This window comes from Kitasatospora sp. NPDC058492 (assembly GCF_042720685.1).
In the GTDB taxonomy this organism is placed as follows: Bacteria; Actinomycetota; Actinomycetes; order Streptomycetales; family Streptomycetaceae; genus Kitasatospora.
Window position 1 is genome coordinate 1 of sequence record NZ_JBHXMU010000025.1, and the last position, 55,049, is coordinate 55,049.

The 55,049-nt window shown below is 73.8% G+C and carries 50 protein-coding genes, 2 pseudogenes and 1 riboswitch (1 of these 53 running past the window's edge); of the genes and pseudogenes, 20 read left to right on the plus strand and 32 right to left on the minus strand.

What is annotated here, in order from left to right:
• Positions 1-30 precede the first annotated feature (30 nt).
• The 3 genes from ACFWPI_RS18195 to ACFWPI_RS18205 form a co-directional block, all read right to left on the minus strand.
• Positions 31-300 (minus strand): hypothetical protein, encoded by a 270-nt coding sequence (locus tag ACFWPI_RS18195; protein ID WP_380370449.1) that lies wholly within the window; start codon positions 298-300, stop codon positions 31-33.
• Positions 301-461: 161 nt separating this feature from the next.
• A complete protein-coding gene (gene kynU, locus ACFWPI_RS18200) occupies positions 462-1,688 on the minus strand; it encodes a kynureninase (protein WP_380370452.1) in 1,227 nt (408 codons plus the stop codon).
• 14 nt (positions 1,689-1,702) lie between these two features.
• A complete protein-coding gene (locus ACFWPI_RS18205) occupies positions 1,703-2,533 on the minus strand; it encodes a tryptophan 2,3-dioxygenase (RefSeq protein WP_380370455.1) in 831 nt (276 codons plus the stop codon).
• Between the two features lie 215 nt (positions 2,534-2,748).
• Here ACFWPI_RS18205 and ACFWPI_RS18210 point away from each other — a divergent pair, with 215 nt between their 5' ends.
• Entirely contained in the window at positions 2,749-3,192 is a 444-nt protein-coding gene (locus ACFWPI_RS18210) for an Lrp/AsnC family transcriptional regulator (RefSeq protein WP_063347413.1), read from the plus strand.
• A 102-nt stretch (positions 3,193-3,294) separates the two neighbouring features.
• Positions 3,295-3,840, plus strand: a complete 546-nt coding sequence (locus tag ACFWPI_RS18215) for an NADPH-dependent FMN reductase (RefSeq protein WP_380370457.1) — start codon at positions 3,295-3,297, stop codon at positions 3,838-3,840.
• A 31-nt stretch (positions 3,841-3,871) separates the two neighbouring features.
• Here the strand turns inward: ACFWPI_RS18215 and ACFWPI_RS18220 are convergent, their stop codons facing one another.
• The gene (locus ACFWPI_RS18220) at positions 3,872-4,504 is read right to left on the minus strand and encodes a MarC family protein (RefSeq protein ID WP_063347411.1); all 633 of its coding nucleotides are present in this window, start codon (positions 4,502-4,504) and stop codon (positions 3,872-3,874) included.
• Positions 4,505-4,704: 200 nt separating this feature from the next.
• Between ACFWPI_RS18220 and ACFWPI_RS18225 the strand changes: the two genes are divergently transcribed.
• The 3 genes from ACFWPI_RS18225 (at position 4,705) to ACFWPI_RS18235 (ending at position 8,227) form a co-directional block, all read left to right on the plus strand.
• A complete protein-coding gene (locus tag ACFWPI_RS18225; protein ID WP_063347410.1) occupies positions 4,705-5,265 on the plus strand; it encodes a DoxX family protein in 561 nt (186 codons plus the stop codon).
• A gap of 163 nt (positions 5,266-5,428) precedes the next feature.
• Positions 5,429-6,064, plus strand: a complete 636-nt coding sequence (locus tag ACFWPI_RS18230; RefSeq protein ID WP_380370460.1) for a hypothetical protein — start codon at positions 5,429-5,431, stop codon at positions 6,062-6,064.
• A 333-nt stretch (positions 6,065-6,397) separates the two neighbouring features.
• Complete coding sequence (locus ACFWPI_RS18235; RefSeq protein ID WP_079135560.1) at positions 6,398-8,227, plus strand: glycosyl hydrolase family 18 protein; 1,830 nt, start codon at positions 6,398-6,400, stop codon at positions 8,225-8,227.
• A gap of 158 nt (positions 8,228-8,385) precedes the next feature.
• Here ACFWPI_RS18235 and ACFWPI_RS18240 read toward each other — a convergent pair whose 3' ends face one another.
• The gene (locus tag ACFWPI_RS18240) at positions 8,386-8,946 is read right to left on the minus strand and encodes a MarR family winged helix-turn-helix transcriptional regulator (RefSeq protein WP_380370463.1); all 561 of its coding nucleotides are present in this window, start codon (positions 8,944-8,946) and stop codon (positions 8,386-8,388) included.
• A gap of 147 nt (positions 8,947-9,093) precedes the next feature.
• Between ACFWPI_RS18240 and ACFWPI_RS18245 the strand changes: the two genes are divergently transcribed.
• The 4 genes from ACFWPI_RS18245 (at position 9,094) to ACFWPI_RS18260 (ending at position 13,906) form a co-directional block, all read left to right on the plus strand.
• Positions 9,094-10,398, plus strand: a complete 1,305-nt coding sequence (locus tag ACFWPI_RS18245) for an MFS transporter (protein ID WP_363372327.1) — start codon at positions 9,094-9,096, stop codon at positions 10,396-10,398.
• 232 nt (positions 10,399-10,630) lie between these two features.
• The gene (locus ACFWPI_RS18250) at positions 10,631-12,247 is read left to right on the plus strand and encodes a dolichyl-phosphate-mannose--protein mannosyltransferase (RefSeq protein WP_380370468.1); all 1,617 of its coding nucleotides are present in this window, start codon (positions 10,631-10,633) and stop codon (positions 12,245-12,247) included.
• A gap of 50 nt (positions 12,248-12,297) precedes the next feature.
• The gene (locus ACFWPI_RS18255; RefSeq protein ID WP_380370612.1) at positions 12,298-13,014 is read left to right on the plus strand and encodes an ABC transporter permease; all 717 of its coding nucleotides are present in this window, start codon (positions 12,298-12,300) and stop codon (positions 13,012-13,014) included.
• A 301-nt stretch (positions 13,015-13,315) separates the two neighbouring features.
• Positions 13,316-13,906: a TMEM165/GDT1 family protein gene (locus tag ACFWPI_RS18260; RefSeq protein WP_063351072.1), complete on the plus strand. Its 591-nt coding sequence runs from the start codon at positions 13,316-13,318 to the stop codon at positions 13,904-13,906.
• A gap of 17 nt (positions 13,907-13,923) precedes the next feature.
• Here ACFWPI_RS18260 and ACFWPI_RS18265 read toward each other — a convergent pair whose 3' ends face one another.
• Positions 13,924-15,042 carry a peptidoglycan-binding protein gene (locus tag ACFWPI_RS18265; protein ID WP_380370470.1) on the minus strand — a complete coding sequence of 373 codons (1,119 nt, stop codon included), beginning with the start codon at positions 15,040-15,042 and terminating at the stop codon, positions 13,924-13,926.
• 357 nt (positions 15,043-15,399) lie between these two features.
• On the opposite strand from ACFWPI_RS18265, the gene ACFWPI_RS18270 reads away from it, so the two are divergent.
• Positions 15,400-17,472, plus strand: coding sequence for an MFS transporter (locus ACFWPI_RS18270; protein ID WP_380370473.1), 2,073 nt, complete (start codon positions 15,400-15,402; stop codon positions 17,470-17,472).
• Here ACFWPI_RS18270 and ACFWPI_RS18275 read toward each other — a convergent pair.
• Entirely contained in the window at positions 17,469-18,491 is a 1,023-nt protein-coding gene (locus ACFWPI_RS18275) for a S41 family peptidase (protein WP_380370476.1), read from the minus strand. The genes ACFWPI_RS18270 and ACFWPI_RS18275 overlap by 4 nt on opposite strands.
• 39 nt (positions 18,492-18,530) lie before the next feature.
• A complete protein-coding gene (locus tag ACFWPI_RS18280; RefSeq protein WP_380424908.1) occupies positions 18,531-19,040 on the minus strand; it encodes a MarR family winged helix-turn-helix transcriptional regulator in 510 nt (169 codons plus the stop codon).
• Between the two features lie 78 nt (positions 19,041-19,118).
• Between ACFWPI_RS18280 and ACFWPI_RS18285 the strand changes: the two genes are divergently transcribed.
• Positions 19,119-19,529 carry a cupin gene (locus tag ACFWPI_RS18285; protein WP_380370480.1) on the plus strand — a complete coding sequence of 137 codons (411 nt, stop codon included), beginning with the start codon at positions 19,119-19,121 and terminating at the stop codon, positions 19,527-19,529.
• A 75-nt stretch (positions 19,530-19,604) separates the two neighbouring features.
• On the opposite strand, the gene ACFWPI_RS18290 is transcribed toward ACFWPI_RS18285, so the two are convergent.
• On the minus strand, positions 19,605-19,793 hold the full coding sequence (locus tag ACFWPI_RS18290; RefSeq protein WP_063347404.1) for a hypothetical protein: 189 nt from the start codon (positions 19,791-19,793) through the stop codon (positions 19,605-19,607).
• Between the two features lie 541 nt (positions 19,794-20,334).
• Here ACFWPI_RS18290 and ACFWPI_RS18295 point away from each other — a divergent pair.
• Positions 20,335-22,713 carry a restriction endonuclease gene (locus ACFWPI_RS18295; RefSeq protein WP_380370483.1) on the plus strand — a complete coding sequence of 793 codons (2,379 nt, stop codon included), beginning with the start codon at positions 20,335-20,337 and terminating at the stop codon, positions 22,711-22,713.
• A 530-nt stretch (positions 22,714-23,243) separates the two neighbouring features.
• On the opposite strand, the gene ACFWPI_RS18300 is transcribed toward ACFWPI_RS18295, so the two are convergent.
• Genes ACFWPI_RS18300 through ACFWPI_RS18310 form a run of 3 tightly spaced genes read right to left on the minus strand, consistent with a single transcriptional unit; the run spans position 23,244 to position 23,906 of the window.
• The gene (locus tag ACFWPI_RS18300) at positions 23,244-23,453 is read right to left on the minus strand and encodes a DUF397 domain-containing protein (protein ID WP_380370485.1); all 210 of its coding nucleotides are present in this window, start codon (positions 23,451-23,453) and stop codon (positions 23,244-23,246) included.
• Positions 23,454-23,509: 56 nt separating this feature from the next.
• Positions 23,510-23,716: a hypothetical protein gene (locus ACFWPI_RS18305; protein WP_380370487.1), complete on the minus strand. Its 207-nt coding sequence runs from the start codon at positions 23,714-23,716 to the stop codon at positions 23,510-23,512.
• Positions 23,703-23,906, minus strand: a complete 204-nt coding sequence (locus ACFWPI_RS18310) for a hypothetical protein (RefSeq protein ID WP_380370490.1) — start codon at positions 23,904-23,906, stop codon at positions 23,703-23,705. The genes ACFWPI_RS18305 and ACFWPI_RS18310 overlap by 14 nt, the downstream gene beginning before the upstream one ends.
• Positions 23,907-24,401: 495 nt before the next feature.
• Between ACFWPI_RS18310 and ACFWPI_RS18315 the strand changes: the two are divergent.
• Together ACFWPI_RS18315 and ACFWPI_RS18320 are read left to right on the plus strand one after the other, a co-directional pair.
• Positions 24,402-25,158: pseudogene (locus ACFWPI_RS18315) on the plus strand (helix-turn-helix domain-containing protein).
• Between the two features lie 312 nt (positions 25,159-25,470).
• On the plus strand, positions 25,471-25,797 hold the full coding sequence (locus ACFWPI_RS18320; RefSeq protein WP_363580788.1) for an antibiotic biosynthesis monooxygenase: 327 nt from the start codon (positions 25,471-25,473) through the stop codon (positions 25,795-25,797).
• Between the two features lie 125 nt (positions 25,798-25,922).
• Here ACFWPI_RS18320 and ACFWPI_RS18325 read toward each other — a convergent pair whose 3' ends face one another.
• Together ACFWPI_RS18325 and ACFWPI_RS18330 are read right to left on the minus strand one after the other, a co-directional pair.
• On the minus strand, positions 25,923-26,570 hold the full coding sequence (locus tag ACFWPI_RS18325) for a M15 family metallopeptidase (protein WP_380370494.1): 648 nt from the start codon (positions 26,568-26,570) through the stop codon (positions 25,923-25,925).
• 103 nt (positions 26,571-26,673) lie between these two features.
• Entirely contained in the window at positions 26,674-27,849 is a 1,176-nt protein-coding gene (locus ACFWPI_RS18330; RefSeq protein ID WP_380370496.1) for a macrolide family glycosyltransferase, read from the minus strand.
• A 220-nt stretch (positions 27,850-28,069) separates the two neighbouring features.
• Here ACFWPI_RS18330 and ACFWPI_RS18335 point away from each other — a divergent pair, with 220 nt between their 5' ends.
• Positions 28,070-28,225, plus strand: a complete 156-nt coding sequence (locus ACFWPI_RS18335) for a hypothetical protein (protein ID WP_380370499.1) — start codon at positions 28,070-28,072, stop codon at positions 28,223-28,225.
• A 78-nt stretch (positions 28,226-28,303) separates the two neighbouring features.
• Here the strand turns inward: ACFWPI_RS18335 and ACFWPI_RS18340 are convergent, their stop codons facing one another.
• Positions 28,304-28,855, minus strand: coding sequence for a flavoprotein (locus tag ACFWPI_RS18340; protein WP_380370503.1), 552 nt, complete (start codon positions 28,853-28,855; stop codon positions 28,304-28,306).
• A pseudogene (locus ACFWPI_RS18345) lies at positions 28,852-29,136 on the minus strand (transcriptional regulator); the annotation flags it as partial. The gene ACFWPI_RS18340 and the pseudogene ACFWPI_RS18345, both read right to left, overlap by 4 nt.
• 520 nt (positions 29,137-29,656) lie before the next feature.
• Between ACFWPI_RS18345 and ACFWPI_RS18350 the strand changes: the two are divergent.
• Entirely contained in the window at positions 29,657-30,484 is an 828-nt protein-coding gene (locus ACFWPI_RS18350; protein WP_380370516.1) for a helix-turn-helix domain-containing protein, read from the plus strand.
• A 26-nt stretch (positions 30,485-30,510) separates the two neighbouring features.
• Here the strand turns inward: ACFWPI_RS18350 and ACFWPI_RS18355 are convergent, their stop codons facing one another.
• From ACFWPI_RS18355 to ACFWPI_RS18380, 6 genes are all read right to left on the minus strand, one after another.
• A complete protein-coding gene (locus tag ACFWPI_RS18355; protein WP_380370519.1) occupies positions 30,511-31,359 on the minus strand; it encodes an ECF transporter S component in 849 nt (282 codons plus the stop codon).
• Entirely contained in the window at positions 31,356-32,978 is a 1,623-nt protein-coding gene (locus ACFWPI_RS18360) for an ABC transporter ATP-binding protein (protein ID WP_380370521.1), read from the minus strand. Before ACFWPI_RS18360 ends, ACFWPI_RS18355 begins: the two co-directional genes overlap by 4 nt.
• Complete coding sequence (locus ACFWPI_RS18365; RefSeq protein ID WP_380370523.1) at positions 32,975-34,078, minus strand: CbiQ family ECF transporter T component; 1,104 nt, start codon at positions 34,076-34,078, stop codon at positions 32,975-32,977. Before ACFWPI_RS18365 ends, ACFWPI_RS18360 begins: the two co-directional genes overlap by 4 nt.
• A 53-nt stretch (positions 34,079-34,131) precedes the next feature.
• Positions 34,132-34,854, minus strand: a complete 723-nt coding sequence (locus ACFWPI_RS18370) for an SCO2322 family protein (RefSeq protein ID WP_380370524.1) — start codon at positions 34,852-34,854, stop codon at positions 34,132-34,134.
• Positions 34,851-36,098, minus strand: coding sequence for a prenyltransferase/squalene oxidase repeat-containing protein (locus tag ACFWPI_RS18375; RefSeq protein WP_380370526.1), 1,248 nt, complete (start codon positions 36,096-36,098; stop codon positions 34,851-34,853). The genes ACFWPI_RS18370 and ACFWPI_RS18375 overlap by 4 nt, the downstream gene beginning before the upstream one ends.
• Positions 36,099-36,215: 117 nt before the next feature.
• Positions 36,216-36,291: riboswitch (cobalamin riboswitch) on the minus strand.
• Positions 36,292-36,394: 103 nt separating this feature from the next.
• A complete protein-coding gene (locus tag ACFWPI_RS18380; RefSeq protein WP_380370529.1) occupies positions 36,395-37,063 on the minus strand; it encodes a TetR family transcriptional regulator in 669 nt (222 codons plus the stop codon).
• A gap of 215 nt (positions 37,064-37,278) precedes the next feature.
• Between ACFWPI_RS18380 and ACFWPI_RS18385 the strand changes: the two genes are divergently transcribed.
• The 3 genes from ACFWPI_RS18385 (at position 37,279) to ACFWPI_RS18395 (ending at position 40,520) form a co-directional block, all read left to right on the plus strand.
• Positions 37,279-38,589, plus strand: coding sequence for a glycosyltransferase family 4 protein (locus ACFWPI_RS18385; RefSeq protein WP_079135554.1), 1,311 nt, complete (start codon positions 37,279-37,281; stop codon positions 38,587-38,589).
• 123 nt (positions 38,590-38,712) lie between these two features.
• On the plus strand, positions 38,713-39,462 hold the full coding sequence (locus ACFWPI_RS18390; protein WP_363372252.1) for a methyltransferase domain-containing protein: 750 nt from the start codon (positions 38,713-38,715) through the stop codon (positions 39,460-39,462).
• A complete protein-coding gene (locus ACFWPI_RS18395) occupies positions 39,459-40,520 on the plus strand; it encodes a hypothetical protein (protein ID WP_063347384.1) in 1,062 nt (353 codons plus the stop codon). The genes ACFWPI_RS18390 and ACFWPI_RS18395 overlap by 4 nt, the downstream gene beginning before the upstream one ends.
• Positions 40,521-40,668: 148 nt before the next feature.
• Here ACFWPI_RS18395 and ACFWPI_RS18400 read toward each other — a convergent pair whose 3' ends face one another.
• The 4 genes from ACFWPI_RS18400 to ACFWPI_RS18415 form a co-directional block, all read right to left on the minus strand.
• Positions 40,669-41,589 carry a hypothetical protein gene (locus tag ACFWPI_RS18400; RefSeq protein WP_380337482.1) on the minus strand — a complete coding sequence of 307 codons (921 nt, stop codon included), beginning with the start codon at positions 41,587-41,589 and terminating at the stop codon, positions 40,669-40,671.
• Between the two features lie 195 nt (positions 41,590-41,784).
• Positions 41,785-42,762 (minus strand): N-acetylmuramoyl-L-alanine amidase, encoded by a 978-nt coding sequence (locus ACFWPI_RS18405; RefSeq protein WP_380370534.1) that lies wholly within the window; start codon positions 42,760-42,762, stop codon positions 41,785-41,787.
• 7 nt (positions 42,763-42,769) lie between these two features.
• The gene (locus tag ACFWPI_RS18410) at positions 42,770-43,933 is read right to left on the minus strand and encodes a hypothetical protein (protein ID WP_380370537.1); all 1,164 of its coding nucleotides are present in this window, start codon (positions 43,931-43,933) and stop codon (positions 42,770-42,772) included.
• A gap of 185 nt (positions 43,934-44,118) precedes the next feature.
• Positions 44,119-44,775, minus strand: coding sequence for a class I SAM-dependent methyltransferase (locus ACFWPI_RS18415; protein WP_380370540.1), 657 nt, complete (start codon positions 44,773-44,775; stop codon positions 44,119-44,121).
• Positions 44,776-44,951: 176 nt separating this feature from the next.
• Between ACFWPI_RS18415 and ACFWPI_RS18420 the strand changes: the two genes are divergently transcribed.
• Positions 44,952-46,043, plus strand: coding sequence for an alcohol dehydrogenase catalytic domain-containing protein (locus ACFWPI_RS18420; protein ID WP_380370542.1), 1,092 nt, complete (start codon positions 44,952-44,954; stop codon positions 46,041-46,043).
• A 120-nt stretch (positions 46,044-46,163) separates the two neighbouring features.
• On the opposite strand, the gene ACFWPI_RS18425 is transcribed toward ACFWPI_RS18420, so the two are convergent.
• The 6 genes from ACFWPI_RS18425 to ACFWPI_RS18450 form a co-directional block, all read right to left on the minus strand.
• Positions 46,164-46,337: a hypothetical protein gene (locus ACFWPI_RS18425; RefSeq protein ID WP_380370544.1), complete on the minus strand. Its 174-nt coding sequence runs from the start codon at positions 46,335-46,337 to the stop codon at positions 46,164-46,166.
• Positions 46,338-46,504: 167 nt separating this feature from the next.
• Positions 46,505-48,268 carry an ATP-binding cassette domain-containing protein gene (locus tag ACFWPI_RS18430; RefSeq protein ID WP_380370547.1) on the minus strand — a complete coding sequence of 588 codons (1,764 nt, stop codon included), beginning with the start codon at positions 48,266-48,268 and terminating at the stop codon, positions 46,505-46,507.
• Between the two features lie 152 nt (positions 48,269-48,420).
• Positions 48,421-50,106: an ATP-binding cassette domain-containing protein gene (locus ACFWPI_RS18435; RefSeq protein WP_380370550.1), complete on the minus strand. Its 1,686-nt coding sequence runs from the start codon at positions 50,104-50,106 to the stop codon at positions 48,421-48,423.
• Positions 50,107-50,233: 127 nt separating this feature from the next.
• Complete coding sequence (locus ACFWPI_RS18440; RefSeq protein WP_159398410.1) at positions 50,234-50,377, minus strand: VenA family class IV lanthipeptide; 144 nt, start codon at positions 50,375-50,377, stop codon at positions 50,234-50,236.
• Positions 50,378-50,606: 229 nt separating this feature from the next.
• Positions 50,607-52,640: an alpha/beta hydrolase family protein gene (locus ACFWPI_RS18445; RefSeq protein ID WP_380370554.1), complete on the minus strand. Its 2,034-nt coding sequence runs from the start codon at positions 52,638-52,640 to the stop codon at positions 50,607-50,609.
• Positions 52,637-55,049: the 3' portion of a lanthionine synthetase LanC family protein gene (locus tag ACFWPI_RS18450; RefSeq protein ID WP_380370557.1), read on the minus strand. Its footprint extends 809 nt past the window's final position; 2,413 of the gene's 3,222 nt are visible here — the last part of the coding sequence; the start codon falls outside the window, past its right edge — the gene reads right to left on this strand; the stop codon is at positions 52,637-52,639. The genes ACFWPI_RS18445 and ACFWPI_RS18450 overlap by 4 nt, the downstream gene beginning before the upstream one ends.

Genomic DNA, 55,049 nt, shown 5'->3' on the forward strand with positions numbered 1-55,049 from the left:
GCCCAGCACGGGCGAGGGGCCGACGGCGGCTCAGCGGGAGCGGAAGAAGCGGTCCACCGTGCGGCGGCCGGCGGCGACGGCGTGCACCGGTTCGCCGACCACCCGGCCGGCCTCGGCTTCGGCGCGGATGGCGTCGGCGCGTTCGGTGCGGCCCCCGGTCGCGTCCCACCGCTCGGCCTGGGCCCGCTCGACGCGGGGGAGGAGGCGGTGGCCCAGCGTCCACGTGATCAGGAAGAGCAGGGTCAACCCCAGGGCCAGCATGAAGGGTTCGGGCTCAAGCGGTCCGAGTTCGATGTTCATGCAAACCTCCCTTTGCGGCTGACGGTGAGTCAACCGGGAGGCTTCCCAAGGATGATGGGGGTCGAACTTTACCTGAACATGACCTGCGTCACTGTCCCGTGACGGACTGTCCGCCGACGCCAGGCCCGGACCGCGCCGGGCCCGGGCCGTGGCGCCGGGCCTCAGGTCACCTCGCCCCGGCGGGAGAACCGCTCCTCCCGCCACTCCCCGCCGGCCAGCACCTCGGCCAGCTCCCGGGCCGCGTCCCAGACGTCGGTGTACGAGAGGTACAGCGGGGTGAAGCCGAACCGCATGAGGTCGGGCGCACGGAAGTCCCCGATCACGCCGCGCGCGATCAGCGCCTGCATCACCGGGTAGCCGTCGGCGTGTCGCAGCGCGACCTGGCTGCCCCGCCGGGCGTGCTCGCGCGGGGTCACCACGTCGATCCCGTCCAGGCCCTCGACCAGTCCGATGAACAGGTCGGTCAGGGCCAGGCTCTTCGCCCGGACGGCGGCCGGGTCGGCGCGCTCCCAGACGTCCAGGCTCGCGCCCAGTGCGGCCTGTCCGAGCAGTGACGGCGAACTGGTCAGGAAGCGTCCGATGCCCGGCTTGGGGTCGTACCCGGGCTCGAAGGCGAACGGGCGGGCGTGCCCGAACCAGCCGCTCAGCGGCTGCCGCGGGCCGGCCGCCAGGTGCCGCTCCGCGGCGTACAGGAAGGCCGGCGAACCGGGGCCGCCGTTCAGGTACTTGTAGGTGCAGCCGACCGCGAAGTCCGCGCCCGCGGCGCCGAGTTCGACCGGCAGCGCGCCCACCGAGTGGCAGACGTCCCAGATCATCAGCGCGCCCGCGGCCTGCACCCGGGCGGTGATCCCGGGCAGGTCCAGCAGCTCGCCGGTGCGGTAGTCCACGTGCGAGAGGACGACCGCGGCGACGTCGCCGTCCAGGTGCCGGTCCAGCTCCTCCGGCCGGACCAGCACGCTGCGCGCGCCCTCGACCAGGCCGGTGGCGCCCTCGGCGATGTACAGGTCGGTCGGGAACGCCTCGCCGTCGCCCAGCACCGTGCGCCGCCCGGGGCGCAGCCGCAGCGCGGCGACGAGCACCTTGAACAGGTTCACCGAGGTGGTGTCGCAGACCACCACCTCCTCCGGGCCGGCCCCGACCAGCGGGGCGATCCGCCGCCCCAGCCGGTAGGGCTGCTCGAACCAGCCGGCGTCGTTCCAGCTGCGGATCAGCTCCCGGCCCCACTCCTCCTCGACCACCTGCCGCACCCGCTCCGCGGTGCGCACCGGCAGCGCGCCGAGCGAGTTCCCGTCCAGGTAGACCACCCCGTCCGGCAGGGCGAACTCCTTGCGGAACGCCGCCAGCGGGTCGACGGCGTCCAGCGCCGCGCACTCCTCGCGTGTGACCATGCCCATCCCCTCGTTCACAGCTCGTCCCGGATCGTCCACAGCTCCGGGAAGACGTCCTGCTCGGCGGACCTGCGCAGCCAGCTCAGCCCGCTGGAGCCGCCCGAGCCGGGCTTGCCGCCCATGGTCCGCTTGACCGCGGACAGGTGGCGCTGGCGCCAGCGGGTGACCCGCTCGGCGACGTCCAGCAGCGCCTCGGCGAGCGGCTGCAGGTCGGCGTGCTCCGGGTCGGTGTAGACCAGGCGCCAGGCCGCGGCGACCTCGTCGCTGGCGCGGTAGCGCTGCTCGGAGGGCTCCGGGTGCAGCGGCAGGCCGCGCCGGGCCAGCAGGGCCAGCGCGTCGTCGTACAGGCCGGGGGAGCGCAGGGCCTCGGTCAGCTCGGCCTGCGTCCGCGGCATCCCGTCGTACATCGCGAGCAGTGCGGCGTTCTTGTTGCCGAGCAGGAACTCCAGGTGCAGGAAGGCCGCGGACTGGAAGCCGGAGGCCTGGCCGAACTCCGCGCGGAAGCCGTTGAACTCCTGCGGCGTCATGGTGGCCAGCAGGTCCCAGGACTCCACCAGCACGTCCTGCGCGTGGGTGCCGCGCCGCAGCGCGGCCAGCGCGGTGGGCAGGTCGTCCTCGCGCAGCGCGCGCTGGGCGAGCGTCCACTCGTGCCGCAGCAGGTCGAACAGCAGCTCCATCACCTGCGTGGTGACGATGAACGACAGCTCGGCCGGCACCTTGCTGCGCGGGTGCTGCAGGCTGTGCAGCTCGTCCAGGCACACGTAGCGGGCGTACGGGGTGCCCCGATCCGGCTCCCCGCGCCGACCGAACGACAGGCTGGGCGTCTCCACCGTGTCGTGCCCCATCCCGATTCCTCCTGATCCACCCGGGCCCGTCGCCCGGACCGGCGACCAGACGGACGGCCTGGTTCCACCGGGGTGCCCATTGTGCGGCGGTGCGACCCCCCGGTTGAATGGTCGACGGACACCGCAACCGCGATCCGGGCTGTCGTTCGCGAGGCGTTCGGCCGATTCGCTTTACGATCGCGAAACCACCCATTCCAGTCACTCCGGGAGCCGCCATGGACGCCGTCGACCGCCGCCTGCTGGCCGAGTTGCAGACCGACGCCAGGCTCTCCTACAACGAACTCTCCCGCCGGGTGAGCCTGTCCGCACCCGCGGTGGCCGAACGGGTCCGCCGACTGGAGTCCGACGGCGTGATCACCGGGTACCACGCCCACGTGGACCTCAGCCGGGCCGGACTGCCGATCACCGCGCTGGTCCAGATCCAGTGCTACGGCCCGCGCTGCGTGCTGCGCGACCCCCAGGTGGCCGCCTGGCCGGAGGTGCTCCAGCTGCACCGGGTCACCGGCGGGGCCTGCTGCGCGCTGCTGGTCGCGGTGCCCACGATGGCCGATTTCGAGGCCCTGTGCGACCGGCTCGGCGGCTACGGCCAGCCGTCCAGCTCGATGATCCTCTCCAGCCCGGTGCCCTGGCGGCCGGTGGTCGCGCCCGCCGGGGCGTAGCGCCGTGGAGCTGTGAAGCCGTAGTGCCGTCGCCCCGGCGCGGCGCCACGGCGCCGGCACGGCCGCCGAGCGGCCCGGGGCCGGAACGGTAGGTTCCTCGGCATGCCGAACGAGCGTCACATCCTGCTGCTGCCCGGGAGCCTGCGGGCCGGTTCCACCAACGAGACCGTGCTGCGCACCGCCGCCGCCGTGGCCGCCGCCACCCCGGGCCTGCGGGCCACCTACTACGCCGGGCTGGCCGGCCTGCCGCACTTCAACCCGGACCACGACACCGACCCGCTGCCCGGGCCGGTGGCCGCCCTGCGCGCCGCCGTCGAGGCCGCCGACGCGCTGCTGGTCTGCACCCCCGAGTACGCCGGGACGCTGCCCGGCTCCTTCAAGAACCTGCTGGACTGGACGGTCGGCGGGACGGAGATCGCGGACAAGCCCGCCGGCTGGATCAACGCGGCCGGCCCGGGCCGGGGTCAGGGCGCGGAGGCCACCCTGCGCACCGTCCTCGGTTACACCGGCGCGGCCGTGGTGGACGGGGCCTGCGTCCGCATCCCGCTGGACCGCGGGGCGGTCGGCCCGGACGGGCTGGTCGCCGATCCGCTGGTGCGGGAGCGGATCGGCGAGGTGCTGGCCCGGCTGGCGGCCGCCGCGGTCTGACGGGTGGCGGTCTGACGGGCGGCGGCCGGGCTCAGTGCCCTTCGGGCATGTGCACCCCGAGCCCGGCCAGGCCGGTCAGGAACAGCTCCACGCCGACCGCCGCGAGCAGCAGCCCGAGCAGCCGGGAGAGCACCTCCAGCGAGGTGCGGTGGGTGCGCTGCATCAGCGGCGCCAGCAGGGCCACGCAGACGTAGTTGATCACCACGACCGCGAGGTAGGCCCCGCCGATGGTGGCCTTCCAGCCCCAGTCGTTGCGGGCGAGCGAGGCGACCAGCACGGCGGTGACCGCGAGCGGGCTGGCGATGTACGGCAGCAGCAGTTCGCGGATGCCGTCCACCATCGGGTTCGGCAGGTGGTCGCCGTCCTCGCTCTCGCCGCCGAGGTGGACGCCGAAGACCAGCGCGACCGCGTAGATGAAGAAGATCGCCCCACCGGCGAGCTGCAGCGACTGGTCGCTGATGTGGAAGAGCGTGGTGACCTCGTCCGCGGTGAAGCCGAGCACCAGGCCGATCACCGCCGAGATGACCGTGCTCCACGCCGCCAGCCGCCGCAGTTCCCGGGTGCTCCGGGTGGAGGCCAGCCGGGCGAAGGCCAGCAGGACCTTGGGCGGGCCGACCACGGCGAAGAAGGTGATGAAGGCGCTGCTCAGATTGAAGACGAACATGCGCCAAGCATGACCGCGGAGGCTGGTGCGGCCGCTCCGCCACGCCACGCCCCGCGGTCGGGCGTGGCGTGAATCTCGTCGGGGGGCGGTTCATTCCCGGTCGCCGGCGAATTCGCCCGGATGGCCGTCCCGGCTCGAACGGGTGCGCGCTCTCGGCTCCCATGGAAGTCGGATCACCTGCCCGGGAGCGAGGATGCGACATGTGTCTGAACCGTAAGGACCTGGGCCTGCTGGCCCTGCGCGGCGCGGTCGGCGGGGTGCTGATCGCGCACGGCACCCAGAAGCTGTTCGGCTGGTTCGGCGGCGGCGGCCTGGAGGGCACCGCCCAGGCGATGGAGCACATGGGCTTCCACCCCGGCCGGCAGAGCGCCATCGCGGCGGGCGCCGGTGAGGCGGGCGGCGGCGTGTTGCTGGTCGCCGGGCTGGCCACCGGGGCGGCCGGCGCGGTGGTGGCCGGGACGATGGCCGGCGCGGTGGCGGTGCACGCCCCCGGGGGCTTCTTCGCGACCTCCGGCGGCTACGAGTACCCGGCCTTCCTCGGCGCGGCCGGGTTGGCGCTCGGCCTGGCCGGTCCGGGGCGGTACTCGCTGGACCACCTGACCTGCCACGTCCTCGACCGGCCGTGGATGGGCCTGGCGGCCTTCGCGGGGTCCGTCGCCGGGGCGTACGGCGTGGTGGCGCGGCGCCGGCACGTGGTGCGGCTGCGCGAGGAGCGGGCCGCGATGGAGGCGGACGCGCAGGAGGGCTCGGGGCTGTCCTGACGCGCCGGCGGCCCCAGGTCCTGTCCGGGGGCGGCCCGCGCCGGCCTGCTAGCCCGGGTCACCCGGAGGCACCAGTCCTGCTGGCGGCCCCCGGGCGGCCCTCGGAGGGTGGGCGGGGAGGCGTGCCGGGCAGCCCGGCGCCGAGGCAGAAACGAGGGACCGCATGGACCGCCTGGACCGCATGGACCGCCAGCCGCTCACCCGGATCGGTTCGAGGCCGCGGGTCACCGCACGGCACCTGGACGCGCCGCCGGTGCGCCGCCAACGCCGGTCGGTGGCCGGGGTGTTGGCCGCCACCATGGTCGCCGCGGTGGCGCTGGCGGGCTGCTCCTCCGGAAAGAGCGCGAGCAGCGTGGCCACCTCGGCCTCCGCCGCGATCGAGCGGGGCGCCTCGGCCGCCGCGTCCGCCGCCTCGGCGCTGGCCTCGGTGGCGGGCGGGGCGGGGGCGGTGATCGCCTCGGCGGAGGCGCGGGCCTCGGCGGCGGTGTCGGCGGCCTCCTCGGCGGTCTCCGGGATCAAGGGCGGGCTGGACGCCAAGGGGGACGTGGCCGTCGGGGCGGTGAGCACCGGCTCGGACGGCAGGGCGCAGGTGGAGCTGACCGTCACCAACCACGGGCAGCAGTCGTACCGGTACGTGATCCAGGTCGACTTCACCGACGACTCCGGCTCGGTGCAGGACGCGACCGCGGTGACGGTCCAGGACGTGGCGGCCGGCCGGAGCGCCCAGGCCACCGCGCGCAGCAACCGGGACCTCTCGGGCAGCCTGAAGGCCGTGGTGGCGAACGCGCTGCGCTACTGACTCCCGCTACTGGCGCGCAGGTCAGCGCGGGTGTCCGGCGGGGGCCGAACCTTAAGCGCGGCTCAAGGCCCAACGGGACCCCTTGACGGGGGAGTTGGTCTAGTCCATTTTTATTGCCCAGGTGCAGGGAGCCCCTGAACCGGCGTCAACGGCCTCGTGCCGCGGGCGCCGGTTCGGCACATCCCGGTGTCCGTCCAGGCCCGATCCCGCTGATCCCGCTCGATTCCCCGCACGATTCCCCGCACTGAGCTGTCATGTCCCGGTCGCCCGACCCCACCTCGGGCGCATCCCCACGGGACGACGCAAACCCCCACAACCAGGAGTCACGCACCCATGCTGCGTTCACGCATTGAAAGGGCCGGGACCCCGGCTCCGACGGGCGGCCGTCGACGCCGCCCGAAGAGCCTGGCCGCCGTCGCGGCCGGCACCGCCGCCTCCGTGCTGCTCGGCGCGGGCCTCGCGCTGACCGGCGGCGCCGCGGCCAACGCCGCGACCACCAACACCACCGGCGCGGCCGCCACCAGCGGCGGCATCAAGGTCGCCTACTACGACCAGTGGTCGGTCTACGCCAACGCGTACTACCCGAAGACGATCCAGGACACCGGCGTGGCCGGGAAGCTCGACTACCTGATCTACGACTTCGGGAACATCCACCCGACCGACCTGGGCTGTTTCGAGGCGACCAAGGCCGCCGACACGAACGACAACAACCCCAACGCGGGTGACGGCGCGGCCGACGCGTTCGCCGACTACCAGAAGAGCTTCGGCGCGGACATCTCGGTCGACGGCGTCGGCGACGTCTGGAACCAGCCGATCGCGGGCAACTTCAACCAGCTGAAGAAGCTGAAGGCGAAGAACCCCAACCTCAAGATCCTGCTCTCGCTGGGTGGTTGGACCTACTCCAAGTACTTCTCGCCGGCGGCCGCCACGGACGCCTCGCGCAAGCACCTGGTCTCGTCCTGCCTCGACATGTTCATCAAGGGCAACCTCCCGAGCGACGCCGGCTACGGCGGCCCGGGCACCGGCGCCGGTGTCTTCGACGGCATCGACATCGACTGGGAGTACCCGGGCGGCGGCGGCCACACCGGCAACATCTCCAGCCCGGCCGACAAGCAGAACTTCACGGCGCTGCTGAAGGAGTTCCGCACCCAGCTGGACGCCCAGGGCAAGGCCGACAACAAGACCTACGCCCTGTCGGCGGCGGTCGGCGCCGGCCAGGACAAGATCATGAACGTCGAGACCGACAAGATCGGTCAGTACCTCACCTTCCTCGACGTCATGACCTACGACATGCACGGCGGCTGGGACGCCCAGGGGCCGACCAACCACCAGGCCGCGCTCTACGCGGGCCCGAACGACCCGTCGACCCCGGTCAAGCCGGGCCACGGCAAGTACTCGATCGACAACGCGATCAAGGCGTGGACGGTCGGCGACGCGGACTACGGGATCCCCGGCGGCTTCCCCGCGAACAAGATCAACATGGGTGTGCCGTTCTACTACCGCGGCTGGACCGGCGTCCAGAACAACGGCAAGAACGGCCTGTTCCAGCCCGCCGCCAGCCCGGCGACCGGCGCGGCGATGTCCGGCAACGTCCCCGGCATCCAGATGTACAAGGAGCTCGCGGGCTTCGTCGACAACCCGTCCAAGACCTTCTGGGACGACGACGCCAAGGCCACGTACTTCTACGACGGCAACACCTTCTGGAGCGGTGAGGACACCCGGTCGATCCAGGCCAAGCTGGACTACGCGCACTGCAACGGCCTCGGCGGCTCCTTCGCCTTCTCGCTGTACGACCTGGGCACCAAGACCGGCCTGTTCGACACGATGGTGAACGCCACCAACGGCTCCGCCGCCGGTTGCCCGGCCCCGCCGACCGGCACCCCGAGCAGCACGGCGACCCCGACCCAGACCCCGACCGGCACGCCCACGGGCACGCCGACCGGCACCCCCACGGGTACCCCGACCGGTACCCCCACCGGCACCCCGACCTCGCCGGCCGGCTGCCCGGCCGCCCCGAGCTGGGACGCCAACACCACCTACGCGGCCGGCGGCACCAAGGTCTCGTGGAAGGGCCACTACTACACCAACAAGTGGTGGACCAAGGGCGACGACCCGAGCCAGGGCGGCCAGTGGGGCGTCTGGACCGACAACGGCGCCTGCTGACCCTTCGGGCGGCATGAGCTGAGGGCCTGACGGACCTTCGCAGCACCTGAACCAAGCAGTCCGGCCCGCCGGGGGAGCACCCCTGGCGGGCCGGACTCGTTGCGTTTCGGGGGCGCGACCCGGGCGTGCGATCCGGGAGTGCAACCCGGGCGCGCGGCTCAGGCCGGGTCGGCGGTGCGCCCGAGCGCGTCCGGCCGGCTCTCCTCGATCCGTCGCAGCATCCGCGCCAGGATCGCGGACAGCACGGCCCGCTCCTCGCCCGTGACGTCCTGGAGCAGCTCCTCCTCGAACACCGCCGCCATCCGCATCGACTCCAGCCACTTGTCGCGGCCGTTGTCGGTGAGCTCGATGATCACCCGGACCCGGTTGGTCTCGTCGCGCTCCCGGGTGACCAGGTCCTCGGCCACCATCCGGTCGATCCGGTGCGTCATCGCGGCCGGGGTGAGCCCGAGCCGCTTGGCCAGCTCGCCCGGTCCGAGCTGGTACGGGCTGCCGGAGACCACCAGCGCCTTGAGCACCTCCCACTCGGCGGCCGTGATTCCCAGCACAGTCAGCTGCCGGTCGTAGGCCACGCCCATCCGTCGGGCGACCCGGGACAGGGTCTGCACGATGGTCTCCACCTGGGGGTCCACGGTGGGGAATTCCCGCTGGTAGACGGCCACCTGCTCGGCGATGCCGAGCTCCCTGGCGGTGGCCGGCGCGGGCTTGTCCGTAGTCATGCGGACCAGTGTCGCACGGAGGCGTGAATCCCTTAAGCCTTTGACTCAACACTCTTCTGGTGCTAAGACTTTATCTTGTCAAACTTTAGCTCTGAAATCTTCTGGACCTTAAGAGTATCCAGTTGAATCCAGGAAGGGATGTGCACGGTGACCGGCACGGTGAAGCAGCAGAGGCGGCAGCGACGCGGGGCGGGCGGCCCGCTGCGCCGCGTCCAGATCGGCAACGCGCTCAGCGCGTTCGGCAGCGGCTTCACGATGCCGTACATGTTCGTGTACGTGGACCAAGTGCGCGGGCTGGGTTCGCTGGCGGCCGGGATGGTGTTCACCGTCTTCGCGCTGGCGGCGCTCGCCGTCCTCCCGTTCACCGGTCGCGGCATCGACAGGTACGGGCCCCGCCCGGTCCTGCTGGCCGGCACGGCGCTCGCCGCCACCGGCGCGTTCGCCTTCGGTCACGCCACCGGCACCCCGGCCCTGCTGGTCTCCTCCTTCCTGTTCGGCGCGGGTGTCACCACCTGCCAGCCGGCGCTCGCCACGATGATCGTCCGCTGCTCGACGGCCGCGACCCGCTCGCACGCCTTCGCGCTCCAGTTCACCCTGGTCAACCTGGGCATGGGCATCGGCGCCCTGGTCGGCGGCCAGATCGTGAACGTCGCCGACCCGGCCAGCCTCACCCGGCTGTTCACCATCGAGGCGGCGACCTTCCTCGGCCTGGCCCTGGTCACCGGCACCGCCCGGATGCCGGCCAACCCGCTGATTCCCCTCCAGGAGAAGAGCGACGGCCCGACCGGCCTGCGCGCGCTGGTCGCCGACAAGGCGATGCTGCGGCTCTGCGCGCTCGCCGGGCTGATCTTCTTCACCTGCTACGGCCAGTTCGAGTCCGGCGTCGCGGCCTTCGCCACCGACACCGTCGGCACGCCGCCCTCCACCCTGGGCTTCGCGATCGGCGCCAACGCGCTGACCATCGTCGTCCTGCAGATGTTCATGGTGCGGATCACCGCGCGCCGCCGCCGCACCACCGCGATGGCCGCGGCCGGCGTGGTCTGGCTCGGCGCCTGGGCGATGGCCCTGGTGGCTGGCCTGATCCGGACCGAGACCATGGCCGCCACGGTCGCGATCGTCTCGATCTACGCCCTGTTCGGCGTCGGCGAGTCGCTGCTCGCGCCCACCATGGGCCCGATCGTCGCCGACCTCGCCCCGGCCCGGCTGCTCGGCACCTACAACTCCGGGTACGCCCTGGTGAAGCAGATCGCCATCGCGGTCGGCCCCGCCGTCGGCGTGCTGCTGGTCGGCTCCGGCACCTGGCCGCTCTACCTCGCGGCCATGGCGGGCTCCACGTTGCTGGTCGTCGTCCTGGCGCTGCGGCTGCGCCCGTACCTCACGCCGGAGCAGGACAACGCGGCCCCGGCCGTGGTCCGCACCACGGTCGTCCGGGAGCTGCAGACGGCGGCGTGACCGCCGACGGGGGGCTGCGGACGGCGGCGTGACCGCCGACGAGGAGTTGCGGACGGCGGCGTGACCGCCGATCGAACAGGCGTGCCGACGGGCGCCGACCGGGTCACCTGGCCGGCGCCCGTCGCGCTTGGCTTCGCGACCACCGCCACATAGTGTCAGTGGCTGTTGGCCGCCCGGCCCGGTCGGTACAGGAGACCCGGCCGGCACAGGAGACAGGCGAATCGGCGAGGCAATGACGCAAGCGGCGCTCACGCACCCCCCGGCGGCCCAGGCCCCGGCCCCCGCCGCCCCGGCACCGGCCCGGGGCCGGCTGCTCCGCCTGTCGGCCGACTGGTCCGGCTGGCTCGGGCCGATCGGCGTCGCGCTCTTCGCCGGCCTGCTGCGGTTCTGGAACCTCGGCTACCCCAACGCCTTCGTCTTCGACGAGACGTACTACCCCAAGGACGCCTGGTCGCTGCTGCGGCAGGGCTACGAGGGCAGCTGGCCGGACCACGCCAACACCGACGTCCTGGCCGTCCCGCAGCACATCCCGCTCACCTCCGCGCCCGAGTTCATCGCCCACCCGCCGCTCGGCAAATGGGTGATGGCGATCGGCGAACAGCTGTTCGGCATGCACCCCTTCGGCTGGCGGTTCATGACCGCCCTGCTCGGCACCGTCACCGTGCTGATGCTCGCCCGGATCGGCCGCCGGCTCTTCGGCTCCACCCTGATCGGCTGCACCGCGGCCCTGCTGATGGCCGTCGACGGCCTCCAACTGGTGATGAGCCGGGTCGGGCTGCTCGACGGCATCCAGATGTTCTTCGTGCTCGCCGCCTTCGGCAGCCTCCTGATCGACCGCGACCACGTCCGCGCCCGGCTGGCCGGCGTCACCGACGGCGACCGCGCCCGGCTCGGCCTGCGCCCCTGGCGGATCGCCGCCGGGGTGCTCCTCGGCGCCGCCTGCGCCGTCAAGTGGAACGGCGCGATGATCCTCGCCGCCTTCGGCCTGCTGACCGTCCTGTGGGACCAGTCCGGCCGCCGTGGGGCCGGCGCCCGCCGCCCCTGGCGCTCGATGCTGCGCCGCGACGCCGTCCCCGCCTTCCTCGCCATGGTCGGCTCCGCCCTGGTGGTGTACGTCGGCGCCTGGGCCGGCTGGCTCGCCAGCGGCGGCAACGGCGAGGGCGGGTACGACCGGCACTGGGCCGACGGCCGCCCCGGCCTGTCCCCGGACACCTTCCTCGGCGTCCCGCTGCCGCAGGTGTCGATGAGCTGGGTGCCCGCGTCGCTGCGCAGCCTGTGGCACTACCACTCGCAGATGTACGACTTCAACACCGGGCTGAGCACCCCGCACACCTACCAGTCCAACCCCTTCAGCTGGCTGGTCGTCGGCCGTCCCGTCTCCATGTACTGGGAGCAGGTCCCGAACGGGCAGCACGGCTGCACCGCCACCGGCGGCTGCGCGTCCCAGATCCTCGGCCTCGGCACCCCGCTGCTCTGGTGGACGGCCTGCTTCGCCCTGGTCTACCTGCTGTGGCGCTGGTTCTTCCGCCGGGACTGGCGTTCGGGCGCCGTGCTGTGCGCCGTCGCCGGGATCTACCTGCCCTGGTTCCAGTACCAGGAGCGGACCGTCTTCTCCTTCTACATGGTCGTCCTGGTGCCGTTCCTGTGCCTGGCCGTCGCACAGATGCTCGGGGCGATCCTCGGCCCGGCCGGGTGCAGCCCCGAACGCCGCCGGATCGGCGCGGCCGGCGCCGGGCTGATCGTGCTCGCCATCGTCGCCTGCTTCGCCTTCTTCTACCCGCTGTACACGGCGGAGGTGATCCCGATGACGTCCTGGCAGGACCGGATGTGGTTCACCAGCTGGATCTGACACCGGTGCCCCTGTCCGCCGCGGGCGGTCAGCTGCTGCCCGTCACCCCGATGCTCGGGGTGGTCACCGCCGTCCTGCTGCTGGCCGCCGTCGCGGTGGCCGGCCGGGGCCTGCTCGGCCACGGGCACGCGGTGCTGCGGGCCGGACTGCGCGCGGTGGTGCAACTGGCCGCCGTCGCCGCGGTGATCAGCTGGGTGGTCGGCTCGCTCTGGTGGTCGGCGCTGTTCGTGCTGCTGATGTTCACCGTCGCGGTGCGCACCGCCGGGCGGCGGATGACCCCCGGCCCCGACTGGGTCTGGGCGGCCGCGCCGATCGGCGCCGGCGTGCTGCCGGTGCTCGCCCTGCTGCTGGCCGTCGGACTGCTGCCGGCCAAGGGCCTGTCCGTCATCCCCGTCGCCGGCATCCTGATCGGCGGCGCGCTCACCGCCACCTCGCTGGCCGGGCGGCGCGCCCTCGACGAACTGCGGCAGCGCCGCGGCGAGGTGGAGGCGGCCCTGGCGCTCGGCTTCGAGGACCGCGACGCCCGGCTGGAGATCTGCCGCACCGCCGCCGCGACCTCGCTGGTGCCCGCCCTCGACCAGACCCGGACGGTCGGCCTGGTCACCCTCCCCGGCGCCTTCGTCGGCATGCTGCTCGGCGGCGCCTCGCCCGTCCAGGCGGGGGCGGTGCAGTTGTTCGTGCTGGTCGGGCTGCTGGCGGTGGAGTCGGTGGCGATCGTGGTGGTGCTGGAGCTGGTCGGCCGGGGGCTGGTGAGCGCGGGCCGGTGAGCGCGGGGGCTGGTGAGCGCTGGGGACCGGGCCGGGGCGGGTACCGGACGGGGGCGGGTACCGGGCCGCCTTGGGGACTGGACGCGGTCGGGTACCCTTGAGCACGTTGAAGGGGAGTAGCCCTCCACCGGACCGTCGACATACTGGCCCTCACGGGCCCGGCGCCCGGGGCACCCGATCCTCCGGGGTCAGTGCCGGCGAGACCTTCGGCCGCAGTGCTGTGACCATGACCAGTGCTGTCGGGCCGAAGCGTCCCCTGACGGACCTGCGGAGGCCGGGCAGCCCGACCGAGGGACCCTTTCTGATGAGTTTGACCGTGGCCGCGCTGACGTTCGGCATCATCTTCCTGGCCGAACTGCCGGACAAGACCGCGCTGGCCAGCCTCGTACTCGGCACCAAGTACCGTGCCAGCTACGTCTTCGCGGGTGTCGCCGCGGCGATGGGCGTTCAGGTCGTCCTCGCCCTCGCCGCCGGGCACCTGCTCTCGCTGCTGCCGCACCGCTGGGTCGAGGGCGTCACCGGCGTGCTGTTCCTGGCCGGTGCGGCCATGCTGCTCTTCCACGGCGGGGGCGACGACGAGGAAGGGCACGCCGCCAAGGAGCCGTCCTCGAACAGCTTCTGGAAGGTGGCCGGGGCCAGCTTCTTGGTCGTCGCGGTCGCCGAGTTCGGCGACCTGACCCAGATCATGACCGCCAACCTGGCCGCCAAGTACGCCGATCCGCTGGCCGTCGGCCTCGGCGCGTGGCTGGCGCTGTGCGCGGTCGGCGGGCTCGCCATCGTGGGCGGGCAGAAGCTGCTCAAGTACGTGCCGATGAAGCTGATCATCCGGGTCGCGGCGGCGATCATGGTGGTGCTGGCGGGCATCAGCATCTTCGGGGCGATCACCGGCTGACCCCTTGTCCGCGGGGCTCAGCAGCCCGGGTCGGCCTCCAGGGCGGCCCGGGTCTTCGGGCCGTAGACGAAGGTCTCGCCCTTGATCCGGTTGCTGGTCTGGTAGTCGCCGAGCACCGACCGGGTCCAGAAGTCGAAGGTCCCGGTGATCATCGACTTGTCGACGTATCCGCACTCGGCCGCCCACAGCCGCTGCTGCATGTCCTTGACGTCGGCGCCGGTCATCCCCATCTGGAGCACCCGGGTGGTCGGGGTCGGCGTCGGGGTGGGGGTCGGGGTCGGCGTGGGCGTCGCGGTGGTGGGGGTGGGCGTGGGTGTCGGGGGCGGGGTCGGGACGGAAGCCGGGGCCGGGGGAGCGGCGACCGGGGCCTGGGTGGTCGGCGTCGGCGCCGGGGTGGCCGTCTTCGTCGGGCTCGGCTTGCGGGTGGGGGGCGACGTCGGGCTCGGCGCCTCGCTGGTCGGCGGCGGCGGCGTGGCCGGGTCCGTCGGTGCCGGGGCGGTCGGCTCCACCGGCGCGGGCGCCAGGGTGGTGGGCAGCGGCTGCGCCTGCCGGGTCGTCGGGGCGGGCGAGGGCGTCACCGCGTACGCGATGCCGATGGTGAGCGCGACCAGGCCGGCGCCCACCCCGGCCAGCAGCAGCTTGTGCCGGGCCAGCGGGTTCTGCGCGGCCTGCTCGGCGGCTCTGCGCGCGGCCCGGCCGCCGACGGGCTCCGGCTCGGGCCCGGACGTCGCGTGGTCGAAGGGGAAGACCCCGAGGTCGCCGCCGGACGCGGCCTGCGGGGCCGTCGCCGCCGCGTACGCGCCCGGCCCGGAGGCGGGCAGCGGCGGCAGCACGGTGGTGGCGTAGGCGTCGGCGTCCGGCCCCAGCGGGGGAACCACGGGCGGGGCGGGGTGGACGGGGGCCGGTTGTTCCGGGGCGACCGGCGGCAGGACGGTGGTCGCGAACGGGTCGACGGCGGGGACGTCCGCCACGGGCTCCTCGGCGACCTGGCCGACCGCCTGCGGCACGTACGGGCGGACCAGTGGCGGGCCTTCGAGGTGCGGGAGGACGGCCGTCTCGGTGAGGCTCGGGTCCGGGACGCAGCCGCACCCGGTGGAGCGTGCGGTGCCGCACGTCGGGCAGTGCTGGTCCGGCATCGGCCGGTCCTCCTCGGTTCTCGGGCGGTCTGCGTGCCCCGGGGCGGTTCCCGGGCTCACGATCGCGCCTGATTATGCAGGACGTCCCGGAGGGGGGACAGGGGCGTCCGGACCCGGGCGGGGGTGTTGTGCCGGTTGGTGGCGGTTGTTTCCCGAGGAACGGTCGGGGAGCGGCGGATGTCCCCGGTGCCGGCGGTCGGGTCGGTGCGGTGTGTCCTGGGTCGGTGGGCCCGGCGGCTACGTTCGGCTCAATCCGAGGGAGCAAACCGGGGCATTTCTGACAGCATGGTGAGCTGGGAGTGATCATCCGCACGGGCCCGCCGCCTCGGCCGGGGCCCGCGACCCTACGGAGCCGCCATGACGGACTCGCGCGCCGCGTCCGACCGCAGCCCGGCGTACGAGCCCGGCCCGCCGGAGGTCACCGTCCCCAACCTCTGGGTGCCGATCGGCGCCCTGCTGCTGGCGATGCTGCTCGCCGCCCTCGACCAGACCATCGTCTCCACCGCGCTGCCCACCATCGTCAGCGACCTCGGCGGCCTGGACCACATCTCCTGGGTGGTCACCGCCTACCTGCTGGCCTCCACCGCCGCCACCCCGCTCTGGGGCAAGCTCGGCGACATGTACGGCCGGAAGCGCTTCTTCCAGGCCTCCATCGTGATCTTCCTGCTCGGCTCCGTACTCTGCGGCATCGCCCAGAACATGGGCGAACTCATCGCCTTCCGCGCGCTGCAGGGCCTGGGCGGCGGCGGGCTGATCGTGCTCACCCAGGCCATCGTCGGCGACCTCGTCTCCCCCCGGGACCGCGGCAAGTACCAGGGCCTCTTCGGTGCCGTCTTCGGCGTGACCAGCGTCCTCGGCCCGCTGCTCGGCGGCCTGTTCGTCGACAACCTCAGCTGGCGCTGGGTCTTCTACATCAACCTGCCGATCGGCATCGTCGCCCTGGTGGTGATCGCCGCCGTCCTGCCCGGGCAGGAGGCCAGGCGCCAGCACCGGATCGACTACCTCGGCACCGTGCTGATCGCCGCCGTCGCCACCTGCCTGGTGCTGATGACCTCCCTCGGCGGCACCACCTGGGGCTGGACCTCCTGGCAGATCGTCGGGCTCGGCGTGCTCAGCCTGGTGCTGCTGCTCGCCTTCGTCCTGGTCGAGCGGACGGCCGGCGAACCGGTGCTGCCGCTGCGGCTGTTCCGCTCCCGGACGTTCAGCCTGGTCGCGGTGATCTCCTTCGTGGTCGGCTTCGCGATGTTCGGCGCCCTCACCTACCTGCCGACCTTCCTTCAGGTCGTCAAGCAGGTCTCGCCCACCCTGTCCGGCATCCACATGCTGCCGATGGTGCTCGGCATGCTGCTCACCTCGGTCGGCTCCGGCCAGATCGTCGCCCGCACCGGCCACTACCGGATCTTCCCGATCGCCGGGACGGCCGTCACCACCGTCGGCCTGCTGCTGCTCTCCCGGCTCGACGAGCACAGCAGCACCACCGAGATGAGCCTCTACTTCCTGGTCTTCGGCCTCGGGCTGGGCCTGGTCATGCAGGTGCTGGTGCTGATCGTGCAGAACTCCGTCGGCTACCAGGACCTCGGCGTCGCCACCGCCGGCGCTACCTTCTTCCGCTCCATCGGCGCCTCCTTCGGCGTCTCCATCTTCGGCACCCTGTTCGCCAGCGGGCTGCGCGACCGGCTCGCCGACGCCCTCACCGGCCTGCCGCTGCCACCCGGCTTCCACCCCGAGGCCGTCACCTCCGACCCGCGGGTGATCACCCAGTTGCCCGCCGTCGTCCAGGAAGCCGTCCACCACGCGTACGCCGAGTCGATCACCCGGGTGTTCCTGTACGCGGTGCCCGTCGCGGTGGTCGCCTTCGTGCTGTCGCTGTTCCTGCGCGAGCAGAAGCTGCGCTCCACCGTCACCGCACCCGACCTGAGCGAATCCATCGGCCTCAACCCCGTCCAACGCTCGTCGCTGGATGAGATCGCCCGCGCGCTCTCGGTGCTGAGCACCCGCGAGGCCCGGCGCGACCTCTTCCGGCGGATCACCGAGGGGGCCGGTCTGGACCTCCAACCCGCCTCCAGCTGGCTGCTGTTGCAGATGCACCACCACGGCTCGGTCGAGCCGGCCGAACTCGCCGAGCGGCGGATCATCCCGATCGCCGTCATCGAGAGCGCCGTCCGGGAAGTCGAGGGCCGCGGCCTCGCCGCCCGCAGCGGCGGGCTGCCGCTACGGCTCACCGAACCGGGGGCGGAGGCGGCCGTCAAGCTGGTCGCCGCCCGGCGCTCGCAACTCGCCGACCTGCTCGGCGACTGGGACGAGCAGCAGTACGCCGACCTCGCCGACCTGCTCACCCGCCTCAGCTCCACCCTCTGCGCCGACCGGCGCGACCGCCCGGACCGGCCCGCCCACGAGCCGCCGTACCGGGGCGAGGGGCGGTCGTTCTAGCTTGCCTTGCAGGGGGTCTGGTTGGAGAGCCAGGCGACGGCGGCGGCGAGCGCGGGGTCGTCGTCCTTGCGGGGGTCGGCCGTTTCGACCGCCTCGTCCGGCTCGATCGGGCCCTCGTGGACCCGGCCGGTGCGGTCGGCCTCGGCGGCGCCGGTGAGCAGCAGGACGGCGCCGTCCGACAGCCGGTGGGCGGCGTTGCCGGTGGGCACCCCGTAGGTGGGCTGGCCGAAGCTGCGGGTGGCCGGGCGGCCGATGAAGGCGATGGCGACCGCCTCGCCCGCGCTGCCGGTCGCGCGGCCGGTGAGGACGGCGACGGGCGTTTCGGGCGTGTTGTCCTGGTGGGCGGGCGCCTTGTCGTGGTGGGCGGCGGGGGAGGCCTGCGGGGCGTCGTCCAGGTACGGCACGCCGTCGCGGACCGACCAGGTGCTGCGGGTGCCGTCCGCGGTGACGAAGGCGCCCAGCGGGCCGTCGCCGAGGATCGGCGCCGCGACGGCCAGCGGGGCCCACATCCCGCCCCCGGTCTCGCCCCGCAGGTCCACCGCCCAGCCGCAGGCGCTCACTTCGGCGACGGCGGCACGGCCGCGGGTCACGTACCCGGCGTAGGTGTGCTCCGATCCGTTCACCGCCGGGAGGGTCAACTGGGCGATGCGGCCGGGGAGTGGCCGGGCGGTCGGGGCGTTCACGGCCTCCGGGTCGGCGTCGACCTTCGCCGCCTGGTCGGGCGGGTAGAAACGGCTGTGGTGGTCGTCGAGGGCGGTGACAGCGGCCCTGATCGCGGTGTGGGTGTCGGCCGGGGTGCGGGCCGCGGCCGCCTGGGCGAAGGCCTGGGTGCGGAGCTTCGGCCAGTCCACCTTCGCGGTGTTCAGGGACTTCTGCTGGATGAGGTCCAGGGCCTCCGAGAGGTAGCCGCGGGCCTCCGGGGACATGTGCTCGGGGAGCGGCGACCCTGGAACCGGCGAGGAGCACGCCGCGAGCACCAGTACGGCCGCCGTTGCGACCGTCCGTCCCAGCCGTCTCATCCGCTTCCCCCTGTGGTTCGTTCCGCTCCTGATTCTTCCTCACGGACCGCCGAACCAGCGAGGGGTGTCGAGGCGGAACGGGTCGCCGGGGGCGAGCAGGCGCAGGGCCGTCTCCACCTCGCGCAGGCGCTCCTCGCCCAGGGTGGCGGACCACTCGGCGCGCAGCTCGTCGAAGATCCGGGCCGACCGGACCAGGCAGTCCACCCCGCGGGCGGTCAGTCGGACGACCTTGCGGCGGGCGTCGGCCGGGTCGCCGCCGCGTTCGACGTAGCCGAGCTGCTCCAGGTTCTCGATGGTCTTGCCAGCGGCCTGCTTGGAGACGCCGAGCCGGCGGCCGAGTTCGACGGCGGTGGTGCCGTGCGGTCCGATCGCCTGGAAGACGAAGCCGTGCATGGGCCGCAGGTCGGGGTGGCCCTCGCGGGCGATGCGCTCGTGCAGCTCGTCGATGATCGTCCGGAAGGTGAGCAGCAGGCGCAGCGGCAACTCGAAGCCGGGCGGGGCGGGTTCGCTCGTGGGGGTGCTTGTGGGTGTGCTCGTGGGTGTGCTCACGGGCTCGCTTGACATGGGTAGACAACCTCATTGACCATATAGACAACGCCATTGACCATCTTAGGGGGTTCCCTCGCCATGCCCGTGATCCGCCACGCCGAAGCCCGCCGCACCGAGACGCCGAACGCCGTCATGACCACCTACGCCTCACCCACCCAGGGCTCAACCACCCTCGCCCTGTGGCAGGTCGACATGGCGGCGGGCAAGAGCGGCCCGCTCCACGCCATGGACGTCGAACAGATCTGGACACTGCTCACCGGCACCGGCACCGTCACCCTCCCCGACGGCCCGGTGCCCCTCACCGCCGGCGACACCCTCGTCCTCCCCGCCGACCTCGCCCGCCGGATCACCACCGCCGACGGCTTCACCGCCATCGTCGCCGGCCCGTCCCCCGCCCACGCCTACAACCCCGACGCCGTCACCCCCGAAGGCGCCTGCGGCCTCGCCCCCCGCGACGCCGAGCGCCTCCTCCCGCCGTGGATCGCCTGACCCGCGAAGCGGTCCGGACATGAGTACGGGGACGGTCGAGGATCTGCCTCGGCCGTCCCCGCCCGGTCTTGGCCGCTACTTCCGGTCGTCGATGTCGTCCGGTAGGTCGTCCAGGTTCTGCTGGCCCTGCTGTTGGCCCTGCTGCTGGGTCTGGGCGGCCTTCTGTTGGGCGTCGTCCGCCTTCGGGGGCTTGTTGCCGAGGCGCGACTTCGCCTCCTCCTCCAACTGCTCGGCCTTGTCCCGGAACTTGTCGCCGATACCCATGGCTGTGCCCCATTCGGTTGGATTTCGGGTTCTCCAACCAGGCTTGCACGCCCCCTCTCCGCCTGCACTTCGGGCCAGTTGCCGCAGAGCGTCACGATCGACAGACCTCGGATCGCCCGACCCGCGCGGTGTGAGGTGTAGGAGACTGCTGACCGCAGACAGTCACCGGACCGGCGGCCGCACCCGCGGCCCCGGCGGAGCAGATGGAGCGGCATGTCCGTCGTCAAGATCAATGAGCGTGTCAAGCCACTCACATAGAAGCCCGCTATAGCAGGCACAGCCGGAACGGGGGCCCACGACAGGGTGTCCCGGCTGTAGAGCCAGAGCGGCGGCCGGTCCGTACGCTGCCGGCGCAGCCCTGATGCTGGTGCTGACTGTACCGCCGCCTCGGGACGCGAGCCGCCGGGCGACGGTTGGCGTTGTGCGGGAGGCTGTTGGGCCCGTGGTCGGGCTGCGCCGCCCTCTTGCTGCGGGCGCCGCGATCGCTGGGTGATGATGGCAGCCCGTGCACCAGCGACGTGAGGACCGGTACCGCAGCGCCATGCCTGACTACGACTTCAGCACCCTGTCGCCCGTCGACTTCGAAGCTCTGGTGGCCGAGCTGCTGAATGCCGAACTCGGTGTCCACGTCGAGTCCTTCGGCCCCGGCCGGGACAAGGGGGTCGATCTGCGCTGTGCGATGGCCGACGGCAGCGTGGTCATCCAGTGCAAGCACTTCCTGCGCGGCGGGCGGGCGGCCCTGCGGCGTGCGGTGCAGAAGGAAGCGGCGAAATGGAAAACCGCAACGGGGATCCGTCGGTACATCCTCGCAACGAGCGTGTCGATGACCGTGGAGTCCAAGGAGGAGCTGGTGCGCCTCCTTTCCCCCGTGCTGCCGATCGCGCATGCGGATGTCCTCGGGCTGGAGGACCTCAATGCCCTTCTCGCCCGTCATCCGCAGGTCGAGCTGGGACAATTCAAGCTCTGGACCACCTCGGCGGCGGTGCTGTCGAGGATCGTGCACGCCGGTCTGTGGAACCGCACCGAGGAGTTGCTGGAAAGCGTCGAGAAGCGGGCCAAGTACTACGTGGGGACACAGCACTTCAACCGGGTCATGCGGATCCTGGAGGCGGACCGGGTCTGCATCGTCACGGGGCCTCCGGGGGTCGGCAAGAGCATCCTGGCCGAAATGGCACTGCTTGCGCACTGGCAGGAGAAATGGCAAGTGGTCCAGATCAGCGAGGACGTGAAGGAGGGATTCGACGCCTGGAATCGCGAGATCCCGCAGATCTTCTACTACGACGACTTCCTGGGGCAGACCGACCTGGCCGAGACCACCGGGAAGAACGAGGACCACCGGATCGCCCAGCTCGTGGAACGGGTCCGCCGGGCAGAACCCGAGAACAAGCGGTTCATTCTCACGACCAGGGAGCAGGTCTTCCGGGACGCCACGGAGCGCAGCGACCGGATCAGGCGGTCCCGGGAATTCCTGACCTGTGCCGAAGTGCAGATCGAGGACTACAGCGCCTATGTGAAGGCGCACATCTTCTACAACCACCTCTATTTCTCGGATCTGCCGGCGGGTGACAAGAAGCTCCTGGTCGAGGGCAGGGACTACCTCGGCGTCATCAATCATCCGAACTACAGTCCGCGAATCCTGGAGCAGGTCGTACGCCACAAGTCCCGGGCACTCGACACGTTGCTGCCCAGCCTGAAGGAAGCTCTCGACCACCCCGAGGAGTTGTGGTCGGGCTCCTACCACCAGCTGTCGCGGACGGGGCGGACGGTCCTCTCCGTCCTGGTCACCTACCCTCCGGAGGGGATCGAGGAGAAGTCCCTCCGAACCCATATCCGGGACTTCGATCCCTACACCTACCAGCAGGCCCTGAAGGTCCTGGAAGGGACCTGGATTACCATCTCCACCCGGAACAGGTCGAGGTCGACGCCACGGGGGACCCAGCGGGTGGCGCTGGCGAACCCCTCCTGCCGCGACTACCTGCTCCACCGGCTCGGCACGGCCCCGGGCGAAGCGGAGATGCTGCTTTCCGGCGTGCAGGACATTCGGCAGCTGCTCATGCTGCTCCGCTACTCCGGGCTCGACCATCCTGGCTGCCGCGACGGGAAACCGGCGACCGGTGCGCCGTCCGCGCTCGTGTTCCGCAGGATTCTGCGCGGCGATGGTTCCGGTGTCACGGCGAGCCCGCATGAAGGGCTCAGGGAAGCCGTGGTCGAGAATGCCGGCACCGTGGTCGAAAGGATCGAGACCCTCTTCGATCAGCATGTGGAGGAATGGGCCGCAAAGATCGGCAAGGGCGGCTACCGGACCTTCGATCCGCGTCCCGGGTTGCTGTCCACCGTGCTGCCCTTCATGGTCGAGTTCGGTGGGCGGGAATCGTCCGAGTGGTCTGCCCAGGCCGTGTCGGCGCTGGTCGGTATCGGCGGCCGGGTCGTTGCCGATCCCCATTCCGAGGCATCCGTCTCCTTGATCGTCGCGGTCCAGCGCTACCGTCTGGTCGCGCCCGAGGTGATCGAGCGGCTCATCGATCTGACGATCTCCGGGATCTACGACCCTGCCGACATGGAGCTGTTCTTCGAAACGGTGGACCTCGGGAACGTCAGCCCCGAACTCCGGAAGAGTGTCCGGGCGGAAGTGGTGAGGCTCGCCGAAGCAGAAGCCGAACACTGGTCCTCCGAGCGTGACTTCGAAGCGGCAAGGGATGCCGCGGACATGGTGGAGTTGATGGCGAGCCGAGCGGGCGTGTCGGTGGACCGGCTGCTCGCGGAGTGGCGGGAATCCGTCGACCAGAACGAGGCCGACTCCGATGAGGAGCCCGAATGGGCGCGGAGCCCCGGCCAACGGAGTACGGAGAGCGACAGCGGCGACAAGGCACTCGAGACCCGCAGGGTGGTCGACCTCTTCTCGACGCTTGCGGACGGGTAGGTACGGAGGCGGCGAAGGCGGCGCGGGGGAAGTTCCGGCCCGGGGACGTGATGAGGCAGTAGACGGCGAAGCAGGCCAGGTTGGCGGGGAGCGGGTCGCCGAGGCGCAACAGGTTCGCTGATGTACCTCTGATGCGCTGGTCTGTTGTCCGTCCTGTTAGTCGAGGCAGGATGGACCCGTGGGCGTAGTCATGATCAACGAATGTGTCGAGCCATTCGCATAAGCGCTGCCCGGCCGTCGCTGGAAGTGCCGCCGGACGGCGAAGCCCCGCCCATGCGTCACGGGGGACGATGCATGGACGGGGCTGTTCTCGGGGTCATGCGGGCGTGGACTGCCCACCGTTGCTACCCGGGTGGTCGTTCGGCCCGTGCCTCCTCGGCCGGTAGGGCCGATTCTTGGGCGTGTACCGGTACGGGTCCGGTTGATCCGGGTAGACGGTCGCCCACTGGTCGCACCGGAAGCAGAAGCCTTGGCCTGTCTCCGGGTCGAACGCGATGGGCTGATCACACAGCTGACAGTCCACAGGTCTCCTACGCGCTCAGGTCGAACTCCCCGCACTTGACGGCGTCGGTGAACTCCGCCCACGCCTCGCGGGTCATGGTGACCACCTCACCGGGCCGCTCGCTGTCGCGCAAGGCGACGACGCCGGGGATGTTGGTGGCCACCTGCGGGCACGCCTTGCGCACCGTGTTCTGGCACGCCGCGATGGTGACGAACTCGAATTCGGGACGGGCGGTCATTGCACTGTCCTCTCTCTCGATCTTCCTTGCGGTCCCCACTCCTTGGGATGGGAGTATCAAATCCCCCAGCGGGAGCGGGCGTTGGCGATCGCCGCCGCGATCCTGAGGCGGGCCATGGTCGGCGAGTCGGGGACGGGTTCCAAGGGCGGCACGGTGTCCTTCTCGGTGCCGCCCTGGTCGTCCTGATCAACCGGATACGGCACCGGCCCGCCCAGGAAACTCGTCCAGTCCGGCGGCAGGTACTCCGGCTCACTCGTCGGCATCGTGCATCACCAGGCATTCGCCGTCCGTGATGTGCTGCGCCTGTCTGCGCGCCAAGTTCCGTGCGATCGTGGGGAAGTCCTCGGCGGGGTACTGCGCTTGCGCGGAGTCGAAGTACCGGCAGCCGGGGCACTGGTCAATGTCCGGGGCGGGCGTGTCCGGTGCCCGCCGGGCGATCTCACGAAGCGACACGCGCCACCGCATTACAGGTGAGTTCGTGTGCCAGGCGGCGAAGCTCGATCTCGCGCAGCACCGACCGATCCGGAAGCTGGGGCGACTCCGCGAACGCGCGGGCGATCTTGTCGAAGGACGCGCACACGGCGCACCTCGGCCGGCTGTCAGGCGGCGCCACTGGTCACGTCCTCCCATCCCAGCGGGGCGTACTTGAAGGGGTCCGGGGGACGCCGATCGTCGTCCGCCTTGGCCTCGTGGTAGTCGGCGCGGCAAGCGGCGATCAAGGCCGGGCTGGCGCGTTTGCCGGGCGGTCGCCTGTGTCGATCGGCCTCGTGGTCCTCGCGTGTCATCGTCACCGCTCTCCGACTCCGGTTCTGTGGTCCTCCGACTGTCAGCAGGCTGATCGTGCCCCGACCTTGTGGGCCATTGCGACGGCGCGAGGGCGTCATTCCGGAGTCCTGGCAAGACGTCATTTCGGCGTCGTTGGGCGATGTTTGGGCCTATCGTCTAGCCATGACTACGCCGAATGAGACCCTTCGGGCCGTACGCCTCGGGCTCCGTCTCAGCCAGGACGAGTTCGCGAAGCGGCTGCGGGCAGTCGGGGAGGATCAGGGAGAGCCGAACGACGCTAGCAAGCGCCTGGTTCAGCGCTGGGAGTCGGGAGAGGTGAGGTATCCCCGTCCGGTGTACGTTCGAGCCCTTGAAGCTGTCACCAAGATTCCCTGTTGACCGCCTCGGCTTCGAGTCGCCACAGTTGCCGCCAAGGGTCAGCGTGGACGGTACGGGAGGGCACGACGTGACCAATGACGAACCGGGCGTGCCCGTGCAGGCTGCGCCCGCTCCCACGGGTGAGGACTACTCGGGGGTATGGGTCAGCCATTACGAGTTCTACAGCAGCAGCCGTGAGAACACGTTCACCGGCCTGCACCACGTTGTGTTGTCCCAGAACGGCAACCGGATCACGGGTCGGTCCCTCCCCGGTGCGTCGTCCAATCCCGACTCGCCGCTGTCCTTCGATCTCACTGTTGATCGGAACATCGTGACGGGCTCCTGGGTGGAACAGACCGCACAGGACGGCTACTACCAGGGGGCCAGGTACCACGGCGCCATTCAGTTGCTGGTCGACCCGACCGGCCGCCGCATGGCCGGCAAGTGGGTTGGCTTCGGCAAGGACTTCGACGTCAACTCTGGGCCGTGGGAACTGCGCCTGCTGGACAAGTCCACGGCGGACGACGTGCTGAGCCGCTATAGCGTGCCGCCGGAGGCGTAGCCCGCCTCACGGCGCATGTCCAGCCTTGCTGTCGAGACGCTCCTTCGCTTCCTCCTCCAGCTGCTCGGCGTTGTCCCGGAACTTGTCGCCGATACCCATGGCTGTGCCCCATTCGGTTGGATTTCGGGTTCTCCAACCGGGTTTGCACGCACCTTCTCCGCCTGCACTTCGGGCCCTTTGCCGCAAGCCGTCTCGATCGACAGGTCCTGGATCGCCCGACCCGCGCGGTGTGAGGTGTAGGAGACTGCTGACCGCAGACAGTCACCGGACCGGCGGCCGCACCCGCGGCCCCGGCGGAGCAGAAGGAGCGGCATGTCCGTCGTCAAGATCAACGTACTGACGGTTCCCGCCGAGCAGCGGGAGGTCCTGGAGCAGCGCTTCGCCTCCCGCGCCGGCGCGGTGGAGAACTCGGACGGCTTCGAGTGGTTCGAGCTCCTCCGCCCCGTCGAGGGCACCGACCAGTACCTCGTCTACACCCGCTGGCGCAGCGAGGAGGACTTCAAGGCGTGGATGGAGGGCCCCATGCAGGCCGCCCACCGCCCCGCCGCCCCGGAGGGCGAGGCCCCCAAGCGCCCCGCCGCCTCCGGCTCGACCCTCTGGTCCTTCGAGGTCGTCCAGTCCGCCGGCCCCAAGGCCTGACGCCTCACCGAGTGACCGACGCGCCCCGGGGCTTCCGAGCCCCGGGGCGCACTGGGTGGCCCGTCCTGTCGTCGGGGGGGCGGGCGGAGCTTGCGGGTGGGCGTGGGAGGGCAGCCGCGTGGGGGTTAGAGGCGTTCGGGGCCGTAGAGGGCGGCGGGTGCGCCGGTTGTGAGGGCCCAGTAGCGGTCGCCGTAGGACCAGTGCCACCACTCGGTGGGGTAGTTGACGAGGCCGGCGCGGGTGAGGGTGTGGCTGAGGAGTTGCCGGTTGGTGCGGGCTTCGGGGGAGAGGCCGGCGGCGTCGGTGTAGCAGGCGCCGGCGCTTTCTTCCGGGTTGGCGTTGACCCGGGTGCCGAGGTCGAGTTCGTGGCCGTCGGCGTCGGTCAGGGTGAGGTCGACGGCGGCGCCGGCGCTGTGTGGTGCGATCTCGGGCGGGGAGACGTAGCGGCTCGTGGCCGAGCGGAGCTGTGCGGACGGCCAGTCCGGGTGTGCGGCGCGCAACTCGGCGGTGTACTCGTCGAAGTAGCGGCGCTGGAGGGCCGGCGGGCGGTAGCCCTCGACGAAGAGCAGCCGCAGGCCGTCCGGGAGGTGTGATTGGGCGTCGAGGAGTCGGTCGAGCACGCCGGACCGCAGGTGGGCGAACGCCCCGGTGTCGTCGCGCTTGCGGCTGTCCAGCAGGAGTTCGTGCTCGCGTACGTCCAGGAGGCGGTCGCCGCAGTCCTGGACGGGGACGGCGGCCACCTGTGGGTCGGACATGAGGATGATCTCGGTCAACAGGGTCTCCTGGGGAGGAGGGAACGACGGTGCGCGCCGCGACGGCCGGTGGGGTGTCCGCCACCGCCCCGGGCGGCGGGGCGGTGGCGGACGGACGGGTGGTTCAGATGAGGGCGGCCTCGACCAGGTCGGCGGCCCTGGCCGCGCTGCCGCCGGCGCGGACCTCGCGGCTGAGCTCGGCCAGCCGGGACGCCACCGCCGGGTCGCCGGTCAGCTCCAGTACGGCGGAGCGCAGCGCCTCCGGGGTGGCCTGCGCGGTGTCCAGTCGGCGGGCGACGCCGAGTTCGACCAGCCGGTCCGCGTTGTCGAACTGGTCGGCGGCCTGCGGCACCGCGACCATCGGCAGTCCGCAGTACAGGCCCTCGCTGCACCCGCCCATTCCGGCGTGGGTCACGAACGCGTCGGCCTGCTGGAGTACGGCGAACTGCGGCACCCACTGGTGCACTTCGATGTTGGCCGGGATCGTACCCAGTTCGGCCGGGTCGGTTGCCTGGCCGACCTGGAGCACGACATGCCAGCCGGGCAGGTCGCCGAAGGCCTCCAGGCACGCGCGGTAGAAGTCGGGCTGGTGGGTGAAGGTGGAGCCGAGCGAGACCAGCAGCACCTTCTGCGCGCCCTCCGGACGGGTCCAGCCGCCCTGGTGCTCGCGGGCGCCGAGGCAGGGCCCGGCGAAGGAGAAGACCTGGGGATCGACCAGCTCGATCTCGGGCTGGAGCACCTGCGGGATGAGCGCCAGCCCGCGATCCGGGCGCAGCATGTACCCGAACGGCTCGCCCGCCGGCACGCCGTTGTCGGCGAGCCACTGCGCGAACCGCTCCGGGATCTTGTCCGCCTCCAAGGCCTCCCGCGCCATCTCGAAGCGCGCCAGGTGGGAGTCCTCCCGGATGATCATTGACGGCGAGATCAGCATGGACGGCACGCCCCAGCCGTCGGCCAGCGCCCGGCCCGCGTACGCCATGAAGTCGTACAGGACGAGGTCGGGCCGGTCGTCGTGGAAGGCCTCGCGCAGGCGCGGCAGCATCGCCTGCGCCTCCTCGAAGATCATGGTGTGCACGCCGGCCCCGATGTTGGGGTCGACCCCGCCCTTGACGATCGACAGGGTCGTGTCGTGGGGCACGAGTCGGGCGCCGGTGGACTCGATCTGCTCGGCGAACGACGGGTCGTTGACGTAGCTGACCCGGTGGCCGCGGGCGACCAGCTCCCGCATCACCTCCAGGCTGGGGTTGACGTGGCCGTGCGCCGGGATGTTCACCATGGCGATGTGTGCTGGTCGGGACATGTCGGGCCCTCTCCTCGTATGTCGCTAGGCGTCCTGCGATCGGCGGGCTGACTTGACGTCAACTCGCTTATCAGCACAGTACGTAACGTTGGCAACCGTTGCGGTGACGAGGGGTGGGGTTCGGCCGAAGATCGGCCGGTGTGGAGAATCACATGGAGGGCCGCGAAACGGGTCGGTCGGGGTGAGGCGGGCGGAGAGCCGGCGCCTGCGGAGCCTCGACGTGCGAGCCGTGTGGACGAACGGGAAGGGCCTGCTCGTCCTGACCCCGAAGGCCGAGCAGGCCGAGGCGGTGCTGCGAGCAGTGCGCGCGGCTCATCCGTATGAGGAACCGGTCATCCACTTCCTGCCTTTGTACGAGCCGGGCGTCGAACGATGACCGAGGTGGTCATGGCCGCTCGTCGATGGCTGCGACCGGTACGGTCACTTCGTGGCGGACGGCGAGCTTGGCGCGTTGTCAGTTCTGGTCTGTGATCGAGGTCAGTGCGGGGCGAAGCAGGTCGAGGACGTGGGTCCAGTTGTATTTGTCGCGGCCTCCGCCGGCCTTCGGCTTGTGGGGGATGTAGTCGCCGATCAGGACGCCCATCGAGCGGAGTCGTTCCAGGCTCTCGCTGTACGCAGGATGGGCTGCTTGGGCCGAGTTGACGTAGGGCTGAACGGCAGTGGGGATGCCGAGCCCGAACGCCTCGCAGAGAATGCCGAGCGCGAGGGTGTCGGATATCCCGGCGGCCCATTTGTTGACGGTGTTGAACGTGGCGGGCGCCACGGCGATGGCGTCCGCCGGGGGAAGCGGCTGGGGGATTGCGGGGGTGCGCCAAGCCGAGCGGATCGGGTAGCCGGTCTGGCGTTCGACGGCTTCCGCGTCGATGAACCCGAGCCCATGGGGGGTGGCGATGACGCCGACCTTCCAGCCTTCGGCGTGGGCGGCGCTGATCAAGGTGCCGACGTCGTCCGCGATGCCCGAGGCGCAGACGACGACGTAGAGGAACGGCTCGCGTTGGTCGGTCAAGTCTGGACTCCCAATTCCTGGCAGAAGCGGCGAAGTTCCGGGACAGCGCCGTGACGGTCACGGGCGGCCATGTCGCCAACCAACTCCAGCACGCTGGGGCGCCGACGGATGTCTTCCGGCGCACAGCTCTCCGCGATTCTGAGCGCTTTGTATCCCTCGGCCAGTCTGCCTTGTTGGCTGTACGCCCGCGCGGAATCCACCCAGAGCGCGGCCCGTCGCTCGGGAACGGGGATGGGTCGGCGCAGCAGGGGCCGGGCAGCATGCAGTGCCGCTCTGGCATCATGCCGGAGACGATTGCTGAGTCGAGGGCGGCCAGGCTGTCGCGGCAGGCGGTGCGGGAGTTGGATCCGGCCGCGACACACGGGTACGGCATCCGCTGGGACCCGGCGGCGCGGCGTGAGCACCTGGAAGCCCGTGTGCGTGGGGCGAATTGGGCGTCCCGGTGGAACTGATGGAGGCGGATCGCGGCACCGCTTCGGGCCCGGTCGGCGACTGTGGGCAATGCGCCGACACCGTCGCGGGTGAGCACCGGGTGTGGCTGGATGGCCCGGGCTGTGTGATCGGCTGATGGCAGTGGCTGGGAAGTGCGCCCCGGGCTTGTGAGGCTGGGGTGCGCTGGGGGGTGCGCGTTTGCGCCGCCCGTTTGGGTGATGTGGTGGGGAGTTTGACGCTTGGTTAGCACATTACGGTGATCATTGTGTCGGCGCGGGCGTTCCGAGGGACGGCCTATGCGCGGCAAAAGTGAGCCCCGGCGGTGCAGGAACACCCCGGGGAATGGCACTAGGAGTTAGGGACTCCCGAATGCACATTCATCGTATCCCGAAGCACTCGCCCGGGTACACGATCCTCGACAACGGCCACGTCGTCCGGAAGCACTCACTGAGTTGGGCGGCGCGTGGGCTGCTCAGCTACCTGCTCAGCCTGCCGGACGGTGCGCGGGAGGACATCCGGACGCTGGCGGCGAAGAGCGTCGAGGGCCGGGCGACGGTGGCGCGGGCGCTCCGTGAGCTGGAGGCGGCCGGGCACTACGTGCGGCGGACGCAGCGGGATCCGGTGACGGGGCAGGTGCGGACGATCGTCTCGGTGCACGAAGTGCCGGTGACGGGCAAGGCGGTTCACACCCTGCCGCCGCTTCCCGTGTCCCCGGCCGCCGGTGGGCCCGGAGCTGGGGTGGCGTGCGCCGGGAAGGCGGGAAACCCTTCCGGAAAGGTGAGGGTGAAGGAAGCGGAAGTTCCTTCCGTCCCTCCGTCCGAGAAGTTGACGGCGGGCATGGCGCTGCTGCTCGAACTCGGGCGCAGGGACCCCAGGATGGCGCTGGCGGGCAAGCCGCTGTGCGATCAGGCCGCGCGGGTGGAGGGGTTGCTCGCGGGCGGGTGGAGCGGGGAGGCGCTGGCGGGGATTCTGGCCGCGCCCTTGCCGGAGAGGGTCACGCACAGCGTGGGGGCGGTGTTGGCGGGGAGGTTGGCGAAGGTGCCGCCCGTTCCGTTGACTCCGAACGGCGGCGGCGGGCCGGGGCCGCGACGGCATGAGTGCCCTGGGCGGGACGGCTTGTGCGGGCGGCCCGTGGCCGGGGTCGGGCAGGTGTGCGGGGAGTGCCGGGCTCCGAGGGTGTCGCGGGCCTTGCCGTAGTCGACCCCGGGGCGGGGAGGTGGAGTTCACCCGCCCGGCGGCCGGAAGTCCGGCGGCCGGAACGCCACCGGTGCGTCGAAGGCGGCCCGGCGGGTGGCGCGGCGCAGGGCGCGCAGGACGGCGGTGCCGAGGGTGAGGCAGAGGACGACGGTGAGGGCGGCGCGGGGGAGGTCCCAGCCCAGCGACGTGGTGAGGCAGTAGGCGGCGAAGCGGACCAGGTTGGCGGGCAGCGGGTCGCCGGGGACGAAGGAGATGGAGCCGGAGAGCCCGGCGATGTACGGCCAGCCCTGGAGGTTCATGATCGTGCCGTAGAGGACGGAGGCCAGCGCGCCGTAGCCCGCGAGCAGCCAGAGTTCGCGCCGGCCGCGCAGGCGGGCGGAGCCCGGGAGCAGGCCGGCGCCGAGGCAGACCCAGCCCATGGCGAGCATCTGGAACGGCAGCCAGGGCCCGACGCCGCCGGTGAGCAGCGCGGACGCGAACATCGACAGCGAACCGAGGACGAAGCCGAAGCCCGGCCCGAGCACCCGGCCGGACAGCACCATGAGGAAGAACATGGGCTCCAGCCCCGCCGTGCCCGCGCCGAGCGGCCGCAGTGCCGCGCCCGCCGCCGCGAGCACCCCGAGCAGGGCCACGGACTTGGCGTCCAGGCCGGGCGCGCCGCCGCCCGCCGTGCGGCCCTCGGAGATCTGGGCGATGACGACGGCGAGGAGCAGCGGCAGCAGCAGGGCGAACAGCCAGGGGGCGTCGGTGGCGTGGCCGACCAGGGCGGACTTGGTGGAGGCAAGCAGCGGCCAGCCGAAGGCGGCCACCCCGACGAGGGAGGTCAGGAGCAGGGCCGCTACGGATCGACGGCCGAGCGGAACAGGGCGGCTCATGCGCTCAGCGCCTCCGCTACCTGGCGGACGGTGAGCCACGGGCCGGGGGCCAGCACCTTGGCGACCTGCGGGGCGAACGCGGGGGAGGAGACGACGACGTCGGCCGTCGGGCCGTCGGCGACGATCTCGCCCTCGGCCAGGATCACGGTGCGGTGGGCGAGTTCGGCGGCGAGTTCGACGTCGTGGGTGGCCAGCAGGACGGCGTGGCCTTCCGTCGCGAGGTCGCGCAGGATCTCCACCAGCCGGGCCTTGGCGGCGTAGTCGAGGCCGCGGGTCGGCTCGTCGAGCAGCAGCAGCGGGGGCCGGGCGGTGAGTACGACGGCGAGCGCGAGGGTGAGCCGCTGGCCTTCGGAGAGGTCGCGCGGGTGGGCGGTGTCGGCGATGCCGGGCAGCAGTCGTTCGACCAGGGCGCGGCAGGTGCCGGGGGTGGCGTCCGCGTCGGTGTCGGCGGCGGCGCATTCGGCGGTGACGCTCTCGCCGTAGAGGAGGTCGCGCGGGTCCTGCGGGACGAGGCCGACCTGGCGGATCAGTTCGGCCGGGCGGGTGCGGTGCGGGGTGCGGCCGCCGACCGTCACCCGGCCGGAGGCGGGGGCGTGCAGGCCGACCAGGCTGCCCAGCAGGGTGGACTTGCCGGCGCCGTTGCGGCCCATCAGGGCGGTGATCTCGCCGGGGTGCAGCGCCAGGTCGACGCCGCGCAGGGCCTGGACGGGGCCGCGCCGGACGGCGAGGCGCTCGGCGGCGGCGGTCGGGGCGGCGGTCGAAGCAGGGGCGGCGGTCGGAGCCGCAGGGGCCGCGCTCGGGTGCAGGCCGTCCAGCTGGGAGCGCAGCCCGGCGGCCTTGCGGCGGGCGTCGCGGACGGACAGCGGCAGCGGCCGCCAGCCGGCGAGCCGTCCGAGGCCGACCACCGGCGGGTGCACCGGCGAGTGCGCCATCACCTCGGCGGGCTCGCCGAGGACGGGCGGGGCGCCCGGGGTGAGCAGCAGCACCTGGTCGGCGTACTGGACGACGCGCTCCAGCCGGTGCTCGGCCATCAGCACGGTGGTGCCGAGGTCGTGCACGAGCCGCTGGAGGACGGCCAGCACCTCCTCGGCGGCGCCCGGGTCCAGGGCCGAGGTGGGCTCGTCGAGGACCAGGACGCGCGGGTGCACGGTGAGCACCGAGCCGATCGCGACGCGCTGCTGCTGGCCGCCGGAGAGGGAGGTGAGGGCGCGGTCGCGCAGGTCGGCGAGGCCGAGCAGGTCGAGGGTCTCCTCGACCCGGCGCCGCATCACGTCGGCGGGCAGGCCCAGGGACTCCATGCCGTAGGCGAGTTCGTCCTCGACGGTGTCGGTGACGAAGTGCGCCAGCGGGTCCTGGCCCACCGTGCCGACCAGGTCGGCGAGTTCGCGCGGCCGGTGTTCGCGGGTGTCCCGGCCGCCGACCGTGACCCGGCCGTGCAGGGTGCCGCCGGTGAAGTGCGGGACGAGCCCGCTGACCGCGCCCAGCAGGGTGGACTTGCCGGAGCCCGACGGGCCCACCAGCAGGCAGAGTTCGCCTTCGGGGACGGTCAGGTCGACGTCCGCGACGGCGGGGGCGGCGGCGTCCGCGTACCGGACGGAGACCTGCTCGAAGGTGATCACGAAGCCCTCCGGGGCGGGGTCGGGGCGGCGAACGCCGGTACCAGGCCGAGCAGTACGGCCAGTACGGCGGCCAGCGGCAGCGCGGGGACGGTCGGCGGGACGACGGTGGGCGCGAAGGCGGCCGGGTCGCGCGTGGACAGGTAGATGGTCAACCCGGCGACGGCGGCTCCCGAACCGGCGGTCAGCCACTCGGGCAGTGCCCAAGGGTCGGGCCGGTAGCGGGTTCTGACGGATCGTCGGCTGCCCAGTAGTAGCCCGGCGAAGGCGGCGGCCAGGCCCAGTAGTAGCACCGGTGGCGCCCAGCCCGCGCCGCCGGCGGTCAGCAGCCCGTACGCGGCCAGGCAGATTCCGAGCAGGCCGGCCAGGGTGAGTGCGGCCGTCGCGCGGGCGAGCCGGCGCGGGACGTCCGCGGTGCGGCCGAAGCCGCGGGTGTCCATCGCCGCGGCCAGCGCCACCGAACGCTCCAACGCGCCCTCCAGGACGGGCAGTCCGACGCTCAGCACGGCGGCGATCCCCCGGTCGGTGCGGCCGCGCAGGCGGCGGGCTGCTCGCAGCCGGCGGACGTCCGCGACCAGGTTCGGCGCGAAGGTCATCGCCACCACCGCCGCCACGCCCGCCTCGTACAGCGCGCCGGGCAGGGCGCGCAGCAGGCGGGCCGGGCTGGCCAGCGCGTTCGCGGCGCCCACGCAGACCAGCAGGGTGGCCAGGCGCAGCCCGTCGTACAGCGCCGCGAGCAGGCCCTCCACGGTCACCCGGCCGCCGATCCGCACTCCCTGCGCCCAGGTGGGAAGCGGCACTTCGGGCAGCGTGAACAGCACGTGCGTGCCCGGAATCGGCGAGCCGAGCAGCACCGCGAACACCAGCCGGATGCCCAGCACCAGCAGGCCCAGCCGCAGGAACGCGCCGTACGAACGCGACCAGGGCGCGTCACCGCGCCGGGCCGCGACCACGTACCCGGCGACGGCGGCGAGCAGCAGCAGGATCACCGGATTGGTGGTGCGGGTCGCCGCCGCGCCCAGCCCGAGCGCCCACAACCACCAGGCCCCGGGGTGCAGTTGCCGGGGTCCGGTGGGCGGGCGGGTGGTGCGGGCGGTGCTCATGGGTCAGTCCAGGTGGAGGGGTCCGGAGAGGTACGGGAAGGGGGAAGGCGGCGTCAGGAGGTGCGGCGGCGGCGCGCCTGCCAGACGGCACCGCCGGCCAGCACGGCGATCAGCGCGCCACCGGCGATCAGGCCGACGTCCGGGCCGGAGTCCGAGCCGCCGCCGCCGGACGGGCCGGCCGGCTTGGCAGCCGACCCGAGCTGGTCGGCGCACCCGGCCTTCGGGAAGCCCGCGATGGCGCAGAGCAGGCCGTTGGCGTCGTAGCGCAGCGGCGGGGCGACGGCGGCCAGCACCTCGGCCGAGGTGGCGTTCGAGACGACGCTGGCGCACGCGCTCCGCTGCTCGGGCGGAGCCTCGGTGGAGCCGGAGCCGGAGCCGGAGCCCGAACCCGAGCCCGAACCGGAACCCGAGCCCGAGCCCGAGCCGGAGTCGGCGGCGGTGCCGAAGTCCAGCACGACGGCGACCCGCTTGCGGCCCGCCTGCGCGGGCGTGTCCGCGCAGAGGGCGGCGAAGTCGCCCGCCGCCCGGGGCTGCGCGGCCTGCTGCCCGCCGTCCGGACTCACCGCGAACCGCCACCCGTCGACGGCCCCGTCCGGCGGCACGGCGACGGCCGGCCCCTGCTGCTGGTACAGCCACCCGGCGTCGGCCCCGCGCCAGAACGACCAGTACCGGTACCCCGTCGCCGCCTCCGCCGGGGCCCCCGCGACCAGCAGGAGCACCGCACCGAGCAGCGGGACGAGAACGCGGCGGGCCAGGCGGACCGGGCGGGGTGTCACAGCCTCTGGCCGCGCTTGCGCTGGAGGCTGAGGAGGAGGCCGCCGCCGAGGCCGATGAGGAGGCCGACGATGATCGGCCAGTACTGGCCGATGCCGTCGTCCTTCTTGGACGCCGCCGTCGTCGGTGCGGGGCTGGCGGTGGCCTTGGGTGCCGGGCCGAGGGCGGTGAGCTGGGCGGTCAGCGGGGCGGTGTCGCGCTGGGCGGCCTGGGTGACGAGCAGGAGGCTGGCGGTGGCGGCGGCGTCGGTGCCGTCCTTGGTCCAGCCGGCGCCTTCCTTTGCGAGCCAGTCGACGGCGCCGGTGGCCTGCTGGGGGTGGCCGCTCTGGATGAGGCCGAGGGCGGCCCAGGCGGTGGCGTTGTAGTCGGGGGTGGGGGCGGCGCCGGGGGTGGTGAGGGTGAGGTGGTTGCCGCCCGCGGCGAGCTGGGCGGTGAGGTACGCCCCGGCGGCCTCGCCGGAGTCGGCGTGCGCGACCGGAGCGGCCGTGGCGGAGGTGGCGGCGGAGTCGCAGCCGAGGGCCTTGGGGGCGGCGTCGGTGCGGGCGGTGGTGGCGACCGGGAGGTGGCCGCCGGCGGCGGCGAGCGAGGCCTGGGCGCTGGCGAGGGCGTTGGGGGCGAGCGCACCGGAGGACGGGTCGGGCTGGTAGGCGAAGGCGCCGCGCTGGTCGGCGGGGGCGGCGCAGCCGAGCTGGAAGAGGGCGAGCCCGTCGAAGGCGCTCTTGCCCGTCCTGGCGACGCCGGCCGGGTCGGTCCTGGCGGCGAAGAGGGCGTTCACGGCGAGGCCGGTGGAGTTGGCGTCGCCGGGGCTGCCGGGGTTGTAGGGCCAGCTGCCGTCGGCGTTCTGGGTGGCCTTGAGCCACTGGACGCCCTTGTCGACGGCTTCCTGGTGCCCGCCGAGGGCGACGAGGGCCTGGACGGCGACGGCGGTGGCGTTGCTGTCCTCGGTCTTGGGGTCGCAGGCGGCGCCGGCGGCCCGGAAGGAGGGCCAGCCGCCGTCCTCGCACTGCTGTCCGGTGAGCCAGCCGACGGCGGAGTCGGCCGGGGTGGTTTTGGCCGCCGCGAGCGCGGTGAGCGCGAGGGACTGCCGCCAGACGCCGTCGTACGTCGGGTCGCCCTTGCCGTAGAGGCCGTCGGGGACGGCGGCGGGGGTGGGCGCGGGGCTGTCGGCGAGGGCCGGTCCGGCGGTGGCGCCGGCGAGGAGTGCGGCGGACAGGGCGGCGGCGCCCAGGCGGGCGGCGGTGAGCATGGTGGAGGTGTGCCTTTCGGTGAGCGGTGGTGGCCCGGCGGGGCCGTTCCGTAGTCCTCGACGGTGCCGGGCGGTGCGCGTGGCGGGCCCGGGCTGGCCGCTCGCCCCTCCACGGGCGGTCCGACTCGCCCGGGCCGTCGCGGGGGCCGGGCTCACGGTTGCGGGGTCAGCGCCGGATTCGCACCGGCTTCCCCCGGGGGAGGGACGGGATGAAGTTGTGCTGTCCGTCGACTCTAACCGCCGGGGGCGGCCGGCCCCTCCTGCCCGGGCAGGAACAGGTTCCAGTCAGGGCGGGGTCAGGGCAGGGTGAGCAGCCGGGCCGCGGTGTGCAGGTCGGCCCGGACCTCGGCGATCGAGGCGCGGCCGGAGAGCCAGGCGACCAGGGCGGAGTGCCAGGTGTGCTCGATCACCCGGACGGCCGCGCGCTGGCTCTCACTGGGTGGCCCGGACTGGCCGATGGCGTCCAGGATGAGCTGGCCGGTGGCGGTGCTGACCTGGTCCACCTCGGCGCCGACGGAGCGGTCCGCGAAGGACAGCGCCCGGACCATCGCCTCGGCGAGCAGCGGTTCGCGCTGGAGTGCGTGGAAGGCGCGGGTGAGCGTGTCGGCGACGCGCGGGGCCGGTTCGGGGTCGGTCGGCGGGTGGCGCCGGATGTGCTCCTGGAGGCCCTGCAACTGCTCCAGCATGACCGCGACCAGCAGGTGCACCTTGGACGGGAAGTACCGGTAGAGCGTGCCGAGGGCGACCTGCGCGGTCTCCGCGACCTCCCGCATCTGCACCGCCTCGTACCCGCCGCGGGCGGCCAGGGCGGTGGCGGCCCGCAGGATCCGGCGCCGGCGTTCGGCCTGGCGGGCGGTCAGCGGCGGCTCGCCCGGCTGCGCGGGGGGCGGGGTGGTGGGGCTCGTAGAGGTGGTCGGCGGCGGCAAGGAGTGCTCCCGGGGCGCGTGGGTGGCGGCGTGCTCCACAAGGTCGGCAGGGTCGGCGTGGCGGGAATCACCAGCCCTGGCTCCTGAGGGAAAGCTACGGGCCGGTATCTTCGAGGTCTCTCATTGTTCACATGGTCGATGACGAGTTCCACAGCCACTGAAACCTGATCTACTTTAGCGACCGGCGGCAGCGCCGTCGCCAACGCAGAGACAGCAGCAGCACAGGAATAGCAGCTAGAGATGAGGGCCCGAGGATGACCGCGCAGCCGCTGCGGATTGCCCTGCTGTCGTACCGCGGGGACCCCTTCTGCGGCGGTCAGGGCGTGTACGTGCGCCACCTCTCCCGTGAGCTGGCCAGGCTCGGCCACCACGTGGACGTGATCGGTGCCCAGCCGTACCCGGTGCTGGACGAGGTCGACGGCCCCGGTTCGGTGCGCCTGGTCGAGCTGCCCAGCCTGGACCTCTACCGCGCCGAGGACCCGTTCCGCACGCCCGCCCGCGGCGAGTTCCGCAGTCCGGTGGACGTGCTGGAGTTCGCCACCATGCGCACCGGCGGCTTCCCCGAGCCGCTGACCTTCTCGCTGCGCGCCCGCCAGTACCTGGCCCGGCACAAGGGCCGCTACGACGTGGTGCACGACAACCAGACGCTCGGCTACGGCCTGCTCGGCCTGGCCCGGCACGGCTTCCCGCTGGTCACCACGATCCATCACCCGATCACCGTGGACCGGCAGTTGGAGCTGGACGCGGCCACCACCCGGGTCAAGCGGCTGTCGCTGCGCCGCTGGTACGCCTTCACCCGGATGCAGCGCCGGGTCGCCGCCCGGCTGGACCACGTGATCACCGTCTCCGGCACCTCGCAGCGCGAGATCGCCGAGCACCTGGGCGCCGCGCCGGGCGCGATCTCGGTGGTGCCGATCGGCGCCGACACCCGGCTCTGGTCGCCCTCCGAGGAGATCGCCCGCGTCCCCGGACGGATCGTCACCACCTCCAGCGCGGACGTCCCGCTCAAGGGCCTGGTGTTCCTGGTCGAGGCGCTGGCGAAGGTGCGCACCGAGCGCCCCGCGCACCTGGTGGTGGTCGGCAAGCCGCAGAAGGAGGACGGCCCGGTGGCGGAGGCGGTGCGCCGCTTCGGGCTGGCGGACCACATCGAGTTCCGCAGCGGCCTGACCGACCAGGAGCTGGTCGACCTCTACCGCTCGGCCGAGGTGGCCTGCGTGCCGTCGCTGTACGAGGGCTTCTCGCTGCCCGCCGCCGAGGCGATGGCCACCGGCACCCCGCTGGTCGCCACCACCGGCGGCGCGATCCCCGAGGTGGCCGGGCCGGACGGGGAGACCTGCCTGGCCGTGCCGCCGGGGGAGCCGGACCGGCTGGCGGCGGCGCTCGGCCGGCTGCTGGACGACCCGCGGCTGCGCGCCCGGCTCGGCGCGGCCGGCCGGGAGCGGGTGCTGGCCCGGTTCACCTGGGCGCGGGCCGCCGAGCTGACCGCCGACGCCTACCGGGCGGCGATCGCCACCGGGGCCGGCGCCCGGGCCCGCTCCGGGCCGGGCTGGCGGTACGTGCCCTGAGTCGCTCCGGCCGCCCTGCGCGGCGCCCGCCCGGCGGCCCCGGCCGCCCGGCGCGGAGCGGTAGCGGATCGAACTGACGCGGCGTCAAGTCCGCTTGGTAGCAAAAGGAATGGGAGCCCTGCAGTGCTGACCGTCGATTTCTCGCGCTTCCCGCTCGCCCCCGGCGACCGGGTGCTCGACCTGGGCTGCGGCGGGGGCCGGCACGCGTTCGAGTGCTACCGCCGCGGCGCCAACGTGATCGCCCTCGACCAGAACGCCGAGGAGATCGCCGAGGTCCAGAAGTGGTTCGCCGCGATGGAGCAGGCCGGCGAGGCCCCGGAGGGCGCGTCGGCGGTCGCGATGGAGGGCAACGCGCTGGCGCTGCCGTTCGAGGACGACTACTTCGACAAGATCATCATCTCCGAGGTGATGGAGCACATACCCGACGACAAGGGCGTGCTCAACGAGATGTTCCGGGTGCTCAAGCCGGGTGGGCTGCTCGCCGTCACCGTGCCGCGCTGGCTGCCCGAGAAGATCTGCTGGACGCTGTCCGACGAGTACCACGAGGTCGAGGGCGGCCACATCCGGATCTACCGGGGCGACGAACTGCTCGGCAAGCTCAAGGACGCCGGCCTGGAGCCCTACGGCACCCACCACGCGCACGCGCTGCACTCGCCGTACTGGTGGATCAAGTGCGCGGTCGGCGTGAACAACGACAAGGCGCTGCCGGTCAAGGCCTACCACCAGCTGCTGGTCTGGGACATCGTCGGCACCCCGGTGATCAGCACCCTCACCAAGGCCGCCGAACGGGCGCTCAACCCGGTCATCGGCAAGAGCTTCGTCGCCTACGCGTCCAAGCCGCGGCGGACCGAGCCCGGGCGCGTGGACGCATGACCGCCGCCGTCCCCGAGGCACTGCTGCTCGACGGGGTGCTCGACGCCGAGCAGGCCGCCGGCACCGTCCGCAGCATCCTGGCCGAACAGCTCCCCGACGGCGCCATACCCTGGTTCGCCGGCCACCACCTCGACCCGTGGGACCACACCGAGGCCGCCATGGCCCTCGACACCGCCGGCGAGCACGCCGCCGCCGAGGCCGCCTACCGCTGGCTCGCCGCCACCCAGAACCCGGACGGCTCCTGGTACGCCGCCTACACCGACGGCGCCGTCACCGACCGGGCCAAGGAGACCAACTTCTGCGCCTACGTGGCCGTCGGCGTCTGGCACCACCACCTCAGCGCCGGCGACGACGCCTTCCTGGACTGGATCTGGCCCGTCGTCCGGCGCGCCCTGGACTTCATCGTCGGCCAGCGGCTGCCCGGCGGCCCGATCGCCTGGCGCCTCGACGAGGACGGCACCGCCACCGACGAGGCGCTGCTCACCGGCTCGTCCAGCATGCTGCACGCGCTGCGCTGCGGGCTGGCCATCGCCGAGTACCTGGAGGAGCCGCAGCCCGACTGGGAGCTCGCCGCCGGCCGGCTGGGGCACGCCATCACCCACCACCCCGAGCGGTTCCTCGACAAGGGCCGCTACTCGATGGACTGGTACTACCCGGTGCTCGGCACCGGACTGCGCGGCGACGCGGCGCTGGAACGGATCGACCGGGACTGGGACCGCTTCGTCGTCCCCGGCCTCGGCGTGCGCTGCGTCAGCGACCGCCCGTGGGTGACCGGCGGCGAGAGCGCCGAACTCGCCCTCGCGCTCTGGGCGATCGGCCGCTCCGACCGCGCCGTGGAGATCCTGCGCTGGATCCAGAAGCACCTGCGGCACGAGGACGGCTCCTACTGGACCGGGTACGTCTTCGAGGACGACGCCGTCTGGCCGGAGGAGCGCACCACCTGGACGGCCGGCGCACTGCTGCTCGCGGTCGCCGCGCTCGGCGGCGACCCGGCGACGGTCGCGGTCTTCGGCGGGGAGCAGCTGCCCGCCGGGCTGGTGGTCCAGGACTGCTGCTGAGGCCCGTAGCCGTGGCCGATGCCGGTACGGACGGCTGAGGCCCGTACGACTGCTGAGGCCCGTACGACGGTTGAGGCCCGTACGGGCAACGCGAAGGGGTGGGGCCGGAGAGATCCGGTCCCACCCCTTCGTCGTACTGGCGGGGGCGTCAGCCGCGCTGGATGCCCGAGGTGTCGGCCAGCAGGCCGACGGTGCCGTCCTGCAGCTGGGCGACCAGCGCGCTGCCGCGCTGCTCGACCGCCAGGTACCAGGTGCCGGGCACCAGCTCGCCGACGGGGGCGCCCGCCGGGTTGTCCTTCGACGCCAGCGAGCGCGGGGCCGGGACGGCGAACCAGAACGGTGCGAAGTCGGCCGCCGGGGCGGCCGGGGTCGGCTGCGGCTGCGCGGCCGGGACGGGCTGCGGGGCGGCGGCCGTGTCCTGCGGCTGACCGGCCTGCACCGGCTGGGCCTGGCCGGCCGCCGGGTAGCCGTAGCCACCGGGCTGGGCGCCGTACGCCGGGGCCTGGTTCGGGTCCTGGCCCGGGGCCGGGTAGCCGTACTGGCCGGGCTGCGCCGGCTGGCCGGGCTGGCCCGGGGCCGGGTAGCCGCCCTGGTAGGGGACGGCCGCCGGACGGTCGGCGACCAGCGGTGCCTTCAGCGCGGGCACCAGCGGCGCGGCCGCGGCCGCACCGGCCAGCACGATCAGCGCGATGAGGCCGAGCCAGGCGCCGAAGCCGTGCCCGAAGCTGCCGCCGGCCGGGCCGCCGCCCAGCGACCACAGCGCCGTCCACAGCGCGACGACGGCGAAGGCGATGCCCCACTGGTCCAGCCGCAGGCCGAGCACCTGGCGCCCGGCCGCGGCCTCGCCCTGGAAGCGGTGCAGCAGGATCAGCACCGCGGCGGCGATGCCGAGCAGGTAGATCGACGGCAGGATGGGGAACAACTGGGTGCTCCACGCGTTCTGCGACGTGTCGCCGCAGTACCGGCCGGTGCAGTCCACCGTCCAGTAGGGCAGGAAGGAGGCGATGAAGAGCAGGACGGCCGCGCCGGCGACGGCGGCGTCTCCCCTGGTGAGAGCGCGCAGATTCACTAACGTTCCCCTCGTTGACGTGTCGTGGACGGCGGTTCGTGCGGTCGGGCTGACCGGCCGAAACTCCCGAACGGACCAGAAGCCTAGGCCCAACCGCACCGCCGGTGCACGGCGGGACCGGGAATGGGGCGAAGTCGTTGCCAAAGGCGCGACCCGGGCGGCGCGCACGCCGTCCGCCGCCCCGGCCCAACTCCCTTACCGGGTGGTCAGATACGCCGTCAGCGCGTCGGCGATCCCCTGGGCCGCCCGCTGCCGCCACTGAGGATCCGTCATCCGTTTGGCGTCCACCGGGTTGCGCATGTTACCGCACTCGATGAACACCTTCGGCACCGTGGACAGGTTCAGGCCGCCCAGGTCGGAGCGGGTGTCCAGGCCGTCGCTCGCGGTGTAGTCCGCGTACGGCTCGCCCGTCGCGGCGCGGAAGTGCTCGCGCAGCAGCAGGCCGAGCCGGCGCGAGGGCTCGACGATCGCCGAGTTGTCCGCCTTCCCGGCCGCCACCTTCGCCGGGAGGATCACGTGGAACCCGCTGCCGCCCGCCGGACCGCCGTCCCCGTGCACCGACAGCGCCACGTCGGCGTGCGCGTCGGCGCCGGCCCGGGCGCGCTCGTCGATGCAGGGGCCCCACGGGCGGTCGCCGTCCTGCGCCAGCACCACCGTCGCGCCGCGGGCGGCCAGGATGGCGCGGGCCCGGTGGGAGACGTCCAGGGCGTACTCGGCCTCGGTGTAGCCGGAGTTGGTCTCGGTGCCGGTGGTGTCGCACTGCTTGCGGGAGTTGCCGATGTCGACCAGGCGGTTGATCTCGGCGGTGTGCGCGGAGTTGCCGGGGTTGTGGCCGGGGTCGAGCAGGATGGTGCGGCCGGTGAGCGCGGTGGGGGAGACCGGGGTGTCCGACGGGGCGGGCGTGTTCGGCGTCTGGGCTGGGGCGGGGGTTCCCGGCGTGGTGGTTCCCGGTGCGGTGGCTTCCGGGGTGGTGGCTTCCGGTGTGGCGGTGCCCGGTGTGGCGGTTCCGGCCGGGGAGGTGGCCGGCGCGGCGGTGCCGCCCACCGCGGCGGAGTGGCCGAGGGACTGCCAGCCCAGCCAGCCCGCCAGGCAGAGCGGAACGGCCGCGCCCACTGCCGTGGTGGCGCGCAGCAGGGTGGAACGGCGGGGCGGGCGGGAGTTCGGGCCGGTCACGGGTGGATCAGATCCTGTCCTGGGTGCGCGGGGTGAGGCCGTACGTGTCGGCGATCGGCTTCCACTTGCCCGCGAAGTCCTTCTTCGCCTGGGTGGCCTGCGGGTTGAGCTCGTCGGCCCGCTTCTTGTCGGCGGTGTTCGGGGCCGAGCCCGAGCAGCCCTGGCCGGCGACCGCCCGCGCCCAGTTCGCGTACGCCCGGTCGATGTCGGCCGACAGCTGCCAGGCGGACTTCAGCGACGCCATCGCGTCCGCGCCGCCCGGCACGTCGGAGGCGCTCAGCCCGGCGAGCTTGCGCAGCAGTCCGTCGCGCTGCTTGGCGCCGTTGTCGAACACCTGCGCCGCGCTCTCGATGTCGGCCTTCGCCGGGCAGCTGCTCACCTTGGCGACCGCGCTGCCGATCGGGGCCTTCGCGCTCTCACCCTCGGTGAGCAGGCCGTCCAGGGCCTGCGCCTGCGTCTTGGCGTTGGCGCCGGCACCGCTCGCGGTCGGGGACGGCGCCGCGGCGGACGAGGCCGGGTCGGTGGCGCCGTTCGGCGCGGCGTCCGTACCGGTGGGCGCCGGGCCCGCCGACGGGTTCCCGGTGGACGTCGCGGAGGCGGACGGCGGGGCGGGCGAGGCCTGGTCCTTCTTGTCGCCGCTGTTCCGGGCGGCCACCAGCAGGCCGCCGCCGACCGCCACCACCAGGAGCAGCGCGAAGCCGATCAGCAGCGGCGCCTTCCGGTTGCTCGGGCGGTCCTCGTCGTCCAGGTCCTCGTAGCCGACGGGGTGGTCGGCGGGGTAGGCGGCGGGGTAGTCGGGCTGTCCCTGGTACGGGACGTACGGGGGCTGCTGCGGGCCGGCGGGCGGCTGCGGCGGGTACACGTAGCCGGGGCCGGGGGCCTCGCCGGACACGTAGCCGGGGCCCGGGGTCTGCGCGGACGCGCGGGAGGGGAACGGCGCCGGCGGCGGCACGGACGGCGGCTGCGGGGCGGCCAGGTACGGGCGGGCGCCCAGCGGCGGGCCCTGGTCCCCGACGGCGCCGGCGGCGGGCTGAGCGGGGGTGGGCTGAGCGGGGGTGGGCTGCGCCGGGGTGGGCTCGGCGGGTCGCTGCGGGCCGCGCACCCAGCCGCCCGCGCCGCCGCGCGCGGTGGGGTCCCAGACTGCCGGAGCGGTGTTGTGCTGGTCCGTCATGTGCCGCTAGCCCCCACCGTTAGCCCCCACCGTCCGCCGATGCTCTGCCTGGTGCTGCGCGGACACCGTACCGTTCGAACCTCCGCCCGACAGCTCCGGCACGACGTTAGAGCATCCGTGCAGGGCTGTGGGGCCGCTCGGCGGATCGGGCGGCGGATCGGGCGGTGGGCGGCTGGGGCGGGCGGCTAGCTCGCGGCGGTCCGGCGCAGGACGCGCAGCGAGCCCGTCACCGAGACCTCCTCGAAGCCCTCGGCCAGCGCCCGCAGGTACACCCGGTACGGGGCCTGGCCGCCGTCCGCCGGGTCCGGGAACACGTCGTGCACCACCAGCAGCCCGTCCGGCGCCAGGTGAGGGGCCCAGCCCTCGTAGTCGCCGGTCGCGTGCTCGTCGGTGTGCCCGCCGTCGATGAACACCAGGGCCAGCGGCCGCCCCCACAGCGCCGCGATCCGCGGCGAGCGGCCCACCAAGGCCACCACGTGCTCCTCCAGCCCGGCGGCGTGCAGCGTCCGGCGGAACCGCGGCAGGGTGTCCATCAGCCCCACCTCCGGGTCCACCAGCGTCGGGTCGTGGTACTCCCAGCCGGGCTGCTGCTCCTCCGAGCCGCGGTGGTGGTCCACCGTCAGCGCGGTCGTCCCGGCCTCCCGGGCGGCCGCCGCCAGCAGGACCGCCGAGCGGCCGCAGTAGGTGCCGATCTCCAGCAGCGGCAGCCCGGTGCGCCGCGCCGCCGTCACCGCCGCCGCGTACAGCGCCAGCCCCTCGTCCACCGGCATGAACCCGGTGGCCGCCTCGAACGCCGCCAGCACCTCGGCCGCCGGGCGGACACTCTCCAGCAGGTCGGACATGACGGTGCTCCTCGGGCTCGGGACGTGCGCGAACGCGTTCGACCCGGACCCTACTCGACGGTAGAGGGGTGGACCACAGCGGCCCTGGAACGTGTTCTAGTCGGGTCGGGTCGCCCGTGTCAGAATCGGGCCCGACCGTGGAAACCGAGCACACGAGGCACACCGGGAGCAGCCCCATGCGCGCAGCCGTCCTGCACAAGACCGGCCAGGAGACCCTCGACGTCCGGGAGGACGTGACGGCCGTCGGCTTCGGGCCGGGCGCCGTACGGGTCCGGATGCGCGCCGCCAGCCTCTGCCACTCCGACCTCTCGGCGATGAGCGGCGTCCTGCCGCAGCCCGCGCCGTTCGTCCCCGGGCACGAGGGGGCCGGGGAGGTCGTGGAGGTCGGTGAGGGCGTGACCGGCCTCGCCCCCGGCGACCGCGTGGTGCTCTGCTGGATGGCGCCCTGCGGCCGCTGCGCGCACTGCGAGCGGGGCCGCGGCCACCTGTGCATCGCCAGCCTGCGGCGGCTCGGTGCGCCCGGCTTCCGCTTCGAGGACGGCGGCGCGGCGGTCGAGGCCTCCGGGTTCTACGGCACCGGGGCGTTCGCCGAGGAGGTCGTGGTCGCCGCGGACGCCGTCATCAAGGTGCCCGCCGACCTGCCGTACGAGGCCGCCGCGCTGATCGGCTGCGGGGTGACCACGGGCGTCGGCGCCGCCGTCAACACCGCCCGGGTCGAACCCGGCGCCTCCGTCGCGGTGATCGGCGCGGGCGGGGTCGGGGTCGCCGCCGTGCAGGGCGCCCGGGTCTGCGGCGCCGCCCGGATCACCGTCGTCGACCCGGTCGTCTCGCGCCGCGAGCGGGCACTGGCCTTCGGTGCGACCGAGGCGATCGCCCCCGAGGACCTCAAGGCGGCGGCGAAGGGCCTGCCCGGCGGCGGCTTCGACTACGTCTTCGAGGCCGTCGGCCGGTCCGCCACCGTCCGGGCCGGCTACGACGCGGCCCGGCGCGGCGGCGCGGTCGTGGTGATCGGCGCCGGCGCGCAGGACGACCTCGCGCAGTTCACCATGGGCGAGCTGTTCTTCAACGAGAAGCGCCTGCTGCCCTCGCTCTACGGCGGGGCGCCGGTGGCCCGCACCATCGCCCTGGTCGTCGACCTGTGGCGGGCCGGGCGGATCGACCTCGACGGCATGATCAGCCACCGCGTCGACCTGTCGGACGTCAACGAGGCGATCGCCCAGATGCGCAGCGGCGAGGCGCTGCGGACGGTCGTGACGCTGGGGCGCTGAGCCGCGCGCCCTCCCCGAACCCGGGACCCCGAACCCAGGACCCCGAACCCAGGACCCAGGACGCGACGAGGGCCCGCCGGGGGGTGCTCCCCCCGACGGGCCCTCCCGGTGCGGGTGTGCTCAGCCCCGGTCCGCCGCGGCGCGGTGCCGGCCGTGCGGGTCGGCCTCGGGCTTGTCGTCGGCGGCGGACCGGCCCCGGTGCCGGCCGTGCGACGAGGTGTCCCAGGCGGTGCTCTCGTCGGCGTCGGTCCCGTTGGCCGTGGGTCCGGTGGTGTCGGTGAGGGTGTCGGACATCAGAAATCGTCTTTTCCGTGCGGAGGGTGCAGGTCATCGGCGCCCGGCCGGCGCTTGGCGGCGCGCGGTCGGGTCCCCGATCGGGCGCTCGGTACGCGCCACAGCCGGTGATCGCGGCCCGTGCCCCGGCCACCATAACGGCCGGAACGGACGAGATCCTATCGAGATCATGACGCGCGACCTGCCGTCGAACCCAGCCAGTGACCGACCAACTCGCGGTACAGCGGGGACAGCACCTGAAGATCGCCGTGCCGGGCGAGCACCCCCCGCCCGCCGTCCAGCAGCAGCACCCGGTCCGCGCGCAGGGCCGAGCTGATCCGGTGCGCGACCACGACGAGAGTCCCGGGCCGGGCGGCGAACGCCCGCTCGACCCGCTCCTCCGTACGAGGGTCCAGGTGGCAGGTCGCCTCGTCCAGCACCACGACCGGCGCCGGCGACAGATACGTCCGCACCAGCGCGAGCAACTGCCGCTCCCCGCCCGACAACACGCCCGGATCGCGCAGGACGGCCTCCGGGCCGCCCAGCCGCGCGACCAGTCGATCGGCCCCCAGCAAGCTGACGGCACGGGCGAGTTGCTCCTCCGTGACCTCCGGGGAGAGCCAGGTCAGGTTGGACCGCACCGGCCCCGGAAACACGTACGCCTCCTGCGGCACCAGCGCCACCAGCCGCGCCCGCGCCGCCCCCGCCAGCCCGTCCGGCCGCACCCCGCCCACCGACACGGCCCCGCCCGTCGGCGCCAGCACCCCGGCCAGCAGGGCCGCCAGCGTCGACTTCCCCGCCCCGCTCACCCCCACCACGGCCACGTGCTCCCCGGGCCCGAACCCGAACTCCAGGCCCTCCAGCACCGGCGCCCCGGCCCCGCCGTGCCCGAACCCCAACCCGCTGACCCGCACCTCCGGCTCCTGCCCCGGGGCTGTCCCGGGCGGCGCGCCGGGGGCGGCGTCCGCCGGGGGGTCGCTCGTGGTGGCGGCCAGGCGGTCCAGGACGACGGCGAGGTTGAGCAGCCAGCCGCCGACCGTACCCGCCAACGTCCTGACCGCCGGGTCGAGTTGCTGCAGCAGATAGGTCGCGACGCCGAGCAGTTCGCCGGGGGTCAGGGCCTCGCGGGCGAGCAGCCACGGCGCGGCGGCGAGGACGGCCAGGACGGGCAGCCGGCCGCCGAGGGCCACGACCAGCGCGCGCAGGGCCGAAGCCCGGCCCAGGGCGCGGGCGGCGGCGGCGCTCGCCCGGGCGGCCCCGGTCAGCGCCTCGGCGACCTGCTCCCGGGTGCCCGTGGCCTGCACGTCGCGCAACCCGTGCAGCGCCCGCCCCGCCTCGGCAGCCAGCTGCTCCTCGGCGAGCACGACCGCCCTCCGCCGCGCCACCAGCGGGCGCAGCAGACGGAAGAAGAGGAACCCGGCGGCGAGCAGCGGCAGCAGGACCAGCGGCAGGACGGCGGGCGCCAGCAGCGCCAGGCCGACCAGGGCGGCGACCAGGGTGACCCCGACGCCGCGCAGGGTGCGTAGCAGGGTGGCGGTCAACTGCCGTGCGGACTCCACCTGTTCGGTGAGCCGGGCGACCTCGGCCGGATCCGCCGATGGTCGGGCGAGCGCGCTGTGGACCACCCGCTCGACCAGGGCGTCCCGTAACGGCTCCACCACCCCCGCCAGGTGCGGGAACCCGGCCCGCGCCGCGTAGGCCCGGACGGCCATCGCGGCGCCGAACCCGGCCAGCCAGGCCACCCCGGCCCCCGGCCGCCCGGCCAGGAACCCCTGGTCGACGGCGGCCGAGACGAACAGCCCGGACAGCAGCGGCGGCAGCGCCTCCACCCCGGACCAGCCGAGCAGGCGGAGCAGCGGCCCGCGCGTGACGGCCAGTTGCCGGAACAGCAGCGCCCATCCGGGGGAGGCGGACGCGGGAAGTCGGCGCCGCCGACTTCCGGTGCCGGGCATTCGGCCCGCGCCGGGCCGGCGCGGGGCCCCGGCCGTTGCGGGCCGTCGGCGATGCCGACTTCTCGTGCCGGGCGCCGGGGCGGGCGGTTGCGTGGGAAGTCGATCGGGCCGACTTCCTGCGCCGCCGTCGGACGGGGCGCGGTGGCGGGCCATCAGGCGGAGGCCGTCTGGAGGGCGGTGTCCGACAGGGCGGCGCGGTAGTCGGGGTCGGCGAGGAGGGTGGTGTGCGGGGCGAGGGCGCGCAGGCGGCCGGCGTCGAGCCAGGCGACGAGGTCGGCGCGGGCGGCGACCCCGGCGCGGTGGGCGACCACCAGCCGGGTGCGGCCGAGGGTGGCGCGGTCGAGGGCCTCGCTGACCTGGTACTCGGTGGCGAGGTCCAGTCCCGAGGTGGCGTCGTCGAGGACGACGACCCGGGCGGGCCGGGCCAGGAGCCGGGCCAGGCCGAGGCGTTGCAGTTCGCCGCCGGAGAGCCGGAGTTCGTCGAGCGGGGTGTCCCAGCCCCGGGGCAGCCGCTGGAGGAAGCCGTCCGCGCGGGCGGCCGCCGCCTCGGCTGGGCCGGCGCCGGCCAGCGCGTCGCGGACCGTACGGCCGACCAGGGCGGGCCGGGCGAAGGCGTAGCCGACCGCGTGCCGCAGTTCGGACGGGGCCAGCGCGTCCACCGGGACACCGTCGATCAGTACGGCGCCCTCGTCGGGGTCGAGCAGCCGCCCGGGCAGCGCGGCCAGCAGCGACTTGCCGGAGCCGGAGCGCCCCACCAGTGCGACCGTGCGGCCGCCGGGGATCGTCAGATCGAGCGGGCCGAGCAGCACCCGGTCGCCGTCGCGCACCACCACGCCGCGCAGGACGACCTCCCCGTAGCCGCCGACGGGGAGGGCCGCCAGGCCGGGTTCGGCCGGGCGGACGGCCAGCAGTTCGTCGGTCCGGGCCTGCCCGGCGCGGGCGTGCGCCACCGCGACCAGCGCCTCGACCTGCTCGAAGAGTCCCGCGCCGAGGGCAGCCCAGCCGGCCGCGGCGGCGAGCGCCCCGGGGGCCAGGGTGCCGGGGGACGGAGTGCCGGGGGCCAGGGCGCCGTCGGCGAGGAGCGCCCCGGCGGTGGCGAGCACCGCGACCTCGACCACTGCGATCAGCAGGGTGGCCTGCCAGGCGGTGCGCCGCTGCGCCGCCCAGAGCGCGCGCCCGGCGGCGGCAAGCTCCGGAAGCGGCGCCAACACCCTTGCCGCCTCGCGCTGTTCGGCACCGGCGGCGTGGATGCTGCGCAGCCCGGTGAGGGCGCCGCTGAGCCGGGCGGCAAGGTCGGCCTGGACCTCCTGGTAGCGGGCGAACACCGGCCCGGCCTCGCGCAGGAAGAGCCGGATCAGCACCACGCCGGGGACGACGCCCGCGAAGAAGGCGAGCGCCAGCCACGGCGACAGCAGCCCGAGCCCGACGATCGCGCCCGCCGAGGTGAGCAGCGCCGTGGCCGCGCCGAGGACGGCGGGCAGTCGGCCGCCCGCGTCGCCGGCCGAGCCCAGCAGGCGGGCGGCGAGGTCGCCGGGCGGTGGTCCGTGGCGGAGCCGGCCGCCGGGTCCGAGGGCGAGCAGGTGGCGGACGAGGCGCCCGCGCAGGGCGGCGGTGGCCTCGGCGGAGCAGGCCGGGCCGGCCGCGGCGGCGGTGGCATTGGCTGCGGCGGCCACGCCCAGGACGAGGGCGAGCCGTACGAAGGCGCCGGGCCCGGGCCGGTGGCCGAGGGTGGCGTCGACGGCCGCGGCGAGCGCGGCGGGCAGGGCGAGCGTGGTGGCGGCCTCGACCGGCAGGGCGATGCCGAGTGCGAGGGTCCAGCCGGTGGGGCGGCGGGGCAAGTCGGAGCTCCCGTCGGAACGTCAGAACGTTGGGTAGGGGGGCGGGCGGGCACGTGCAGGGAAACGGACGGTGCCGTCCCCGCCAGTCCGGACAGGCGGGGACGGCACCCACGGCTCACCGCCTGGATCAGCTGTTGGTGAAGATCAGGCAGGTGAGGATGAGACAGGTGTACTGGCAGCCGGCGCCGTGGCCGGTCAGCTCGACGGACTCGGTCTCCGGCAGGTCCTGCAGCGCCGCGAGGTCGGTCTCGAAGTCCACCATGTTCTCCATGATCGGGTTCCTCCCCTGGAACTACGCCCGCCGCGATCTGCCTGCGGGCATCGGGTGTCGCCCCCGGGCGGCTCGGTCCGCCGCGCCGGGGTGGTGCCCCGGGCCGCGTCGGGCCCGGGAGTCTGTGTGGTGAGGTGTCGACGTTCTGAGATGTCGAGATGTCGAGGTGCCGACGTCCTGAGGAGTCGAGGAGTCGAGGTGTCGACGTACCGAGGTGTCGGGGCTCCGGTCAGCCCGGTCGGCCGGTCCGCAGGAAGGCGGCCAGCAGCTCGTGCAGCACGGCCGCGCCCTCCTCGGCGAGCACCTCGTGGCCCGATCCGGCCGCCTCGACGTACCGGAAGTCCGCGCCCTCGACCCGGCCGATCCGCAGCAACTCGTGCCGCAGCGAACGGGACTGGCTCACCGGCACGACCTCGTCCCGGTTGCCGTGCACCACCAGCAGTGGGGCGCTCAGCCGGTGCGCCAGCTGGAGGACGTCGCGCGGGCCACGGGCGTCGGTGATCGGCTCGTCGCCGGCCAGCCGGGTGGTCAATGCCCGTACGGGGGCCGCCGCTTCGGCCAGCAGCCGGGCGCCGGACAGGAACGGCGCGACCACCGCGCAGCGGGACACCTGCTCGGCCGGCGCGTGCGCGGCCGCCAGCAGCGCCAGGAACGCGCCGTAGCTGACCCCGAACAGGGCCGGCGGCTCCAGCCCGAGTGCCGCGCGCTGGCCGGCGATGCCGTCCAGCAGGTACAGCACGTCGTCCAGGTCGGGCCCGCCCCAGGCGCCCCGGATGGCCATCGCGTGCGCCACCCCGTAGCCGGTGGAGCCGCGCTGGTTCGGTGCGATCACGGCCAGGCCCTCGGCGGCCATCCGCTGAAGGGCCGGGTCGAACTCCAGCCGCCAGGCGTCCGCCGGGCCCCCGTGCAGCGCCAGCACCAGGTGCGGGCTGCTCAGCCAGGTGTCCCCGCCGTACACCACGGCCTCCAACGGCCCGGCCGGGCCGGCGAGTTCGAGGCTCTGCGCGGGCTGCCAGCGGCCGCCGTCCCCGGGTGCGGTGCTGCCGTCCACCCGCCAACCCGGCGGCGGGGTGCGGGGGGTGCGCGGACCGCCGGGCTGCCAGGGCAGCACGGTGTCCCGCCACGGGCCGGGCAGGCCGGAGCCCAGCGGCGCCAGTTGCAGTGGCAGCGGCATCGGTATCGGGCCGGACCCGGGCTTCGCCGGGCCGTGTGCCAGCAGCGCGTCCACGTCCAGGGCGGCCAGCGCCGCCGGGTGGTCGGGCGAGGAGTAAGGGAGCCGCAGCGCCGCCCCGCCCCAGTGGCCGACCGCGCCGAGCCGGCCGGGCGGCACCGGCAGCTGGTCCAGCCGGCCGGCGGCGGCCCGCCACAGGGCGAGCGCGGAGCCGGCGCCGTGGTCGACCTGCACCGCCACCTGCGGGCCGTCCGCCGTCCGCCGCAGCGCGACCGGCCGCAGGAACATGCCCGCGACGTGCAGGCACTCCGGGAACCGCAGCGGTTCGCCGCCGCCCAGCACGCCCCAGCCGAGCCGGTCGGTGCCCGGCGCGTCGCTGCGCACCATCGCGAACCGGCTGTCCGGGTCGAACAGCACCAGCCGGTCGTTGCTGCGCTCGCCGATCTCCAGCAACGGGGTGGTCGTGCCGCTGCGCAGGTCCAGCACCACGGTGCGGACGAGCCCCGCGTTCACCCGGTCCAGCGCCAGCAGCGCCCCGGCGTGGTCCAGCCAGGCGCCGCCGCCGTGCAACCCCGGGATCTCGGCGACCCGTTCGGGCTCGCTGCCGTCCGTCCGCACCAGCCAGGCGGTGGTCGCCGGGCGGGTGTCCGTCCCGAGGGCGAGCGCCACCGGCGTCCGAGGGCCGGCCCCGGGGGGCGTCGGGATCGGCAGCAGCCGCAGCCCGGGCATCCGGATCGTGGCCACCTGCTGTTCCACGGCGCCGTTCTCGCCGTACGAGAGGCGGACCAGGTCGTGCCGCTCGCCGTCGTGCCGGCAGACCAGCACCGAGCCGTCCGGCAGCGCGACCAGTTGCGAACGCAGGCTCTCCGACCGGTTGCCGGGCAGCGGCAACGCGAGCGGCGTGGCCGGCCCGCCGTCCGACGGCAGCCGCCAACTCTCCACGTACCAGCCGCCGTCGGCGGCCGAGGCGAGGCAGGCGGCGTGACCGCCGTCGGCGGCCGAGGCGAGGCAGGCGGCGTGACCGCCGTCGGCGGCGAAGGTGAAGCTCAGTCGGCGCAGCGCCTGCGCGACGGTCCGGGTGGCCACGTTCATGCCCCGCTCACCCCGCTTGCCGCACCCTGGGACCGGCGTACGGCGGGCGGCACCGGATCCACCCAGAGCCGGGGGCCGCCGTGCCGCAGCCGCAGCAGGAAGGCCAACGCTCCCGCCGCGCCGGTGCCGTAGCCGGCCGCGCAGCCCGTCCCGGTCTCGTCCGGCAGCACCAGCAGGCCGCCCCGCAGCGCCGACCGGGCAGCGATCAGCTGCGCCAACTCCTCGGCGCCGGAACGGAATTCCTGCCCGTCGGCGACATCGGCGACCTCGGCGAGGTCGAGCAGGTACTCGCCGTCGCCGGCCAGGCCGTGGCAGGCGCTCACCCCGCCGTGCCAGCGCCCGGCCAGTACGGCCCGCCCGGCGGCCAGCGCCAGCCCGTGCGCGGTGGCGTCGCCGGTGGCCCGCCAGAGCCGCAGCAGGAAGGTGCCCACGCCGGACGAGCCGCTGCACCAGTGCGCCAGCCTGACGCGGTCCGGATCGTCCGCGCTCTGTGGCCACCAGGCGCTCTCGCGCGGCGCGTCCCAGCGGACGGTCGCGGCGAGTGTGTGCCCGGCCTCGACGGCGCCGGCGAGCAGGTCGCGGTCGCCGGTCGCCTCGGCGGCGGCCAGCAGGAAGGCGCCCACACCGGCCACGCCGTGCGCGAAGCCGAGGTGGGTGATCCCGGCGAGCGCCGAGTCGAAGTCCGCCGGCACCGGCCACACCCGCCCGTACGGCTCGTGCCGGGCGGCGGCGAGCAGGGCGCGGCCGCAGTGGGCGGCGCGGTCGAGGAAGGCCGGGTCACCGGCGGCTTCGGCGGTGAAGCCTTCGGCCGCAAAGCGGAGTTGGGTGAACCCGGAGCCGGCCGCGCCGTGGCAGACGTCGGGGTTGGGCCACTCGACGGGGATCCGCCGGGCGAGCGCGGCGGCCCGAACGGCCAGCGCGTCGTCGCCCAGCGCCCGGGCGGCGTCCAGCAGCGCCCAGGCCGTCCCCGACCGCCCGAAGTGCAGCCCGGGCAGCACCGCCGGCTCGGCGGCCAGGCGCTGTTCGATCCACCCGGCGGCCGTCCGTGCCGTCCGCGCGGCCTCCGCGCGCACCTCGCCCGGCAGGCCCTCCGCCGCCACCGCCCGCGCCAGCACCGCCAGCACTCCGGCGGCGCCGTGCTGCACATTGCACGGATCCGTCCGCTCCCCGGCGGGCACGACCGGCCACAACCGGTCCCGCCGCAGCGGCGTGGCCGTGACGGCCAGTTGCCGCAGGCCGTCGCACAGCATCCGGTCGAGGAGGCCGGCCGACGTGCGGCAGGCGGCGTCCGCAGCGGCGCCGTCGGGTCGGACGGCAGCCCGGGGGCCGCCGGTCGTGGCGGTCGCGGCGGCCGGGTCGGTCGTGGAACGGTCGTCGTGGGCGTCGGCGGAGTGCTCGGCGGGCGTGGCCCGGTGGGCCGCAGCGCGCCACGGCGGAGCGGCGGCGGCCCGCATGGCACCGGCCCTGGCGGGCGCGGCACTGCCGTCGGCGGCTCGCTGCGGGGGTGCGGTGGCGGCGTCGCCGGTCGGGCCGGCGGCATGCGGGCCGCCGTCGGGGTGCCGGGTGTGCGCGGTCCGCCGGTTCGGGGCCTGCCACAGGGGGGTGACGGCGGTGGTGGTCTCATGCCCGTGCGCGGCACCGGGAGCCCCGCCCGGGCGTGTGTCATCGCCGCGCCGGGCGTCCGCAGTGGCTTCGCCCGCGAGTTCCGCCCTGACCTGGGCGAGGCTCCAGCGCTGCCCCGGCTGTTCGGCCCGGAGGCCGAGGACGGCGGGGGCGAGGCGGCGGGCGGTGGTGCCGGTGCGGGCGGCGAGGGCGAGCCAGCGGCCGAGGCGTTCGGTGACCGGGCGGGCCCGGGGCAGGTCGTCCGGGAGTAGCGGGTCGTGGCCGGTGGCGAGGAGGAAGAGCAGGCCGCCGAGGGCGTACAGGTCGACGGCCGGGTCGGCGACGCAGGTGCCGTCGTGGACGAGGCCGAGCCGGCCGGGTCCCTGTTCGGGGGCGCGGTAGCCGGGGGTGCCGGCGGAGCCGGCGGGGCGGCCGGTTTCGGCGGCGAGTTCGAGGTCGACGAGCCGGAGGCGGCCGTCGGGGCGGACCATCACGTTGCCGGGGGAGAGGTCGCGCAGGACGAGTCCTTGGGCGTGCACCCGCTCGACGAGGTCGAGGAGGGCGTGCGCGACCGGTCCGGCGTCGGCCCAGTCGACGTCGGGGCTGCCGTCGCGCCGCAGCCGGGCGGCGACCCACGCGCCGAGCGGCTGTCCGGCGATTCGTTCCTGCACGAGGAAGACGGAGTCGTCCCGTTCGATCAGTTCGATCGGGCGGGGTGCCAGGCCCTGCCCGTCCAGCCGGGTCAGCAGGGCGGCCTCGTGCCGCAGGGCGTCGCGGGCGTCGGTGCCGGCCCGGTCGATCTCGATG

What these genes read in the sequence shown, in the direction of transcription:
- ACFWPI_RS18230 (WP_380370460.1), top strand. Translation starts at nt 5,429, where the DNA reads ATGGACCGCCTGGACCGCATGGACCGCCAGCCGCTCACCCGGATCGGT.
- ACFWPI_RS18255 (WP_380370612.1), top strand. Translation starts at nt 12,298, where the DNA reads ATGCTCGGGGTGGTCACCGCCGTCCTGCTGCTGGCCGCCGTCGCGGTG.
- ACFWPI_RS18395 (WP_063347384.1), top strand. Translation starts at nt 39,459, where the DNA reads ATGACCGCCGCCGTCCCCGAGGCACTGCTGCTCGACGGGGTGCTCGAC.
- ACFWPI_RS18350 (WP_380370516.1), top strand. Translation starts at nt 29,657, where the DNA reads ATGCACATTCATCGTATCCCGAAGCACTCGCCCGGGTACACGATCCTC.
- ACFWPI_RS18440 (WP_159398410.1), bottom strand. Translation starts at nt 50,377, where the DNA reads ATGGAGAACATGGTGGACTTCGAGACCGACCTCGCGGCGCTGCAGGAC.
- ACFWPI_RS18290 (WP_063347404.1), bottom strand. Translation starts at nt 19,793, where the DNA reads ATGGGTATCGGCGACAAGTTCCGGGACAAGGCCGAGCAGTTGGAGGAG.
- ACFWPI_RS18225 (WP_063347410.1), top strand. Translation starts at nt 4,705, where the DNA reads ATGTGTCTGAACCGTAAGGACCTGGGCCTGCTGGCCCTGCGCGGCGCG.
- ACFWPI_RS18250 (WP_380370468.1), top strand. Translation starts at nt 10,631, where the DNA reads ATGACGCAAGCGGCGCTCACGCACCCCCCGGCGGCCCAGGCCCCGGCC.
- ACFWPI_RS18410 (WP_380370537.1), bottom strand. Translation starts at nt 43,933, where the DNA reads ATGACGGACCAGCACAACACCGCTCCGGCAGTCTGGGACCCCACCGCG.
- ACFWPI_RS18305 (WP_380370487.1), bottom strand. Translation starts at nt 23,716, where the DNA reads ATGCCGACGAGTGAGCCGGAGTACCTGCCGCCGGACTGGACGAGTTTC.
- ACFWPI_RS18430 (WP_380370547.1), bottom strand. Translation starts at nt 48,268, where the DNA reads ATGCCCGGCACCGGAAGTCGGCGGCGCCGACTTCCCGCGTCCGCCTCC.
- ACFWPI_RS18320 (WP_363580788.1), top strand. Translation starts at nt 25,471, where the DNA reads ATGTCCGTCGTCAAGATCAACGTACTGACGGTTCCCGCCGAGCAGCGG.
- ACFWPI_RS18275 (WP_380370476.1), bottom strand. Translation starts at nt 18,491, where the DNA reads ATGAGACGGCTGGGACGGACGGTCGCAACGGCGGCCGTACTGGTGCTC.
- ACFWPI_RS18385 (WP_079135554.1), top strand. Translation starts at nt 37,279, where the DNA reads ATGACCGCGCAGCCGCTGCGGATTGCCCTGCTGTCGTACCGCGGGGAC.
- ACFWPI_RS18210 (WP_063347413.1), top strand. Translation starts at nt 2,749, where the DNA reads ATGGACGCCGTCGACCGCCGCCTGCTGGCCGAGTTGCAGACCGACGCC.
- ACFWPI_RS18445 (WP_380370554.1), bottom strand. Translation starts at nt 52,640, where the DNA reads ATGAACGTGGCCACCCGGACCGTCGCGCAGGCGCTGCGCCGACTGAGC.
- ACFWPI_RS18330 (WP_380370496.1), bottom strand. Translation starts at nt 27,849, where the DNA reads ATGTCCCGACCAGCACACATCGCCATGGTGAACATCCCGGCGCACGGC.
- ACFWPI_RS18420 (WP_380370542.1), top strand. Translation starts at nt 44,952, where the DNA reads ATGCGCGCAGCCGTCCTGCACAAGACCGGCCAGGAGACCCTCGACGTC.
- ACFWPI_RS18285 (WP_380370480.1), top strand. Translation starts at nt 19,119, where the DNA reads ATGCCCGTGATCCGCCACGCCGAAGCCCGCCGCACCGAGACGCCGAAC.
- ACFWPI_RS18425 (WP_380370544.1), bottom strand. Translation starts at nt 46,337, where the DNA reads ATGTCCGACACCCTCACCGACACCACCGGACCCACGGCCAACGGGACC.
- ACFWPI_RS18220 (WP_063347411.1), bottom strand. Translation starts at nt 4,504, where the DNA reads ATGTTCGTCTTCAATCTGAGCAGCGCCTTCATCACCTTCTTCGCCGTG.
- kynU (WP_380370452.1), bottom strand. Translation starts at nt 1,688, where the DNA reads ATGGTCACACGCGAGGAGTGCGCGGCGCTGGACGCCGTCGACCCGCTG.
- ACFWPI_RS18300 (WP_380370485.1), bottom strand. Translation starts at nt 23,453, where the DNA reads ATGACCGCCCGTCCCGAATTCGAGTTCGTCACCATCGCGGCGTGCCAG.
- ACFWPI_RS18375 (WP_380370526.1), bottom strand. Translation starts at nt 36,098, where the DNA reads ATGCTCACCGCCGCCCGCCTGGGCGCCGCCGCCCTGTCCGCCGCACTC.
- ACFWPI_RS18235 (WP_079135560.1), top strand. Translation starts at nt 6,398, where the DNA reads ATGCTGCGTTCACGCATTGAAAGGGCCGGGACCCCGGCTCCGACGGGC.
- ACFWPI_RS18240 (WP_380370463.1), bottom strand. Translation starts at nt 8,946, where the DNA reads ATGACTACGGACAAGCCCGCGCCGGCCACCGCCAGGGAGCTCGGCATC.
- ACFWPI_RS18355 (WP_380370519.1), bottom strand. Translation starts at nt 31,359, where the DNA reads ATGAGCCGCCCTGTTCCGCTCGGCCGTCGATCCGTAGCGGCCCTGCTC.
- ACFWPI_RS18295 (WP_380370483.1), top strand. Translation starts at nt 20,335, where the DNA reads ATGCCTGACTACGACTTCAGCACCCTGTCGCCCGTCGACTTCGAAGCT.
- ACFWPI_RS18365 (WP_380370523.1), bottom strand. Translation starts at nt 34,078, where the DNA reads ATGAGCACCGCCCGCACCACCCGCCCGCCCACCGGACCCCGGCAACTG.
- ACFWPI_RS18215 (WP_380370457.1), top strand. Translation starts at nt 3,295, where the DNA reads ATGCCGAACGAGCGTCACATCCTGCTGCTGCCCGGGAGCCTGCGGGCC.
- ACFWPI_RS18265 (WP_380370470.1), bottom strand. Translation starts at nt 15,042, where the DNA reads ATGCCGGACCAGCACTGCCCGACGTGCGGCACCGCACGCTCCACCGGG.
- ACFWPI_RS18195 (WP_380370449.1), bottom strand. Translation starts at nt 300, where the DNA reads ATGAACATCGAACTCGGACCGCTTGAGCCCGAACCCTTCATGCTGGCC.
- ACFWPI_RS18415 (WP_380370540.1), bottom strand. Translation starts at nt 44,775, where the DNA reads ATGTCCGACCTGCTGGAGAGTGTCCGCCCGGCGGCCGAGGTGCTGGCG.
- ACFWPI_RS18205 (WP_380370455.1), bottom strand. Translation starts at nt 2,533, where the DNA reads ATGGGGCACGACACGGTGGAGACGCCCAGCCTGTCGTTCGGTCGGCGC.
- ACFWPI_RS18270 (WP_380370473.1), top strand. Translation starts at nt 15,400, where the DNA reads ATGACGGACTCGCGCGCCGCGTCCGACCGCAGCCCGGCGTACGAGCCC.